The following is a 57,671-nucleotide window of genomic DNA, read 5'->3' on the forward strand; positions in this document are numbered from 1 at the left end:
CGGGTTGGAGGTCCACTGTCTGGGGGCCGACGGGGGGGTGTTGGCGGCGTGGGGGGGGCTCGGCGGGGGGCGGGGCCTGGGGGGGCCGGGGCCCCCGGCGGGGGCGGCCGTCCGGGGGTGCGGAGTGGGTCAGTGGTCGTCCCAGTGGCCGTCGTGCGCGGCGTGCCGGTGGCCGTCGTGGAGGTAGTCGACGTGGTCGCCGTGGGCCACGCGCGCGTGCCCGCAGCCCTCGCCGTGCCGGTGCTCGTGCGCGGCGTGGGTGGCGTGCCCGGTGGGCTCGCACTCGTCCCAGTGGCCCCCGTGCTCGCGGTGCAGGTGGCCGTCGTGGGCGTAGTCCAGATGGTCGCCGTGCGGGACCTCGGTGTGTCCGCAGCCGGGGCCGTGGGCGTGGGTGTGGGCGGCGTGTTCGTGGTGCTGCGTCGTGGTCATGGTGCTCACCTTCGGTGCGGATGCGGTCGGGACGATCGTGTGCCGGGTCCGGCCGGGCCGCCACGCGGATGGCGCATATCGGGTCATCCCGGTTGCGTACGGCCCGGGTACCCCGGAGGGTCGGTGGCATGAAGGCGATCAGTTACAGCCGGTACGGCGGTCCCGAGGTGCTGGAGTACGGCGAGCGGCCCGAGCCCAAGGTCGGCCCCGACAGCGTGCTGGTGAAGGTGCGGGCGGCGGGCGTCAACCCCGTCGACTGGAAGTGCCGGGAGGGGTACCTGGACGGGCTCCTCGACGCCGTGTTCCCGGTCGTCCCCGGCTGGGATGTGTCCGGGGTGGTGGTGCAGCCGGGCGCCGCGGTCAGCGAGTTCACCGTCGGTGACGAGGTCATCGGGTACGTCCGGGAGGACTTCCTCTCCCGGGGCACCTTCGCCGAGTACGTCGCCGCCCCCGTGCGCACCCTCGCCCGCAAGCCCCGCAACCTCACCTACGAACAGGCCGCCGGGCTGCCGCTGACCGGCCTCACCGCCTACCAGGTGCTGGTCAGGCGGCTCCAGGTGAAGCGCGGTGAGACGGTGCTCGTGCACGCCGCGGCCGGGGGTGTCGGCTCCCTCGCCGTCCAGCTCGGCCGCCATCTCGGGGCCCGGGTGATCGGCACCGCCAGCGAGTCCAACCACGACTTCGTCCGGGAGCTGGGCGGGGAGCCGGTGACCTACGGTGACGGACTTGCCGAGCGGGTGCGGGGGCTGGCGCCGGAGGGGGTGGACGCCGCCTTCGACACCGTCGGCGGCGAGACGGCCAAGGTCTCCGCCAACCTGCTCGCTCCCGAGGGCCGGCTGGTGTCCGTCGCCGACCCCGAGGTGGTCGACTACGGCGGCCACTACCACTTCGTCCGCCCCGACGCCGCGGACCTGACCCACCTGTCGGAACTCGCCGAGCAGGGCGCGATCTCCGTCCACGTCTCCGAGACGTTCCCGCTGGAGCGGGCGGCCGACGCCCACCGCGCCAGCCAGGAGGGCCGGACCAGGGGCAAGCTGGTGGTGACGGTGGAGTGGGAGGAGGAGGGCGCCTGAGGCGGTCCACGGGTGGTCCACGCGTGGAGGCGGTCCACGGGTGCTCCACGCGTGCTCCACGCGTGCTCCAAGGCCGCTCTAGGAGTGCTCCAAGGCCGCTCTACGGTTGCTCTGCGGGCGCTTGGGAAACGCTCTGGAAGGCCAGCGCCGCACACGCTCCAGGACACCAGCGCCGCACACGCTCGCGGAGGCCAGCGCCGCACACGCTCGCGGAGGCCAGCGCCGCACACGTCCTAGAAGACCAGCGCCGCCGCGCCCGCCGCCAGTGCCACCGCGCACAGCGCCGCCGCCGCGGCGTGCCGGGGGGTGAGCTGCGCCGGGCGGGCGGCGGCGGACAGGGCGCGGATACGGCGGTGCGCGAGCAGCAGCAGCGCCAGCCACGGGGCGAGGCACAGCGCCGCGGCGACCGCCCCGGTGGCCGTGGCGCCCCCGCGCAGCGAGGCCCGTACGGCGAGGACCGCGACGACGGTGCCCGCCAGCGTCGTACGCCGCCACGCGAGCCGGGTGCGCTCCGGCTGGAGCCCGGGGTCCCGTTCGTCGCCCGCGTCGCTCACCCGCCCCACCCCACCAGCACGATCACGACCATCGCCAGGGCCACCACCGCCACCACCACGCCGAGCAGCGCCGGGAAGCGGGACACCGGCAGGTCCTCGCCGCGGCGCATGGCGCGTTCGCAGCGGAGCCAGTGGTTGACCGCGCGCAGGGAACACAGGACGCCCGCCGCGAGCAGCGCCAGGGCCAGGCCGATGCGCCAGCCGCGGTTCAGGTCCGGCAGGAACTGGTCCACCGCGAAGCCGCCGCCGATGAGGGCGAGTGACGTCCGCAGCCAGGCCAGGAACGTGCGCTCGTTGGCCAGCGAGAACCGGTAGTCGGGCGTGGTGCCCTCGTCCCGGATCCGCCCGGGAGCGAACCACAGCCGGACGTTCCGTACGAATTCGATCACGCGTTGGACCCTACCCGTCCGTACGGCGCCCCTTCAGCCGCTGGTACGCCGCCAGGCCGTCCGGCACCCACCGCCACTCCGGCAGCCGCCGCTCCACCTCCTCCTCGGGGAGGAAGGCGTGCCAGGCGACCTCCTCCGCCTGCGGGCTGACCGGCAGGTCGCAGCGGACGTCGTACACCGCCGACCACCAGGAGCCCCCGCCGCCCCCGTCGTACAGGAACTTGAAGAGGAACCGCGGTCGGGGCAGGCGGGACACCCCCAGTTCCTCCTCCGCCTCGCGCAGGGCGGCGTCGTCGTAGGTCTCGCCCGCGCCCACCACACCACCCACGAACATGTCGTACAGGGAGGGGAAGGCCAGCTTGGTCGCGGTGCGCCGGTGCACGAAGACGCGGCCGTCGGCGTCCCTGGCCTGGATGAAGACGCAGCGGTGGCGCAGGCCCTCGGCGTAGACGCGGCCGCGCGGCGCCTGTCCGACGACCCGGTCCTGCTCGTCGACGACGTCGAGGATCTCGTCAGCGGGGTTCATGGGCTCCATCCCAGCAGTAGTAGTACAGCACTTAACCAACTCCCTTCATTTCGTGACCGGTTGAAGCGTGTCATGTCTCGGTGGCACTTGACGCTGGGCGTGGGGTGGGGGTTGGCTGTGCGTGATCGACCGATGGCGCGCCGGTGACCCCCGCCGCCTCCGTCGCCGTCCCGCGCAGGTTTCCAGAAGTTCCGAGGTAGTCCCGAGGTGCCACCACCCCCGCCCCTCGGCCGCGGCCGTAGACGCGCGGCCACGGCCTTCGACGCGGCTCTCGACGACGCCGAACTCGGCGCCGCCCGCACCGCGCTCGGCCAGGGCCGGTGGCAGCCCGTCCGCGCCCTGCTCGCCCGCACCGGCGACGACTGGGACCGCCGCGGCCACCGCGTCACCGTGCTCGCCCAGGAGTCCCACACCGCCGCGTGGGCACGCGAGTGGCTGCTCGCCGAACCGGACTCCGCCGACGCCACCGTCCTGCTCGCCGTCGCCCAGGTGGCGCGCGCCCTGCGCGGCAAGGAGAAACCGGACCGGGTCCGCGAGTCATGCCGCGGCGCCGCCGCCGTCGCCCCCGCCGACCCCACCCCGCTGCTCGGCCTGCTGATGCTGGAGCGCGCCCTCGGCCCGCTGGACGCGGTGGTCCGCGCCTTCGAACTGGTGCGGGCCCGGCACGCCGACCACCACCACGCCCACCACCTGCTGGTCGCCCGGCTCGCCGAACAGCGCGCCGACGCCGGACCCGACCCCCTGCACGAGGCGTACGACTTCGCCGCCTGGGCCGCCGAGCAGGCCCCCGCCGACTCGCCGCTGGCGATCCTCCCGGTCGTCGCGCACGCCGAGCGCTACCGGGTGCTCGCGGGCGCCGGTTTCGAACCCGCCGACCCGGCCGCCTCGGGGCACTGGACCGGCCGCCGCGCCCGGCAGGTGATGAAGGCCGCCTTCGACTGGTGGCTGGAGTGGGAGCACGAGGGCCATCCCCGCCGCCTGGTCGACCTCAACTACCTCGCCCACGCCAAGGTCTGCGAGGGCCGCGGCGCCGAGGCCGCCGCCCTGTTCCACCGCATCGGCGAGCACCCCACGCCGCAGCCCTGGTCCTACCCCGACCGTGACCCGTACACCGTCTTCCGTGCCGCCCGCGACCGCGCGCTCGGCACCGGCTGACCCCGCACGGGCCAGGAAGTCCGACCCCGCCCCGAACGCCGTCTTGAAAGGACCGACTCCCCCATGACAACGGGTAGTTCGAGCACGCGCAGACCCCCCGCCGACCGCGCCGGTATCAGCACCTTCAAGGGGCAGGACCGGGCCCTGCGGGCCGACCGGCTCGGCACCGCGGGGCTGCTGCTGTCGGTCCTCGCCGCGACCGCCCCGCTCATGGTGGTCGCGGGTGTCATGCCCACGACCTTCGGGGTGATGGGCATCGTCGGGCAGCCCCTGCTGTTCGTCATCCTCGCCGCCGTGCTCGCCCTGTTCAGCGTCGGCTACGCCGAGATGAGCCGCCACGTCCACAACGCGGGCGCCTTCTACGCCTACATCTCCCGCGGCCTCGGCGGTACCGCGGGCGCGGGCGCCGCCCTCGTCGCGCTGGTCGCGTACAGCGCCCTCCAGGTCGGCATCTACGGCATCTTCGGCTTCGAGGTCTCCGGGCTCTTCGCCACCTACCTCGACACCGAACTGTCGTGGTGGATACCGGCGCTGCTGGCCGCGCTCGCCGTCGGCGCGCTCGCCTGGCTGAAGATCGACCTCAACGCGCGCGTGCTGGGCGTCCTGCTGCTCATCGAGGTCGTCCTCGTCGTCATCTTCGACGTCGCCGCGCTCGCCGACCCCGGCCCCGAGGGACTGTCCCTGCACGCCTTCAACCCCGACACCCTCTCCGGCGCGGGCATCGGCACCGCCCTGTGCTTCTGCGTCGCCGCCTTCCTCGGCTTCGAACAGGCCCCCGTCTACGCCGAGGAGACCAGCCGCCCGCACGTCCTGGTGCCCCGGGTGATGTTCCTCGCCATCGGCGGCATCGCCGTCTTCTACACCGTCAGCTGCTGGGCGCTCACCGTCGTCACCGGCCCCGCCGCGATCGTCGGCACCTCGCAGGAGCAGAGCGCCGGACTGCTGTTCTTCCTCACCGGGGACCTCCTCGGCGACACCTTCACCGACGTGCTGCACGTGCTCTTCGTGACCGGCATGTTCGCCGCCATGCTCAGCTTCCACAACGTCGTCGCCCGCTACGCCTTCGCCATGGGCCGCGAGGGGCTGCTGCCCGCCGCGTTCGGCCGCACCAGCAGCGCCAGCGGCGCGCCCGGCACCGGCTCGCTGCTCCAGACGGTGATCTCGGTCGTGGTCGTCGCCGCCTTCGCGGTGACCGACGACGGCCCCGTGGGCGACCCGACCGCGCCCGTGCTGCGGCTGTTCACCTGGATGGGCAACCTCGGGGCGCTCGGCGTGGCCGTGCTGATGGCCGTGGCCTCGGTCTCCGTGATCGTCTTCTTCGTCCGGCGCGGCGCCGCGGGCGCCCAGCTGTGGCGGCTGGCCGCCTCCGGACTCGCCCTCGTCGGGCTGCTGTTCATCATCGGCTACACCGTCAAGGACTTCGACGTCCTGATCGGCGCGGGCTCCGGCTCCGCGTTGAGCTGGCTGCTGCCCGGCGTCATCGGCCTCGCCCTCGTCGCGGGCCTCGTCCAGGGCGCCGTACTGCGCTCCCGCAGGCCCGAGGTGCACGCCCGGATCGGGCTCGGCAACGAGGCGTTCCAGCTGGAGAAGGTGTCGGAGACCACCGACTGAGGCCCGGCGCGGTTCCGCGAGTGCTTACGGAACGCTGACGGACACCCGCGGACCCTGGCCCGCCCGGACCGCGGGTGCTCGAATGGGGCGCGTGAACCCCGACCAGCCGGAGACCGGCGGCCCGCCCGTCGGCCGCCGCGTCCTCCTCGGCACCCTCGGCGTGGGCGCCCTCGGCGTGCTCGCCGCGCCCACCCTGCAACGCGGCCTGGAGTCCTTCCTCGGCGCCGCCGCCGACCGTGACCCCACCGGGCTGACCGGACTGCTGCCCAACGGCGGCGGCTTCCGCTACTACTCGGTCGCCTCCTCCGTGCCCCGCAGGGACGACACGAGCTACCGGCTCACCGTGGACGGCCTCGTCGACCGGCCCGCCCGCCTCACCCTGGCCGACCTGCGCGCCCTGCCGCAGACCCGCCTGGTCCGCGACGTGCAGTGCGTCACCGGGTGGCGGGTGCCCGGCACCCCCTTCGAAGGGGTACGCCTGTCCCGGCTGCTGGACGCCGCGGGGGTGCGGCCGGCGGCCAGGGCGGTGCGTTTCACCTGCTTCGACGGCACCTACTCCGAGAGCCTCACCCTCGACCAGGCCCGCCGCGCGGACGTCCTGGTCGCCCTGCGGATGCGGGACGAGGACCTGGGCCACGCCCACGGCGGCCCGGTCCGCCTCTACGTGGCGCCGATGTACTTCTACAAGTCCGCCAAGTGGCTCTCCGGCATCACGCTCACCGACGAGGTCCGCCCCGGCTACTGGGAGGAACGCGGCTACGACGTCGACGCCTGGGTGGGCCGCTCGAACGGACGCGACGATGCGCCGACCAGCTGAGACCACCGGACCCGGCATCGTCGGGACCCTCCCCCCGGCCGCGACCCGGCTGCGCCGCTTCACCGCCGCCCAGCGGTGGGCGCACCGCACCACCGCCGTCCTGATGGGCGTCTGCGTCGCGACCGCCGCCTGCCTCTACGTCCCCCAGCTCGCCCAACTCGTCGGCCGCCGCGCCCTGGTGGTGGCGCTCCACGAGTGGTCCGGGCTCGCCCTGCCCGCGCCGGTCCTGGCGGGCCTGGCCTCCCGCGCCCTGCGGACCGACCTCGGCCTGCTCAACCGCTTCGGACGGCACGACCGGGACTGGCTGCGCGCCGTCCTGCGCCGCGACCCGCGCCCCGGCGCCCGGCCCGCGGGGAAGTTCAACGCCGGGCAGAAGATCTACGCGTCCTGGCTCGCCGGGTCCACCCTCGTGATGCTCGGCACCGGTCTGCTCATGTGGTTCACCCACCTCACCCCGCTGGTCTGGCGCACCAGCGCGACCTTCGTGCACGACTGGCTGGCGCTCACCATGGGCGTCGTCATCGCCGGTCACGTCGGCATGGCCCTCGCCGACCCGGAGGCCCGCCGCGGGATGCGCACGGGCGCGGTGAGCCGGGAGTGGGCGGAACGGGAGCACGCGCTGTGGCGGCCGTGACTCCTGAACCGACATGACGGGAGCGGCCCACCCGGAGGTGAGCCGCTCCCGTACGAGCGCCGTGTGACGCCTCGCTAGATGACCAGCGACAGCAGCAGGACGAGTCCGCCCGCGACCACCGAGATGATCGTCTCCATCACCGACCAGGTCTTGAGGGTCTGGCCGACGGTCAGCCCGAAGTACTCCTTCACCAGCCAGAAACCGGCGTCGTTGACATGGCTGAAGAAGAGCGAGCCCGCGCCGATGGCCAGCACCAGCAGGGCGGCGTGGCTGGTCGACATGTCGGCCGCCAGCGGCGCGACCAGACCGGCCGCCGAGACCGTCGCGACGGTCGCCGAACCGGTCGCCAGCCGGATCGCCACCGCGATCAGCCAGGCCAGCAGCAGCGCCGGGATCGACCAGTCCTCGGAGATCTCCAGGACCATCTGGCCCACGCCGGAGTCGATCAGCGTCTGCTTGAAGCCGCCGCCCGCGCCGACGATCAGCAGGATGCCCGCGATCGGCGCGAGCCCCTTCTCGACGAGGCCGGAGACCCGCTCCCTGGCGAACCCGGCGGGCCGCAGCAGCGTGAAGATGCCCAGCAGGACGGCAGCGAGCAGGGCGATCATCGGGGAGCCGACGACGTCGAAGACCCGCTGCACGGTGTTCTCCGGGTCGTCGACCACTATGTCGAGGAGCGCCTTGGAGAGCATCATGACGACCGGCAGCATGATCGTGAACAGCGTGGCGCCGAAGCCGGGACGACGGTCCAGCTCCTCCGAGGCGCGCTGCGGGATCATCTTGTCCGGCGCCGGGACGTCCACCCAGCGGGCGGCGTACCGGGAGAAGAGGGGACCGGCGATGATCACGGTCGGGACGGCGACGAGGACGCCGAGCGCCAGCGTCACGCCCAGGTCGGCGCCGACCGCGTCGATCGCGACCAGCGGGCCGGGGTGCGGGGGCACCAGGCCGTGCATCACGGACAGGCCCGCGAGGGCGGGGATGCCGATCCGCATCAGGGAGTAGTTGCCGCGCCTGGCGACCATCAGCACGACGGGGATCAGCAGGACGACGCCGACCTCGAAGAACAGCGGCAGACCGATCACCGAGGCGATCAGCACCATCGCCCACGGCATGGCACGGCCGCCCGCCTTGGCGAGGATGGTGTCCACGACCTGGTCCGCGCCGCCGGAGTCGGCGAGCATCTTGCCGAGGATCGCGCCGAGCGCGATCAGCACGCCCACACCCGCCACGGTCGAGCCGAGTCCGGTGGTGAAGCTGGCGATGGCCTTGTCCAACGGCGCCCCGGCGAACGCGCCGAGCGCCAGCGTCCCGATGGTCAGCGCGAGGAAGGCGTGGAGCTTGAACTTGGTGATGAGCAGGACGATGACGGCGATGCCCGCCAGGACGGCGATGCCCAGCTGGGCGTGACCGGCCGAGGTGATCGGCTCGACGGGGTCCGCTGCCAGCATCTCGACGCTGAGTCTGGTCACGGGAGTTCCTTGTGAGTGGGGAGGGGAGGGGGAGACGTGGGGGGTGGGGAACGGGGGGTGGGGAGGTGGAGCGGTCGGGGGGAATCCGCCTTACGGGGCCGTGCCCGACGGCGCGTCCGGGTCGAGGGCGTCCAGCGCGGCCATGGCGCGGGCGGTGATCTCCTCGGGCGTGCCCGAGACGTCCACCGCGACGCCCGCCTCGTCCGGCTGGAGCGGCTGGAGCGTGGCGAACTGCGAGTCCAGCAGGGCGGTCGGCATGAAGTGGCCCTGCCGCTGGCGCATCCGCTCCTCGATCAGCGCGCGCTCGCCGGTGAGGTGGACGAACACCACGTCGGGGGCGGCGGCCCGGAGCCGGTCGCGGTAGGCGCGCTTCAGCGCGGAGCTGCTGACCACCCCGCCGAGCCCGGCCCGCCCGTGCGCCCAGGTGCCGATGGCGTCCAGCCAGGGCCACCTGTCCGCGTCGTCGAGCGGGGTACCGGCCGACATCTTGGTGATGTTGGCCGGCGGGTGGAAGTCGTCGCCCTCGGCGTAGGGCACGCCCAGCCGGGCGGCGAGCAGGGGACCGATGGTGGTCTTGCCCGTTCCGGCGACGCCCATCACCACGACGACGTGGGGGGTACGCATCTCTGCCTCGCTGTCTTCCTCGACATGCGACGTCGACTTCTGACGTCGGCCACACTGAAACCCATTACGTAGGACTAATTCAAGACCCTGTGACAAATAAGTCTGACTTTTTGTTCCCGTGATCTGCCCCGTACGCTGAGTGCATGAGCACAACGGGCCGGGGGCTGCACGGCCGGGTTCTGGACACCCTCGGCCCCGAGATCACCGCGGGTGAGTACCCACCGGGCAGCGTTCTGCGCACCGACGAACTCGCCCAACGCTTCGACGTGTCACGGTCGGTGATGCGTGAGGCGGTCCGGGTCCTGGAGTCGATGCACCTGGTCGAGTCCCGCCGCCGTGTCGGCGTCACGGTGCTGCCCACCCGCGAGTGGAACGTCTACGACCCCCAGGTCATCCGCTGGCGCCTCGCCGGGGCCGACCGGCCGCGGCAGCTGCGCTCGCTCACCGTGCTGCGCTCGGCCGTCGAACCGGTCGCCGCCGGGCTCGCCGCCCGCCACGCCACCGCCGAGCAGTGCGCCCAGCTCACCGAGTGCGCCCTCGGCATGGTCGCCAACTCACGCGGCCACCAGCTGGAGGGCTACCTCTTCCACGACGTGGCCTTCCACCGGGTGATCCTCGACGCCTCCGGCAACGAGATGTTCGCCCGTCTGGGCGACGTCGTCGCCGAGGTCCTCGCGGGCCGCACCCACCACGACGTCATGTTCGAGGACCCCGACCCGGCCGCCGTCACCCTGCACGTCCAGGTCGCCGAGGCGGTCCGCGCCCGCGACACCGCCCGCGCCGAGGAGCTGACCCGGCAGATCACCCTCGGCGCCCTGGAGGAACTGGACATCCTGGCGCCCTGACCCCCGCCGCGGGGTCGGTCGCGGTCAGTCCGGGAAGTCGCCGTCCACGTACACCCACGCCCCGTCCACCCGCTCGAACCGGCTGCGCTCGTGCAGCGCGCCGCCGCGGAAGGACGCCCGGAACGTCACCGTGCCCGTGGCGTGGAACGCCGACCCGTCGGTGGTGCCGAGGACCTCCAGACCCGTCCACCGCGTCCCGGGATCGAGGCCGAGCCGCGCCGGACGGGTGCGCGGGTGCCAGGTCCGCAGCAGGTACGGCTCGTCGCCGCGGACGAAGGCGGCGTAGCGCGACCGCATCAGCGCCTCGGCGGTCGGCGCGGCGGCGGCACCCGAGTGGTACCGGCCACAGCACCGCTCGTACGGCTCGGGCAGCCCACAGGGGCAGGTGACCTGGAGGGCGCGTGCGGGGCGACGGCGGGACGACATGCCCCGCATTATTCCGGGCGCCGCGCCGCCAGCAGCGTCCAGGCCAGCACGGCCGCCGCGCACGCCACGCCCGCGACCACCCACAGCGCGCCGTGCACCCCGCTGGTGAACGCGTCACCCACGGCGCCGGTGATCCGCGGCGGTGCGACGGCGGCCGTCCCGGCACCCCCGTCCCGGGCCACCGCCACCACCCGGTCGGCCACCGGACCGGCCACACCCCGCTCGTCCAGGCTGCCCGGCAGCGAGCCGAGGAACCGCAGCGCGAGTACGGCGCCCAGCACCGACGTCGCGAGCACCGAGCCGACCTGCCGGAACGCCGTCACCGCCGAGGACGCCTGGCCCATCAGCGCGCCGTCGACCACCTCGAACGCCGCGTTCGTGGACGGCGCGACGACCAGCCCGCTGCCCGAGCCGACCAGCGCGAGCCCCAGCGCGGTGACCGCGTAGGAGCCGTCGGGCCGCTGGAACAGCAGCACCAGCGCGGCGACCGCGGTGACCACCGACCCCAGCGCCAGCAGCCGCCCCGGCCGCACCCGGCCCGCGAGCCGCTGCGCGGTGAACGTCGCCGCGACGAAGGCCAGCATCGCGGGGAGCAGCCGTACCCCGGTGTCCAACGGACCGGAGCCGCGCACCCGTTGCAGGAAGAGCACCTCCACGAAGACCACGCCGACGAACACGAACAGCGAGGCCGCGGCGACGCACAGGGCGGCCGTGTAGCGGGCGTTCCGCATCATCCGGACGTCCAGCATCGGCACGGCCGCGCGGTGTTCGGTGACCACCAGCGCGGTCAGGGCGACGGCGGCCACCGCGAGGACCCCGGCCACCCACGGGTCGTCGTACCCCTCGCGGCCACCCACCGCGATGCCGTACACCAGCGTCGACAGTCCGAGGACCGCCCAGAACTGGCCCGCCAGGTCCAGCGGGCGGTCCGGCACCCGGGACTCGGTCACCGCGCGCAGCGTGACCAGCACCGTGACGACGGCGAGCGGGGTGTTCACCACGTACACCGCCCGCCACCCCGACACGTCGAGCAGCAGACCGCCGAGCAGCGGGCCGACGGCGAGGCCGATCCCGGAGACGGACACCCAGACGGCGAGGTACCGCACCATGCGCGGCAGGTCCACGAAGAACGTCGTCGTGATCAGCGCCAGCGAGGTCGGCAGCACCAGCGCGCCGCCCAGACCGCTCACGCCCCGCCCGAGCAGCACCTGCGGATAGCCGTCCGCGGTCGCCACCACCAGGGAACCCGCCGCGAGCAGCGCCACCCCGGCCAGGAACACCCGGTGCCGCCCGAGGCGTTCGCCGAGCGCCCCGCCGGAGAGCACACACGCGGCGACGACGAGGGTGTAGGTGCTGGACACCCAGCTCAGGTCGGCGGGCGCCACCCCCATGTCGACCTGGAGGGCGCGCAGCGTCGAGATGGCCGCGGTCACCTCGACGAACGACATGAACAGCCCGAGGCAGGCGGCCAGCAGCACCAGCCGGGCGTACGGGACGACCGGCGCGGCGCCGGACCCGGCGGTGGTGGTCATGCGGCCGGGGTCTCCCGTGCGGCCTGCTCGGCGAGGCGGCGGCGGGCCTCTTCCCAACCGACCGGCACCTGGTCGCGACCGGTGGTCCAGAACACGAACACCGCGCCCTTCATGCCGGGCCGCAGCCGCCGCACGCTCACCGCGTGCGGGTCGGTGCGGGCGAAGGCGTCCAGCGCCTCCTGGTCCCGCCACGCCGACAGCGTCCAGAACGTCCGCTTCAGCGGCTCCGCCCGCAGGGACACCCCGACCGAGCCCTCGGCCGCGCGCACCTGCCGCAGGATGACGAGCGCCAGTACGAGGAACCGGGGCACGCCGAGCAGGGACCTCAGTTCCAGCCGGGACGCCATGACCACGGCCGGGCCGGTGCCGCCGGGCGCCGGGCCGGTGGCCTTGTCGGCCCCGGGCATCCAGGGAATCGTGGGCATGAGGGCTCCCCTCGTAGGCGGTCCGTCCGCGCGGGCGGTCCCGTGGGCGGTCCCAGGAACAGGAGCCCGCGCGGCCGGGGATCCGGACACCCGGCGGGCCGCCGACTTCTGTCCGGCATGTGCCAAGGAGGCCGCCGACGGCCGGATCCGGACACCCCGACAGCGGCGTATCGAAGCATTCGATCGGCCAACCCGGCCTGTCGATGGGCTGATTGACCACGATTTCCAGCCGACCCTACGGTTTTCGAGCGCCGTCCGCCGGACGACCGGCGGGCCAGAAGCGTCCGAGGCCGTCCGAGGCCGTCCGAGATTGCCCGAGTCGAGGTGCAGCCCTGCCATGACCACCCGTGTCGCAGTCGTCGGAGCCGGAATCGCCGGGCTCTCCGCCGCGTACCACCTGCCCGACGACGTCGAGGTCACCGTGTACGAGAGCCAGGACCGCCCCGGCGGCCACGCCCACACCGTGGAGGTGACCGAGGACGACGGCCGCACCCTCGGCATCGACACCGCCTTCGTCGTCTTCAACGCCCGGACCTACCCCGAACTCACCGCGTTCTTCGAGAAGCTCGGCGTGACCGCCCTGGACCACACCGGCGGCTTCGACTTCTTCGACCTGGACCGCGGACTCGACTACGGCACCGACGAGTTCGAGCTCACCGAGGCCGAGATCGCCGACCGCTACCCGGCCGACTTCCTCCCCCTGTGGCGGGACGCCGAACGCTTCCACCGCGAGGCCCCCCGCGACTTCCTGCGCCAGCGCACCGACCTCTCCCTCGGCGCGTACCTCGACCGCGGCGGCTACAGCGACGCCTTCAAGTACGGCTACGTCGTGCTGCTCGCCACCGCCGTCTGGTCCGTGCCCGCCGAACTGATCTGGGAGATGCCCGCCACCACCGTCATCGCGTTCTTCATGTCCCACGACCCCGGCGGGCTCGGCGGGCGCTCGGTGGCCTGGAAGACCGTCTCCGGCGGCAGCGTCGAGTACGTCCGCCGCGTCGTCGCCGGACTCCACGGCACCGTCCGCACCGGCACCCCGGTCACCCGGGTACGGCAGGACGACGACGGCACGGTCCTCGTCGGCACCGCCGACGGCGAGGAACGCCACGACCACGCCGTGCTCGCCGCGCACGCCGACCAGACCCTCGCCCTGCTGGAGCGGCCCACCCCGCTCCAGGCGGAGATCCTGGGCAAGGTCCGCTACAGCGCCACCAGCGCCGTCCTGCACACCGACCCCGCGGCGATGCCGCCGCGCCGGGAGCGCTGGCAGAGCTGGAACTACGGCCTGAAGACCGTCGGCGGCCGCCCGCGCACCTGGGTCGCCTACTACATGAACGCCCTCCAGGGCTTCACCGCCCGCCGCGACTACTTCGTCACCCTCGACTCACCGATCACGCCCCGCGACGAACACGTCGTCCGCGAGCTGCCGTTCACCCACCCCGTCATCGACCTCGGCGTACGGGCCATGCAGCGCACCGTCTACGACGTCAACGCCCCGGGCGGCCGGATCAAGCTGGCCGGCTCCTACTTCCACGCCCCGCGCATCGGCGTCGACCTCATCGGCTCGCACGAGGCCGGGTTCGTCTCCGGGCGCAAGGCGGCCGAGGCCGTCGCCCGCGAGATACGGGCCGCCCAGCACTGACGTACCGACCGACCTGAACCGACCTGAACGGACCTACACGGACCTACACGGACCTACACGGACCTGAGAGGACCCCCCATGCAGCGTGTCACCGCCGAAGAGGCCAGGGCCTGGCTCGTCGAGAAGCTCGCCATCCGGCTCGGCGTCGGCCAGGACCAGATCGACGTGGAGCGCTACTTCGACGAGTTCGACCTGGACTCGACGGAGGCGCTGATCCTCGCGGGCGAACTGGAGAAGTGGCTCGGCTTCGAACTGGAGGCCACGGCCCTGTGGTACCACCCCACGATCGCCGCCCTGTCCGAGCATATAGCCGAGGAGAGCGACCGGCATGTCACCGCGGCCTGACCGGGCCCCCCGCAGGCCCACCCCCCGGGCCCTGCTGACCGCGCTGCGGCCGACGGGGGACGAGGAGCGGGACACCCGGCTGGCGGAGGAGCCGGGTACCCGCGCCGTCGTCGCCGTGCACCCCGGGGCGCTGCCCGCCACCGTCTGGGGGCCGCTCGCCGCGCGGCTGGCCGGGGACCAGGAGCCGTACCTCTGCGACCTCGGAGCCGTGCCCGAGTACGTCGCCGCGGGCCTCGACCCGGCGGCCCCCGTGCCCGGCGTGCGGGAACTCGCCGACCGGTGCCTGCGGGCGCTGCGGGACGCCGGGCTGACCCGGCGACCGCTCGCGCTGGCCGGCTGGTCCTTCGGCGGCGTCGTCGCCTACGAGATCGCCGCCCGCCTCGACGCCGAGGGCCGCGGCGGCAGACTGGGGGCGCTCGTCGTCCTCGACTCCATCGCCCCCGTCGCCGCCTTCCAACGCCCCGACGACGCGCTCACCCCCGCGATGCTGCTCGGCTGGTTCGCCATGTACCTCGGCGCCCGCCGCGGCCAGCGCCTGCGCACCGACGCCACCGCGCTCACCAGCCTCGACGCCCTCCTCGACGCCGCCGTCACCCAGGGCGTCCTGCCCCCCGGCACCGAACCGGCCGGGATGCGCAAGCTCTACGGCGCCTTCCACGCCGGGCTCGTCCGCAACAACCGGTGCACCGCCGACTACCTGCCCGAGCCCCTGGACCGCACCGTCACCGTCGTCAAACCCGACCGCTCGCTCCTGCCCGACAGCCACGACCTCGGCTGGGGCGGACTCAGCGGACGCCCCCTGCGGCAGCTCGCCGTCCCCGGCGACCACTACACGCTGCTCCAGCGACCGGAGACCGTCACCGCCCTCGCCGACCTGCTCACCGCCGTCCCGCAGGGCCACTGAACCCCCGCCCTACCCGACGCGCGGCACCGTAAGGACATCCGGAGGACCATCGTGCAGCACTCACGTCTGGCCGAGACGCCGATCGCGATCGTCGGGCTGGCCGGCCTCTTCCCCAAGTCACGCGACCTGCGCGAGTTCTGGGACAACATCGTGCGGGCGGCGGACTGCATCGAGGACGTGCCCGCGTCCCATTGGGACCCCGACGACTACTACGACCCCGACCCCGCCGCCGAGGACAAGACCTACGTCCGGCGCGGCGGCTTCCTCCCCGAGACCGCCTTCAACCCGATGGAGTTCGGGCTGCCGCCCAACACCCTGGAGGTCACCGACATCCTCCAGCTGCTCTCCCTCACCGTGGCCCGCGACGTCCTGCGCGACGCCGGAGCCGACGGCGCGGGCTGGTACGACGCCTCCCGCACCGGCGTCATCCTCGGCGTCACCGGCGCCAACTCCCTCACCCAGCCGCTCTCCGCCCGCCTCCAGACCCCCGTCCTCAAGGAGGTCGTGCGCAGCGTCGGCCTCAGCGAGCGGGACGCCGAGGAGATCGCCCGGCGGTTCAAGAAGGCGTACATCCCCTGGGAGGAGAACAGCTTCCCCGGGATGCTCGGCAACGTCGTCGCCGGACGCATCGCCAACCGCTTCGACCTCGGCGGCACCAACTGCACCGTCGACGCCGCCTGCGCCAGCTCCCTCGCCGCCGTCAAACTCGCCGTCAGCGAACTCGTCGAGGGCCGCGCCGACCTGATGCTCACCGGCGGCTGCGACGCCGAGAACACGATCCTCATGTACCTGTGCTTCAGCAAGACCCCGGCGTTCTCCCGGAGCCAGCTCATCCGCCCCTTCGACGAGTCCGCCGACGGCACCCTCATCGGCGAGGGCATCGGGATGCTCGCCCTCAAACGCCTCGCCGACGCCGAACGCGACGGCGACCGGATCTACTCCGTCCTGCGCGGCATCGGCAGCTCCAGCGACGGCCGCTTCAAGAGCATCTACGCCCCCCGCGCCGAGGGCCAGCAACTCGCCCTGCGCCGCGCCTACGAGGACGCGGACCTCCCCGTCGGCGCCATCGAACTCTTCGAGGCCCACGGCACCGGTACCGCCGTCGGCGACCACACCGAACTCTCCGCCCTGTCCACGGTCGTCTCGGCGGACACCGACGACCACGGCTACGCGGCCATCGGCAGCGTCAAGTCCCAGATCGGGCACACCAAGGCCGCCGCGGGCGCCGCCAGCCTCATCAAACTCTCCCTCGCCCTGCACCAGAAGGTGCTGCCGCCCACCATCAACGTCGACACCCCCAGCCCCGCCGTCGACCCCGCCAGCACCCCCTTCTACGTCAACACCGAGGCCCGCCCCTGGATCCTCGACCCCGGCCGCGGCAAACGCCGTGCCGCGGTCTCCTCCTTCGGCTTCGGCGGCACCAACTTCCACATGGTCCTGGAGGAACACGATCCCGCCGCGACCGAGGTCCTCGGTCCCGTCGCCCGCTGGGGGCTGTGGCACGCCGCCGGACCCGAGGCCCTCGCCGCCCGCATCGAGAACGGCGCCGCGCCCGCCGACCCGGGCCCGATACCCGAGGGCGACGCCCGCGTCGGCATCGTCGCCCGCACCGACGAGGAGTTCACCGAACTGCGCCGGACCGCCGTGGACCTGCTGCGCGCCCGCGCCGACGCCGCCGCCTGGCAGCACCCCAAGGGCATCACCTACCGCCGTACCGCCCTGCCGCCCGGGACCAAGACGGCGGCCGTCTTCGCCGGACAGGGCAGCCAGTACGTCGGCATGGGCCGCCAGGCGGCCCTCGCCCTGCCTCCGCTGCGCGCCGCCTTCGACCGCGCCAACCGGCTGACCCACGGCCCCGACACCCTCGCCCGTACGGTCTTCCCGCCGCCGCCGTTCACCGACGCCGCCCGCCGCGAACAGGAGGCGGCCCTGCGCCGCACCGACTTCGCCCAGCCCGCCATCGGCGCCCTCGCCTCCGGCCAGTACACCTGGCTGCGCGGCCTCGGCTTCCGTCCCGACGGCGCCATCGGACACAGCTTCGGCGAACTCACCGCCCTGTGGGCCGCCGGTGCCCTCGACGACGACCGGTTCGCCGAACTCGCCCGCGCCCGCGGCCTCGCCATGGCCCCGCCCGAACACGCGCCCGCCGACTTCGACCCCGGGGCCATGGCCGCCATCCGGGCCTCCCTCACCGACGTCCAGGGCCTCGTCGCCACCTACCGCACCGTCGCCATCTGCAACATCAACGCGCCCGGCCAGATCGTCGTCGGCGGCCCCACGGACGAGATCGAACGGCTCGTCGCCGACGCCTCCGGCCGCCACTTCCCGGCGAAACGGCTCCCCGTCTCCGCCGCCTTCCACACCGGCTTCGTCGCCCACGCCGCCGACGCCTTCCGCGAGGCGGTCGACCGCACCGGCCTGGGCACCCCCACCCTCCCCGTGTACGCCAACACCCCCGGCGCCAGCTACGGCCCCGACGCCGCCGCCAACCGGCGCACCCTCGTCGACCAGCTTCTCCAGCCCGTCGACTTCGTCTCCGGCATCGAGCGCATGTACGCCGACGGCTTCCGCGTCTTCGTCGAGTTCGGGCCCAAGCGGGTGCTGACCGACCTGATCGACCGCATCCTCGAAGGCCGCGCCGACGTCGTCACCCTCGCGGTGGACGGCGGCCCCTCCAAGGACGGCGAGATCGCCCTGAAGCGCGCCGCCGTCGAACTCGCCGTCCTCGGCCTCCCCGTCACCGGCCTGGACACCGACGTGACCCCGCGCCCGGCGCCCCCGGCCCGCAAGGGCCTCAACATCCCGCTGCGCGGCATCAACTACGTCACCGACGACCGCCGCTCCGCCTACCGGGCCGCCCTCGCCGAGCCCACCACCCTGACCGGCGCCAGCCCGAGCGGTGACCCCGTCGAGTCCGACCCCGTCGAGGCCGTCCTGCGCGAGGGCCTCGGCCTCCAGGCGGAGATCCTCACCGCCCACGCGGACACCGTCCACGCCTCCGTCCGCGCCCTGGAGGACTCCGTACGCTCCGGCGCCCACCCCGACACCGAGGCGGCCCTGCGGATCATCCGGGAACACAGCGAACGGATCGGCGCGGCACACGACCGGTCGACACGGTTGCTGCTGGACGCGCTGCGGGGGGAGGAGCCGGTGGTTGAGGCGGCACCCGAATCCCAGCCGGAGCCGGAGCCCGAGCCCCTGCCGGAGCCTGTGAGGGAGGCTGCTGCCCCTGTCGTCTCCGCTGAGGTGATGGGTGCGCTGTTGGGTGCGGTGGCGGAGAAGACGGGTTATCCGGTGGAGATGCTGGAGCCGTCGATGGATGTGGAGGCGGATCTCGGGATCGACTCGATCAAGCGGGTGCAGATCCTGGGTGCGTTGCAGGAGGCGTATCCGGTGTCGGAGGACGTCGATCCGGAGCGGTTGGCCGAGTTGCGGACGTTGGAGGACATCGCCGGGTTCCTGGCGTCGACCGTGTCGGCTGAACCCACGCCCGCACCGGCACCCGCACCCGCCCCGGCCCCGACCCTGGTTCCGGCTCCAGCGCCGGAGCCCGCGCCTGCCGTTGCCTCGGACGAGGTCATGACCGCGCTGTTGGGTGCGGTGGCGGAGAAGACGGGTTATCCGGTGGAGATGCTGGAGCCGTCGATGGATGTGGAGGCGGATCTCGGCATTGACTCGATCAAGCGGGTGCAGATCCTGGGTGCGTTGCAGGAGGCGTACCCGGTGTCGGAGGACGTCGATCCGGAGCGGTTGGCCGAGTTGCGGACGTTGGAGGACATCGCCGGGTTCCTGGCGTCGACCGTATCCGCCGCACCGGCACCCGCCCCGGCACCCGCCCCGGCCCCGGAGCCCGCGCCTGCCGTTGCCTCGGACGAGGTCATGACCGCGCTGTTGGGTGCGGTGGCGGAGAAGACGGGTTATCCGGTGGAGATGCTGGAGCCTTCCATGGACGTGGAGGCGGATCTCGGCATTGACTCGATCAAGCGGGTGCAGATCCTGGGTGCGTTGCAGGAGGCGTACCCGGTGTCGGAGGACGTCGACCCGGAGCGGTTGGCCGAGTTGCGCACGCTGGAGGACATCGCCGGGTTCCTGGCGTCAACCGTCTCCCCCTCCTCCGCGCCCGCCCCCCAGCCCCCACTCACCGTCACCTACCCCACCACCCCCGGCATCGGCCGCACCCACGCCACGCTCACCGAGTTGCCCGCGCCGTACACGCTCGTCGGGGCCTACCCGGAGTCGCGTACCGCCGTCATCGTGGACGACGGGTCCGTGTTGACGCGGGCGTTGGCCGGGGCGCTGCGGGGGGACGGCTGGCGGGTGGAGGTCGTGGCGCTGCCCGGTGTCGACGGGCTCGTGCCGGAGGCGGACGCCGTGCGGCGGCTGGCGAGCTGGGACGAGGGCGAGCTGCCCGGGGCACTGACCGCCGATCGCGTCGACCTGGTCGTCCAGATGGCCGCCGCGGCCGGGCCGGAGTGGCGTGAGGGTGTGCGGCGGCTTGAGCACGGCCTGCTGGTCGCCAAGCACGCGCTCCCCGCGCTCAGGTCGGCGGCGGCGCGGGGGAACCGCGCCGGGTTCGTCGCCGTGACGCGGCTGGACGGGGCCGCCGGACACCGGGGAGGCGGCGACGGTTCGCCGCTGCTCGGCGGGGTCGGCGGGCTGGTGAAGACGCTGACGATCGAGGCGCCCGAGGTGTTCGCCCGTACCGTCGACTTCGCGCCGGACATGGCGCCGACCACCGTCGGGGCGCGGTTCCTGGAGGAGATCGGCGATCTGGCGGGGACGCTCGCCGAGGTGGCCCACGACGCCGCCGGGCGCCGTACCGTCGGGCTGGCCGCGCAGCCCGCCGTGGCGCACGCGGCGGCCGTGCCGGAGCTGGCCGCGGACGAGCTGTTCGTGGTGACCGGCGGGGCGCGCGGCATCACCGCGGACTGTCTGCACGCGCTGGTGTCGGCCCGTCCGGTGGGGCTGGTGGTGCTCGGCCGGAGCCGTCCGGTGCCCGAGCCGGAGTGGGCGGTCGGCCACGAGGGGCCCGCGCTGCGCGGCGTCATCGCGCGGCGGTCCGCGCGGGGCGGGGACAAGCCGACCCCGCGGGCCGTGGAGGCGCGGTTCCGGGAGATCACCGCGGCGCGGCAGATCGCCGCGAACCTCGACCGGCTCACCGCGGCCGGGGCGCGGGTGGAGTACCTCACCGTCGACATCACCGACGCCGCCGGCGTACGCCGGGTGCTCACGCCGTACGCCGGGCGGGTCACCGGTGTGGTGCACGGGGCCGGGGTGCTCGCGGACCGGCTGATCGCGCAGAAGGCGCCCGAGGAGATCCGCCGGGTCCTGGACACCAAGCTGCTCGGCCTCGGCAACGTCCTGGACGTGCTGCGGGGCGTCGCCCGGCTGCGGCACCTGGTGCTGTTCTCGTCCGTCGCCGGGTTCTTCGGCAACCGGGGCCAGTCCGACTACGCCATGGCCAACGAGGCGCTGAACCGGATCGCGGCCCGGCTGAAGCGGGAGCTGCCGTCCGCGCGGGTCACCGCGATGAACTGGGGGGCCTGGGACGGCGGGATGGTCTCCGACGACCTGCGGGCGATGTTCGCCGAGCGCGGTGTCGCGCTGGTGCCGCTCGCCACCGGCGCGGGGATGTTCGCCGAGCAGTTCACGGCGGCGCACGGCCATGACACGGTCGTCGTCACCGGACCCCTCACCCCCCTGTCCGCGCCCACGGACGCCCCGGCGCCCGGCGCCTACGTCGTCGACCGCACCCTCGACGACCTCGCCGCCGAGCCGCTGCTGACGGACCACACCATCGGCGACCGCCGGGTGCTGCCCGCCACCGCCGCGCTCGGCGCGCTGGCCCACGCCGTGGAGACGGCGACCGGACGGGAGGTCACCGGCGTCAGCGGGTTCAAGGTCTTCAAGGGCGTCTCCTGGGACGAGCCGGACGCCCAGCGGCCGCGGCGGCTGCGGCTGTCCGTCGAACCGGCGCCCGCCTCCGCCGACACCGACGCCGACGTCCTCGCCTCGTCGGTCGACGCCTCCGGGCGCAGCCGCCCCGCCTACAGCGCGCGGCTCTCCGTGGCCGAGGGCGCCCCGGCGGCCGACCGGCCCGACCTCGTCGCGCTCGCCCGCTCCGCCGCCGCCTCCGGCCGGGACGCCGCCCCGCTGTACCGGGACGGCACCCTCTTCCACGGTCCCGCGCTGCGCGGGCTGCGCACGGTGCTGGTCAGCGACGACCAGCGGCTCCTCGTCCGGGCCCGGCTGGCCGACGACCGTCCCGCGCACGGCGGTTTCCACGGGCGGCTGCACAGTCCCGTCCTCGCCGACCTGCTGCTCCAGGCGGTGCTGGTGTGGGTGCGGGAGCGGCGCGGCCGGGCCAGCCTGCCGATGGAGATCGGGCGGGTGCGGCTGCTCGCGCCGCTGCCGTCCGACGCGGACTTCCTCATCGCCGTCGAGGACGTCAGGCCCGGCCGGACCGGCGTCACCTGCACGGTGACCGCCGTCGAACCGGGGGGCCGGGTGCTGGCGGTCCTGGAGGACGTGGCGGCCGTGGAGGACGCGGAGCTGGAGGGCCGGTTCCGGCAGTCCGGCGGCCGGGTCGCCGCGGTGACGGTCTGACACCCCGTCCGACACGACACCCGGAGGCTGAACCCATGGGCGCGTACGCCATCGTCGGACTGTCCTGCCTCTTCCCGGGCGCGGCGACCCCCGACGCCTACTGGCGCAACCTGATGGACGCGGTGGACTCCCGCACCGAGGGCGGCGAGCGGATCTTCGGGCACGATCCGCTGGCCGCGGAGCCCGGCCCCGAGGAGGGCCGCGACCGGCACCGCGTCTACTGCACCCGCGGCGGCTTCCTGGACGAGGAGACCGAGGCGGTCGCCGCCGACCTCGACGGCTACCGGCTGCCCGCCGACCGACTGGCCCGCCTGGACCGCTCGTTCCACTGGGCGCTCAGGGTGGCCGCGAACGCCCTGGCCGACGCGGGTCTACCCCCCGCCGCCGCGTCCGCCGGGGCCACCGGCCGGAGGACCGGGGTGGTGTTCGGCAACTACCCGTTCCCCACCCCGGCCTCCGGCCGGACGGCGGGGAGACTGTGGGACGCCGCGGTGGCTGAGGGGCTCGCGGCGGCCGGTTTCCTCGCGGCCGGGCTGCCGTCCCGTGCGGAGGACGGCGGCCCGGCCAGCACACCCGGGCAGGCCCGTGCCGGAGGGCCCGGCGGCCCGGCCGACGCCCTGGGGCAGGCGCTCGACCTGTGGCCCGGCGGGATGCCCGCGCACGTCGTCGCCGCCGCCCTCGGGCTCGACGGGCCCCGCTGCACCCTGGACGCCGCCTGCTCGTCCGCCCTGTACGCCCTCCAGCTCGCCTGCGCCCAGCTGGCGACCGGCCGCGCCGACGTGATGCTGGCGGGCGGTGTCTGCGCGCCCGACCCGACCGTCATCCACCTGTCCTTCTCCGACCTGCGCGCCTATCCGCCGGACGGGGTCAGCCAGCCCTTCGACGCCCGCTCCAAGGGCATCCTCACCGGGCAGGGCGCCGCCATGGTCGCCGTGAAACGGCTCGCGGACGCCCGCAGGGACGGCGACCGGGTGTACGCCGTCATCGACGCGGTCGCCCTCGGCAACGACGGCCCCGGCAAGCACCTGCTGGTGCCGAACGTGGACGGCCAGCTCGCGACGTACGAACTCGCCTACCGGCGGGCCGACGTGGACCCGGGCAGCGTGCAGTACGTCGAGTGCCACGCCACCGGCACCCCCCTCGGCGACCGCACCGAACTCGACGGAGTGGAACGGTACTTCGGGCGCGGTCCGCTGCTCGGCTCGGTGAAGGGCAACATCGGGCACCTGCTCACCGCGGCCGGGATCAGCAGCCTCGTCAAGGTCGTGCTGGCCCTGGCGCACGGCACCATCCCGCCGACCACCGGGGTGTCCGCGCCGCTGCCCGGCACGGTCGCCGACCGGGTGGTGCGGGAACCGGTGCCGTGGCCGGACCCGGCGGACGGGGTGCGCCGGGCCGCCGTCTCGGCGTTCGGCTTCGGCGGCACCAACGCGCACGTCGTCCTCTCCGGCCCGGAGGCCGTCACGGCGGTCACGGACGCCGAGGACCCGGGCCGTCAGCCCCCGCCGCCGCTCGCCGTCGTCGGCATGGGCGCCCACTTCGGCTCCTTCACCACCCTCGACGCCTTCGAACGCGCCGGGTACGACGGCACCAGCGCCGTGCGCGACCTGCCGCCGCACCGCTGGCGCGGCTTCGAGACCGTCGCCGGGTCACCGCTGGAGCGCGCCGGGCTCGTCGCCGACGAACGGGCGCCCCGCGCGGCCTACGTCGAGGACTTCGACGTCGACGCCACCTCGTACCGCATCCCGCCCCACGACCTCGACCACTTCAACCAGCAGCACCTGCTGATGATGCGGGTCGCGGAGGAGGCGCTGAGGGACGCCGGGTACGAGCGCGGCGCGCCCGGCGGTGCGGGCGGTCGGCGGGTCGCCGTCGTGCTGGGGATGGAGATGGAGCCCAGCGCCCACGGGCACGCCGCCCGCTACGCGCTCGGCCGGAAGCTCGCCGCCTGGTGCGCGGCGGCCGGACTCGACCCCACCGACGAGCAGCTGGCCGCGCTGACCCGGGCCGCCCGGGACGGCATCCACGACTCCATCGAGGCCAACGAGGTCCTCAGCTACATCGGCAACATCATGGCCGCCCGCATCTCCTCCCTGTGGAACCTCACCGGCCCCTCGTTCACCGTCTCCTCCGACAGCACCGTGGGCGCCGACGCCCTCGACGCCGCCCGGCTGCTGCTGCTCGACCCGAGCGTGGAGGCGGTCCTCGTCGGCGCCGTCGACCTGGCCGCCGGACCCGAGTCGGCGCTCGCCCGCGCCCTGCTCCAGCCGCACGCCACCCGGGTGCTGGGGGAGGGCGCGGGCGCCGTCGTCGTCACCCGGCCCGGCTCCGCCCCGCCCGACCGCACCGTCTACGCCACCGTCGACGCCGTCGCCGTCCGGCACGCGCCGACGCTCTCCCCGGAACCGGACGCCGACCTGGTCGCCGCCGCCGCGGAGGAGGCGCTGACGGCGGCCCGGCTCACCCCGGCCGACGTGGAACTCGTCGAGACGGGGGCGGCCGAACCGGCCGTACTCGCCGGGCTCGGCCGGGTCTGGTCCGCCGACCGGGCCGGGGGCGCCCTGCGCACCGCGCTGTCCGGCGTCCACGCCGCCGTCGGGGACACCGGCTGCGCCTCCGTCCTCGCCGGGCTGATCCGCGCCGCGCTCTGCCTGCACCACGCCTACCAGCCGGTCGCGCCGGACGGGGTGGGCGCCGACGCCCTCACCGGGTCGGCGTTCTTCCTCGCCGCCGACTCCCGCCCCTGGCTGCGGCAGCGCCGCGACGGCCGCCGTGTCGCCTGCGTCAGCGCCACCGGCACCGCGGGCAGCCACGCCCACCTGGTGCTGGGCGGCGCGCGGACCCGCGGGGAGATCGCCGCCACCGACTGGGCGCGCTCCGGCGGCAGCCTCGTCGTACCGGTCGGCGCCGACGACATCGACACCCTGCTGCGGCGCCTCGCCGAACTCCGCGACGCCGTCGTGGGCGGCGGCGACTGGGCCCGGCTGGCCGAGGACCGGCCCGCCGCGCTGAAGGCCGTACTCGTCGCCGACGACACCGACGGCCTCGTCCGCCAGCTCGACCGCGCGGTCCAGGACCTGCCCGGCACGCACCGCGCGGGCGGCGAGTGGACGTCGCCGTCCGGCAGCTGCTTCGCCGCGCGTCCGGCGGGCGGGGGCGGCGCGAGGACCGCCCTGGTCTACCCGGGGGCCTTCAACTCCTACCTCGGCCTCGGCCGGGCGGTGTTCCGGGCCTTCCCCGGACTGCTGCCCCGCTTCGAGGCCCAGGCCGAACGCCCCGCCGACATGCTGCGCGCCGCGCTGCTCTACCCGCGCGCCGCCGCCCCGCTGGACCGGCGCGAGCTGATGCGGCGGGAGGCCGGACTCATCGAGGACATCCCGCTGATGCTGGCCGTCGGCACCAGCTACGCGCTGCTGTCGACCGACCTGGTCCGCGAGGTCCTCGGCGTGCCGGTGCACGGGGCGTTCGGCTACAGCCTCGGCGAGTCCAGCATGTTGTTCGCGACCGGCGGCTGGCTGAAGGAGGCCCGCGCCACCACGAAGATCGACACCTCGCCGCTCTTCGTGGACCGGCTGCGCGGCCCGAAGCGTACGGTGCGGGAGCTGTGGGGCCTCGACGACTCGGTCCCCGACCAGGAGGTCTGGGCCACGCACGTCCTGCTGGCCCCCTCGGACGAGGTACGGGAGGCGGTCGCGGCCTTCGACCGGGTCTTCATCACCCATGTCAACACCCCCGCCGAGGTGGTCGTCGCGGGCGACCCCGCCCAGTGCCGGGCGCTCATCGACGCCCTCGGCTGCAAGAGCGCCCGCTCGCCCGCCAACCACGTCATGCACAGCCCCGTCGTCGACGGCGTCCTGCCGGAACTCGCCGACCTCAACCGCTACCCGACCGGCGACGTCGGCGACCTCGTCCTCTACAGCAGCCGCCACTACGCCCCCGTCACGGACCTCGACCAGGACGCCGTGGCCGCGAACATCGCCGTCACCCTGCGCGAGACCGTCGACTTCCCCCGGCTGGTGCGGCGCGCCTACGAGGACGGGTTCCGGTGCTTCATCGAGGTCGGGCCGTCCAGCACCTGCTCCCGCTGGATCCACGAGACCCTCACCGAGGCACCGCACCTGTCCGTGCCGGTCGACCGGCGCGGCGCCCGCGGCGCCACCGACATCGCCCGCCTGGTGGCCCGACTCGCCACCCACGGCGTCCCCGTCGACCTCACCCCGTTCCGTCCCCGCGCCACCCTCCGCCCACGCCCACGGGGCCTGCGCACCTTCACGGTGGGCGGGACGCCGGTCGCTCCGCTGGTGACGGGGGCGGCGGCACCGGTCGTCGGGACGATCCCGGCGGCACTGGCAACTCCGGCGGTCCCGGCAACTCCGGCGGTCCCGGTGACCCCGACGGTCCCGGTCCAGGCGCCGGTGCCGGTGCCGGTGGCCGCGGTGACGGCGGCCGGGGGCACCGGGCCCGGCGAGCCGGTGCGGGCCGCCGCGCCCGCGACGCGGCCGGGGTCCGCGAGGGCCGGTGAGCCCGGGTCGTCAGCCACGCCCGTCGGGCCCGCCCGCCCCGCGCCGTCCGCCCTCGCGCCCGCGCCAGCCGAGCCCCCCGCCCTAGCCGGACCTCCGGCCTCCGCCGGGCCTGGGGCGTCCGAGCCCCCCGCCCCCGGGCCGGAAGCGCCCGCCCCGCAACCCCCCGCCACGGAAGGGGACACCGCGATGCCGACCCGCCCCGCTGCCGGAACGCCCGCACCCGCGCTGACGCTGGACCGGGACCCGATCACGATGCTCCCGGCGTCCGACGCCGTACCCGCGGCACCCGCCCCGGCCGCCATCCCGCCCCAACGGCCCGCCGACCTCCCCGAACCGTCGCCCGATCTCCCCGAACCCTCTCCCGGCACCCCCGATGAGCCGTCGCTCGACACCCCCGAGGCGCTCGACGTGCCGCCCCGCCCCGCCGTCTTCGGGGAACCCCTCCCCGTACCGCCGCGGCCGGAACCCGCCCGCGACGACCACGCGTCCACCCTGGCCCTCGTCCGCAGCCTGCGCGCCGAGATCCTGGAGGCGCACCGCGAGGTGCTGGACGCCCAGCGGGCGCTGCGGGACGAGCTGACGGCCGTACTCTCCGCCGCCCCGCCCTCACCGCTCCCACCGGTGGAACCCGTCCGCCCGCCCCGACCCGAGGGCGTCGTCTGGGACGAGCACGACCTCCTCCAGTTCGCCACCGGCAAGGTCGGCGACGTCTTCGGCCCCCGCTTCGCCCGCGTCGACGGCTACCCCCGCCGCGTCCGGCTCCCCGCGCCCCCGTACCTCTTCGCCACCCGCGTCACCCAACTCGACGCGGAGCCGGGCGAGTTCCGCCCCTCCTTCATCCGCACCGAGTACGACGTCCCGGAGGACGCCTGGTACGCCGTGGACGGCCAGGTCCCGCCCGCCGTCACCATCGAGGCCGGGCAGTGCGACCTGCTCCTGATCAGCTACCTCGGCGCCGACTTCACCAACCGGGGCCAGCGGGTCTACCGCCTCCTCGACAGCAGCCTCAGCTTCGTGGGCGACCTGCCCCGCACCGGGCAGACCCTGCGCTACGACATCTGGATCGACCAGTTCGTCCGCCAGGGCGACACCCTGCTGTTCTTCTTCCACTACGACTGCTACGCCGACGGCGAGCTGATCCTCAAGCTGAACAACGCCTGCGCGGGCTTCTTCACCGACGAGGAGCTGGAGGCGTCACCCGGTCTGGTGCGGGGGCGGGCCGCCAGCGCTCTCAAGCCCGCCCGCGACCCGGCGCGCACCGCGTTCAAGCCGCTCGCCCCCACCCACCGCACCACCCTCACCGGCGCCGACCTCGAAGCCCTCGCCGAGGGCCGGATCGCGGACGTCTTCGGACCGGGCCACCGCCAGCCGCCCGGCTGCAACACCTCCCTGCGGCTGCCCGACCGGACGCTGCGGATGGCCGACGAGGTCACCGTCCTGGACCGCACCGGCGGCAGCCACGGCCTCGGCCGGATCGAGGCCGTCAAACGCCTCGAACCCGACGCCTGGTACTTCACCAGCCACTTCCCCGACGACCCGGTGCTCGCCGGATCGCTGGTCGCGGAGGGCGCCGTACAGCTGCTTGAGGTGTACGCCCTCTCCCTGGGCCTGCACCTCACCCTCCCCGACGCCCGCTTCCAGCCCGTGCCCGACCTGCGCACCGAGGTCAAGGTGCGCGGCCAGATCACCCCGCGCAGCGAACGCGTCGAGTACCGGATCGACATCACCGAACTGACCCTGCTGCCCCGCCCCGCGCTCGTCGCCGACGTCGTCGTGCTGCGCGACGGCACCCCGTCCATCGGCGTCACCGGCCTCGGCATCCGGCTGTGCGAGAAGCCCGGCACCCCCTTCCGCCCGGAGACCGGCGGCACGGTGCCGCACTTCCTCGGCCGCCTCTCCCCGGCCACCGGCGAACCCGCGCTGCTCAACGAGTTCCACATGGCGCATGCCGCGAAGGGCGACCTGGCGGTGGCGATGGGCCCCGAGTTCGAGGTCTACGCCAACAGCAGGGCGCCGTACATCCCCAACGGCGACTTCCTCTTCGTCGACCGGGTGATGCGCCTCGACGGCACCCGCGGCACCCTCAGGCGCGGCGCGGTGATGGTCACCGAGTACGACTCACCCGCCGACGCCTGGTACTACGCCGACAACGGCCACCCGTCCATGCCGAACTGCGTCTACATGGAGTCCAGCCTCCAGGCGGCGATCCTGCTCGGCTACTACCTCGGCGCCACCCTGCCCTTCCCGGAGGAGCGGTTCAGCATCCGCAACCTGGACGGCCGCGCCACCCTCGTGAAGGACGTCGACCTGCGCGGCAAGACGATCCAGCACCGCTCCACCCTGCTGTCCAGCGACCGGATGCCGGGCTCGATCCTGCAGAACTTCTCCTACGAACTCTCCGCCGACGGCGAGGTCTTCTACACCGGCGAGTCCCTCTTCGGCTACTTCAACGGGAAGGCCCTCGCCCGCCAGGTCGGCCTCGACAAGGGCGAGCACGTCCTGCCCTGGCTGGACCAGCAGACGGCGCGCCCGCCGGGCGTCCGCCGCGTCGACCTCGGCGCCCTGAGGGCCGCCGGGGCCGCCGGGCGGGGTCCCCGGCTCGCGGGCGGCCACCTCGACCTCCTCGAACGGCTGGACGTGCTGCCCGGCGGCGGCGCGCACGGGCAGGGCTACCTGCGGGGCCACCGCGGCATCCGCCCCGACGCGTGGTACTTCTCCTGCCACTTCCACCGCGACCCGGTGATGCCCGGCTCCCTCGGCGTGGAGGCGCTGCTCCAGGGGATGCAGGCGTACGCCCTGGAGACCGGGCTGACCGAGGGCCTGCGCAACCCGCGCTTCGCGCCGCTGCGGGGCGGCGAGACGAGCTGGTCCTACCGCGGCCAGATCCTGCGCGACGACCCGGACATGGAGTTCGACGTCCACCTCAGGGACGTACGCAGGGAGCCCGGCCGGATCGTCCTCACCGGCGACGGACACGTGTGGAAGTCCACCCTGCGGATCTACCGGCTCGACGGCATCGGCGTCGAGATCCACCACGACTGACCACCCCCCACGACCGATCCCACAGGTCCGACCGAGCCAACAGATCCGAGAGATCCGACAGATCCGACAGGAGACAGCCAGATGACCACCGAGCAGCCCCGGCCGCGGTGGAGCGGGCCCGAGGCACCCGCGGTCGGCGAGACCGGGATCCAGCAGGCCCTGGCCCGCCTGGACGAGCCCGTCTACATCGTGCGCGGACCGGGCGGCCTCGGCGCCGCCGCGGGCGGCGGGGTGCGCGCCGACGGGGAGTACGAGGTCGTCGCCGCCGTGCCCCCGCTGGGCCCGGAGCGGCTCGGCAGCGCCGCCTTCCTCACCACGTACGGGGTGCGGCAGGCGTACATGAGCGGCGCCATGGCGGGCGGCATCGCCTCCGTCGACCTGGTGACCGCGATGGCGCGGGCCGGGTACCTCGCCTCCTACGGGGCGGCGGGGCTGCTGCCGGAGACGGTGGAGAAGGCGCTGCTGCGCTTCGCCGCGGAGATCCCGGGGCTGCCGTACGCCTGCAACCTGATCCACAGTCCGAGCGAGGAGCGGCTGGAGCGGGCCGCCGTCGACCTGTACCTGAAGCACCGGGTGCCGTGCGTGGAGGCGTCGGCGTTCCTCGGACTCACCCCGCACGTGGTGCGCTACCGGCTGGCGGGGCTGCGCGCGGGCGGGCCGTACGGGGTGGTGGCCGAGCACCGGCTCATCGCCAAGGTGTCGCGGACGGAGATCGCGGAGCAGTTCATGCGGCCCGCGCCGGAGGCCGTGGTGCGGGCGCTGCGCGAGGACGGCGCGATCAGCGCCGAGCAGGCGGAGCTGGCGGCGCGGGTCCCGCTCGCCGACGACATCACCGTGGAGGCGGACTCCGGCGGCCACACCGACCGCCGACCGCTGCCCGCGCAGCTGCCGGTGCTGCTGCGGCAGCGGGACGCGCTGATGCGGGAGCTGCGGTACCCCGAACGGGTCCGGGTGGGCGCGGCGGGCGGCGTCGGCACGCCGGAGGCGGCGTGGGCGGCGTTCGCGATGGGCGCCGACTACGTGGTCACCGGGTCGGTCAACCAGTCCTGCGTGGAGGCGGGCACGTCGGACGTGGTCAAGGAGATGCTGGCCCGCGCCGACCTCGCGGACTGCGAGATGGCGCCCGCGGCGGACATGTTCGAGACGGGCGTGGAACTCCAGGTGCTCAAGCGGGGCACGCTGTTCCCGATGCGGGCCCGGCACCTGTACGAGCTGTACCGCGACCACGACGGCATCGACGCCCTCCCCGCCCCGGTCCGCGCCCGGCTCGAACAGCAGGTCTTCCGGCGGCCCCTCGACGACGTCTGGGAGGAGACCGTCGCCTACTTCCAGCGCCGCGACCCCGCCCAGCTCGCCCGCGCCGCCGACCACCCCAAGCGCCGCGCGGCGCTGGTCTTCCGCTGGTACCTGGGGATGGCCTCCCGCTGGGCGAGGACCGGGGAGGCGGACCGCGCGGTGGACTACCAGATCTGGTGCGGGCCCGCGATGGGCAGCTTCAACTCCTGGGTCCGCGGCACCTACCTGGCCGCCCCGCGCAACCGCCGCGTCGCCGACGTCGCCCGCCACCTGATGGCCGGTGCCGCCTTCCACCAGCGGCTCTCCATGCTCCGCGCCGCGGGCCTCACCCTCTCCCCGGCGATCGCCGCGTACCCGGTCCCCGCCTCCACCCCGGCCGAACCGGAGACCCCGGGGGTACGGCCGTGACGGCGCCCACGGCCGAGGAGACGCCGCGCACCCCCGCCCCCGCCCTCTTCCCCGACGCCGTCCGCCTCGACGCCCTCCTCGGCGACCCCTGGCGGCCCGACAACCCGTACGGGTTCGCCGCCGGGGTCGCCCGGGACGCGGCGGGGGAGTACCCGATCGCGTTCGCCGGGCGGCTGGCCTCCGCCGACTTCCCCCTCCTGGCGCTGCCCACGGCGTACGGCGGCGCGCTGGACGCGCTGGACGGGGCGCTGGTGCGGATCCGGGTCGCGGCCCGGCGGGACGCCTCCGTCATGCCCGCCACCCTGCTGTCCTGCTCGGCGGTGCTGACCGTGCTGGCGGCGGGCAGCCGGACGCAGGCCGAGCGGGTCGCGGGGTGGGTGCGGGAGGGCCGTACGATCGCGTTCGCGCTCTCCGAGGAGGAGACCGGCAGCGACGTGCTGGCCAACCGGTGCCGTCTCGACGCGACCGACGCCGGGTACGCGCTCAGCGGGCGCAAGTGGCTCGTCGGGCGGGGTGCCAGTGCCGACGCCGCGCTGGTGGTGGCCCGTACCGCGCCGCGCGGGCCCGCCGCCTTCACCGCCGTACTGCTCGGGCCCCGGGAGATGACCGGCGTCTGGCGGCAGGCCGCGCAGCCGGTCACCGGGCTGCGCGGGACCGACTTCGCGGACCTGGTCTTCGAGGGCACCGAGGTGCCGCGCGACGCCGTCGTCGGCACCGTCGGCGGCGGGCTCGCCGCGGCGATGCGGGCCCAGCAGCTGGTACGGCTGCTCTCCACCGCCGCCTGCCTCGCCACCGCCGACACGGCCCTGCGCACGGTCCTGCGCTTCACCCACGGCCGACGCGTCGGCGGCGTCCGCGTCGCCGACACCCCGTACGGGGCCCGGGAACTCGGCGTCGCGGCGGCCGAGCTGATCGCCGCCGACCTGCTCACCCTGACCGCCGGACGATACGCCCAGCTGTCGCCCGGCACCTTCGGCCTCTGCTCCAGTGTCGTCAAACGCGCCGCGACCCGCCTCACCGCCGCCGCGATCGCCCGCTCCCACGCCCTGCTCGGCGCCCGGGGCGTGCTGGCCCGCGGGCCGGGCGCCGTCGTCGACAAGGCGCGGCGGGACAACGCGGTCGTGGAGCACATCGACACCAGCCCCTTCGGCGTACTCCGCGCGGTCGCCCCGCAACTCCCCGGCTACGCGGCCCCGTTCACCACGCCCGACCCGTCCGGCACCGACCTGGCGGCGCTGTTCGCGTTCGGCGCGCCGCTGCCGCCGCTCGACCCCGCCGCCCTGGACCTGTCCGCCCGGCCCCGGGACCTGGTGCTGCTCGGGTTCGCCGAACACGCCGAGGCGATCGCGCAGGCGCTCACCGAACGTGGCCAGCGGCGCACCGCCGGGCTGGTCAGGGACGTACGGGCGGTGCTCGCCGCCACCTTCGTCGCCGCGACGGCCGCCCAGCGGGACCGCACCCGCGGCGCCGCCGCCTCCCCGGAACCGCTCGACCTCGCCGACCGCGCCTGCCTGCTCTACCCGGCCGCCGCCGCGGCGCTGACCTGGTGGACACGGCCCGAGCGGGGCCACTACGGGGAGGAGCCCGGCGGCACGGGCTGGCTCACCGCCGTCCTGGCCGTGCTGCTCGCCCGGGCCGAGGGCCGCGACCCCCGGCAGGCGGCGCCCGACCTGCCGCCCGCGCGCCGCGCGCTGACCCGCCTCGCCACGGCCCGGCTGCTGTTCACCGCGCACCCGGTCCCGCTCTCCGACGGACCCGGCGACGAGGACCACGAGGGCCCTGCGCACCACGAGGAGACGACATGACCGACCTGATCGCCCTCATGGCCGACCTGGAGGAGTACCTGGGCGACCCGTGGGACGCCTCGGCGCCCATGCCGTACCCCCGGATCCTCGCCCACGACGAGGACCAGCGGTACCCGCACGTGTTCGTGGACACGCTCGCGGACTGGGGCCTGTACGACTGGATCGTGCCCGCCGCCCACGGCGGCAAGGCCGTCAACGTCGAGGACGGCTTCAACCTGTACCGCCTCGTCGGCCGCCGCGACCCCACCTCCGCCACCGCCATGGTGCTCACCAGCCTCAGCTACATGCCGGTGTGGATCGCGGGCAGCGACGCGCAGCGCCAGCACTTCGCCGACGCCATCCGGGCGGGCCGCAAGCTCGCCTGGGGCCTGTCGGAGCGGCGGCACGGCAGCGACGTCCTCGCCAACGACACCCACGCCCGCCGCACCGACGGCGGCTGGCTGCTCACCGGCGAGAAGTGGACCATCGGCAACGCCACCGTCGCCGCCACGGTGATGGTCTTCGCCCGCACCTCCGACCAGGGCGGCCCCGGCGGCTACTCGGTCTTCGCCGTGGAGAAGGACCGGGTGCCCGCCGACCAGTTGCGGCACCTGCCCGACGAGCCCCTGCACGGGCTGCGCGGCCTCGACATGAGCGGCGTCCGCCTCACCGACTGCCTCGTCCCCGACGGCGCCCTCGTCGGCCGGGTCGGCCAGGGCCTCGAAATCGCCCTGAAGAGCAGCCAGCTGGCCCGGATCGCCATCGCCAGCATCGCCATGGCCTGCGTCGACACCGCCCTGCGCAGCACCCTCGACTTCGCCCGCGCCCGGGTCATCTTCGGCACCACCGTCGCCGACGTCCCCCACTCCCGGCGGCAGCTCGCCGAGAGCTACGCCGACCTGCTGGTCGCCGACGCGCTCACCACCGGCGCGGTGCGCTCCCTCCAGCTCGCGCCGGAACAGGCCAGCGTCTGGTCGTCGGTGGTGAAGTTCTTCGTGCCGACGTTCCTGGAGGAGACGCTCGCCCGGCTGACCGCCGTCCTCGGCGCCCGCTACTACCTGCGCGGCCACCCCCGGCACGGCATCTTCCAGAAGGTGCTGCGGGACTTCGCCATCTCCAACTTCGCCGACGGCAACACCGTGGTGAACCTCAAGAACATCGCCCTGCAACTGCCCGGCCTGCTCGGCAACGCCGTCGAACAGGACCCGGCGAAGGTGGCGCGGGCCGCCCGCACGGTCGCCGCGCTCTTCGACCCGGCCGCCCCGATGGCGCCGTACGAGCCCGCCGAGCAGCAGCTGTTCAGCCGGGGCGGCGACGACTCGGTGCTCGCGCTGCGGTCCGCCGTCGCCGCGCTGCGCCGGGCCGCCGACGCCTCCGACGGCCTGGACGCCGCCCGGCTCACCGGCTGCGCCGACACCGCCGGGCTGCTCGCCGACGAGGTGCACCGGATCGCCGACGAGCACGCCGAACTCGTCGCCGAACAGGGCGCGCGGGCCGCGTCCCAGTCGGCCGAACTGTACGACCTGGCCCGGCAGTACACCGCCGTCGCCGCCGCGGCGGCCTGCGTCCACCTCTACCTGCACGGCCGCGACAGCTACGCCCCCGCGCTGCGTTCACCGGCCGTCCTGCTGCTCTGCCTGGAGCGGCTGCTGCGCCGCTTCCACCCCACCCGCACGGTCACCGGACCCGACGACGTCACCGAGGTCGCCGCCGTCCTGGCCGACGCGCACGACGAGGGACGGCTGTTCGCGCACCGGCCGTTCCGGGTGAGGTGGTGAGCGGCGTGAACGCGACGACGGCCGCCCCGCCCGGCCCCGCCACCACCGACGACCCGCTCGCCGGGAGCGCCGACGTCTGGCTGCTCGCCGAGGAGGACGTGCCCCGGTTCGCCGAGGCCACCGGCGGGCTCGACCTGCTCACCGACGAGGAACGCGCCCGCCACGACCGGCTGCTGTTCCCCGCCGCCCGCACCCGCTTCCTCGGCGCCCGGCTGCTGTCCCGGCAGGTGCTGTCGCAGTACGCCGACGTACCGCCCGCCGCCTGGCGCTTCGACAAGGGCAGGTTCGGCCGCCCCTCCGTCCACCAGGCCGACTGGGGGCTCGACTTCAACCTCACCCACACCAACGGCCTGATCGCCGCGATCGTGGTCCGCGGCCGGACCGCGGGGGTCGACGCGGAGAACACCCCCGCCCGCCCCGAGGCCCTGAAGTTCGCGCCGAAGGTCTTCACCCCGCTGGAGCAGGAGGTGCTGCGCCGCGACCGGGAACAGGGGCACGCCTTCGCCGACTCCTGGGTGGCGAAGGAGGCGTACACCAAGGCCACCGGCATGGGCATGGCCCGCGGCTTCGACGCGTTCTCCGTGCACCGGCTGCGCGGCGGCGGACTGGCCGTCGTGGACGACGAGATTCCCGAGCGGGAACGGCCGCTGTGGCAGATCCAGGTCCTCCAGGTCTGGGACCGGTTCGCCCTCGGCATCGCCATCCGCGCCACCGAGCACGACGAGGGCCCCGTCCCGGTGCGGCTCCGCTCCGCCATGGCGGAACTCCTGCCCGCCCGCGCCGGGGAACCGGCCCGGTGACCGGCCCCCGCACGGCGCCCGCGCGGGTCGCTGTCCACTCCTGGTATGGCCGCTACCGGACATCGCCGCGAGCCCCCGGGCCGGTGCCCCCGTGTGTTGCATGGACCGGAGAACGTGCCGGAGCGCCACGGGTGTTGTCACACGGAGGACCGATGCCGCCGAAGCCGAAGGGGAACGCGGAGCTGCTCGCGGGCTGCGCCCGTGGCGAACCGGAGGCCTGGGACGAGACCGTCGACCGGTTCGGCAGGCTCGTCTGGTCGGTCGCCCGCAGCCACCGCGTCAGCCACTGCGACGCCGAGGACGTGCGGCAACTGACCTGGTTCCGGCTGATGCAGAACGTGCACCGCATCCGCGACCCCGAACGGCTCGGCGACTGGCTCGCCACCGTCGCCCGCCGCGAGGCCCTCAAGGCCGCCACCCGCGACCGGCGGCTGGTGATGATCGGGGACGCCGAGACGCTGGAGTCCCTCGCCGACCGCGGCGGCGCCCACCACGAGAGCCCCGAGCAGATCACCCTGCGCGCCGACCGCCGCCGCGAGGTCGCCCGTGCCCTCGACAGCCTCTCCGACCAGTGCCGGGCCCTGCTGCTGCGCGCCCTGGAGGACCCACCGCCCTCCTACCAGGAGATCGCCGCCGCCCTGGCCATGCCGGTCGGCTCCGTCGGCCCCATCCGCACCCGCTGCCTGCGCCGCCTGCGCCGCGCCCTGGACACACCGGGCGCCCCCCTCGACGACTGCGCCCGCTGCCCGGCCCCCGCCAACCGCCGTGAGACCACCACCGAGGTGCGCCCGTGACCACCCTGACCCGGACCCCGACCCGGCTCACCAGCCGGGAGATCACCACCGGCGAGGAACTCGGCGGCGTGGAGCTGGCCACCCCCGACCGGGTCGCCTCCGCCGCCCGACGCGCCGCCGCCGCCGCGCCCGGCTGGGCCGCGACCCCCGCCGCCGAGCGCGCCGCCCTCGTCGAACGCGCCGCCGACCTGCTGGAGGAGCGCACCGGCGCCGCCCAGGACCTGCTGGTCCGCGAGGGCGGCGCGATCCCCGGGAAGGCGTTCTACGAGGTGGTCCTCGCCGCCCGGGAACTGCGGCACGGGGCCCGCCTCGCCCGGGAGCACACCGACCCGGCCGTCACCGCCGGCGAACCCGACCGCACCGCGGCCGTCACCCGCGTCCCGCTCGGCGTCGTCGGCGTCATCGTGCCGTGGAACTTCCCGCTGCTGCTCGCCGCCCGCTCCCTCGGCCCCGCGCTCGCCCTCGGCAACACCGTCCTCCTCAAACCAGACCCGCACACCCCGCTCAGCGGCGGCACCCTCCTCACCCGGGCGTTCGCGGACGCCGGACTGCCGCCGGGGGTCCTGGAGGTGGTGTACGGCGACGCGGAGACCGGCGGCGCGCTGGTGCGGGCGCCGGACGTGGCGATGGTGTCCTTCACCGGGTCGACCGCCGTGGGCCGGGAGATCGGCGCCCAGTGCGGACGGCTGCTGAAACGGGCCGTCCTCGAACTCGGCGGGCAGAACGCCTTCGTCGTCCTCGACGACGTGGACGTGGAACAGGCCGCCGCGGCCGGGGCCTGGGGGTCCTTCCTGCACCAGGGGCAGATCTGCATGTCCGCCCGCCGCCACCTCGTCCACCGCGCCGTCGCCGACGCCTACACCGACGCCCTCGCCCGGCACGCCGCCGCCCTGCGCGTCGGGGACCCGTACCGCGAGGACGTCCAGATCGGCCCGGTCATCGACCGCCGCCAGCTCACCGGCATCGCCACCGCCGTCGAGCAGGCCGTCGCGCAGGGCGCCCGGCTGGTCACCGGCGGACGCCCGACCGGCCCGTACTACCCGCCGACCGTCCTCGCCGACGTCACCGAGCGGATGGACGTCTTCCACACCGAGGTCTTCGGCCCGGTCGCCACCGTGACCGCCGTCGCCGACGACACCGACGCCGTACGCCTGGCCAACACCTCCGACCACGGCCTCACCGCGGCCGTCTACACCGCCGACACCGCCCGCGGCGAGGCCCTCGGCCGCCGACTGCGGTGCGGCGTCACCCACGTCGGGGACCAGACCGTGGTCCAGGACGCGGCCCTGCCGTTCGGCGGCATCGGCGCCTCCGGCAACGGGCACGGCTTCGGCGGCCCCGCCGCCCTGGAGGCGTTCACCCGCTGGCACACCCTCACCACCAGCTCGCCCCCGCGCGGCTACCCCTTCTGACCGGCACGGCCCGACCCCCGCCCCCGACGCCCAGCCGACACCGAAAGAGGAACCCCGATGGACCTCAAGGTCATCACCGAGCCGCGGATCGCGGCCCCGCCCGAGGGCACGGTGGTGCTGCTGATCGGCCTGCGCATCAACAAGTTCCGCATGGTGCACCGCTGGCTGCCGGTGATCGGCTCCATGATCCCCATGCTGATCGAGCTGCGGAAGAACAAGGAGCACGGCTTCCTCTCCTCCCGGGCCTGGTTCAACCGCACCGTGATCATGGTGCAGTACTGGCGCAGCATGGACGACCTGACGCGCTACTCGCACCGCGCCGACGGCCGCCACCGCTCCATGTGGGCCTGGTTCAACCGGGCCGTGCGCGACGACGGCGCCGTCGGCATCTTCCACGAGGCGTACGTCGTCTCGCCCGACCGGATGCACTCCGTCTACCGCAACATGCCCCGCTTCGGGATGGCCGCCGCGACCGAGTCCGTGCCGCAGCGGCAGACCCCGCCGGTGCCGGGCGGGCGGCGCGGGCAGCGCGAACCACGCAGGAGGCGTGCCGCATGACCACCACCCCGGGCCCCGTACGGGCCGCGCACCAGGACGTCCAGTGGCGCAGGTGCGCCTCCTGCGGCTCCTTCGTCTACGGCAAGCGCCTGGACCGCAACCGCAAGGTGTGCCCCGAGTGCCAGTTCCACTTCCGCATCCCGCCGGACGTGCGGATCGCGCAGCTCGCCGACCCCGGCAGCTTCACGGCGTTCCCCGACGACCACGCCCCGCGCGACCTGCTCGGCTTCACCGACAGCAAGCCCTACCCGGAACGGCTGCGGGACGCCCAGGCACGCACCGGGCGGCAGGACGCCGTCCTCGCGGGCCGGATGACGGTACGGGGCCGCCCGGTCGTGGTGGCCGTCCTGGACTTCACCTTCCTGGGCGGCAGCATGGGCGCCGTCGTCGGGGAGGCCGTCACCGCCGCCGCCCGCACCGCCCTCGCCGAACGGCTGCCGCTGCTGCTGGTCGCCGCCTCCGGCGGGGCGCGGATGCAGGAGGGCGCGGTGTCGCTGATGCAGATGGCGAAGACCGCGCAGTGGATCGCCCGGCTCCGCGAGGCCCGCGTCCCGGTGATCAACCTCAACACCGACCCGACCTTCGGCGGCGTCAGCGCCTCCTTCGCGATGCTCGGCGACGTCATCCTCGCCGAACCGGGCGCCCTGATCGGCTTCGCCGGACCGCAGGTCATCCGCAACACCATCCGGCAGGAGCTGCCGCCCGGCTTCCAGAGCGCCGAGTTCCTGCTGGAGCACGGCATGATCGACGCCGTCGTGCCCCGGGAGAACCAGCGCGAGCACCTGGCCCGGCTGCTGACCCTGCTCGGCCCCTCCGTACCCGAACTGCCCGACGCCCCCGACCCGGCGGTGGTCCTGGAGCGGCCGGTCGCCGCCACCCGCGCCACCCGCGACCTGGTCGCCCTGGCCCGGATGATCGAGCGGCCCACCACCCTCGACTACGTCGGCCACGTCTTCGACGACTTCGTGGAACTGCGCGGCGACCGCGCCCACGGCGACGACGCGGCCCTCGTCGGCGGAGTGGCCCGGCTCGGCGGACAGAGCGTGGTGGTCCTCGGCCACCAGAAGGGCCACGACACCGCCGCGCTCGTCCGCAGCAACTTCGGGATGCCCGGCCCGGAGGGCTACCGCAAGGCGCTGAGGCTGATGCGGTTCGCGGACCGGTTCGGGCTGCCCGTGGTCACGTTCGTGGACACCCCGGGCGCGTTCCCCGGCGTCGGCGCCGAGGAGCGCGGCCAGAGCGTCGCCATCGCCGACTGCGTCCTGGAGCTGTCCCGGCTGCGCGTCCCCGTCGTCTCCGTCGTCACCGGGGAGGGCGGCAGCGGCGGCGCCCTCGCCCTCGCGGTCGCCGACCGGGTGCTGATCCTCCAGCACGCCTACTACTCGGTCATCAGCCCCGAGGGCGCCTCCACCATCCTCTTCGGCACCGCCGAACACGCCGGGCGCGCCGCCGAAGCGCTCCGCCTGACCCCCTCCGACCTGCTCCGCCTCGGTGTCGTCGACGGCATCGTGCCGGAACCGCCGGACGGGGCGCACACCGCGCCGCAGACCACCGCGCTGACCGTGCGGAGCGCCCTGGCGCGGACCCTGGCCCCGCTCCTCGACCGCCGGGCGGAGCAACTCGTCGACGCCCGGCGGAAGCGGTTCGACCGCTTCGGGGATCCCCGACGTCAGCCCGTAGTGGACTGGGAGAAGCACGATGAGCACTGAGACCGGCACCGACACGGACACCAGCACGGCCGCGACGACGGTGGAGGAGCTGCGGACCCAGACCCGCCTCCTGGCCGGTGAACTCCCCGGCACCCTGCGCCGGATCACCCTGCGCGCGGGCGCCCTCAGCGTGGACGTCGAATGGGACACGGCCCCCACGGCGGCCCCCACGGCGGCCACACCGGCCGCCGCCGCGCCCCAGAGCACCCCGCAGAGCACCCCACAGGACACCGACCAGCAGCCCCCCGCCGACGTCGTCCGCGTCACCGCCCCCCTCGTCGGCACCTTCTACCAGGCCGCGTCCCCCGGCGCCGAACCCTTCGTCAAGGTCGGCGACACCGTGGAGGCCGGGCAGCAACTGGCCGTCATCGAGGCGATGAAGCTGCTGAACTCCATCACCGCCGAGGTCAAGGGCACCGTCCGCGCCATCCACGCCCACGACGGCGAGGTCGTCGAGTACGCGCAGCCGCTCATCGACCTCGCCCCGGCCGGCTGAGGGCGGGGCGCCGTGTTCGACAAGATCCTGATCGCCAACCGCGGCGAGATCGCGCTGCGCGTCATCCGCACCTGCCGCGACCTCGGGGTCCGTACCGTGGCCGTGTACTCCACGCCCGACGCCGACGCCCGCTTCGTCCGCGCCGCCGACGAGGCCGTGCACATCGGGCCCGGCGCGCCCACCCGCAGCTACCTCAACATCCCCAACATCATCGGCGCCGCCGTGAAGACCGGCGCCGAGGCCGTCCACCCCGGCTACGGCTTCCTCTCCGAGGACCCCTACTTCGCGGAGATATGCGCCGACGACGGCATCACCTTCATCGGCCCGCCGCCGGACGTGATGGAGAGCGTCGGCGACAAGGCGGTGGCGCGCAGGCTGATGACCGCCGCCGGGCTGCCGCTGCTGCCCGGCACCACCGAACCCGTCGACTCCGTGGAGTCCGCCGAGGAGATCGCCCGGGAGATCGGCTACCCGGTCATCATCAAGGCCGCGGCGGGCGGCGGCGGACGCGGCATCACCGTCGTACGGCGCCCCGAGGACCTCCGCGAGGCCTACGCGACCACCCGGGCCGGGGCCCTGGCCGTGTTCAAGAACAGCGCCGTCTACCTGGAGCGCTACCTGCCGCACACCCGGCACATCGAGATCCAGGTGCTCTGCGACGACTTCGACGGCGCCGTCCACCTCGGGGAGCGCGACTGCTCGGTGCAGCGCCGCCACCAGAAGCTCGTCGAGGAGTCACCCGGACCCGACCTCACCCCGGACCTGCGGGCCCGGCTCGGTGCCGCGGCCGTCGCCGGGGCCCGCGCGGTCGGCTACCGGGGCGCCGGGACGGTGGAGTTCCTGCTGGAGGCGAACCCCGGCACGGACCCCGGCACAGACCCCGGCCCCCGGACCGAGGACGCCTTCTGGTTCATGGAGATGAACGCCCGCATCCAGGTCGAGCACCCCGTCACCGAACTCGTCACCGGGGTCGACCTGGTCGCCGAGCAGCTGCGGGTCGCCTCCGGGGCGCCGCTGACCGTCAAGCAGGACGACATCGAGGTCCGCGGCCACGCCGTCGAGTGCCGGATCAACGCCGAGGACCCCGACCGCGGCTTCGCCCCCACCCCCGGGCTCCTGGAGCACTACCGCATCCCGGGCGGCCCCTGGGTCCGCGTCGACACCGACTACGTCCCCGGCTCCCGGGTGAGCCCCTACTACGACTCCATGATCGGCAAGCTGATCGTCTGGGGCCCGGACCGCCCGACCGCCCTGGACCGCACCCTGCGCGCCCTCGCCGAATTCGAGGTGTCAGGCCCCGGAGTACACACCACGATCGGCCTGCACCAGGAAATCATCAGCCACCCGGAATTCCGACGCGGCGGTGTGACCACGGACTTCCTCACCCGACACTTCACCCTCTGAGGCGCTGGTATTTTTACACCGTCTCACCTGGGCATATGCCTCTCCATATCCTTATGGAAAAACCTGATAGCGGCTTTCGGGATTCCGCATCTGGGGTGCTGTACATTTTCCCCGGAGATTCCAAGAGTGGGGGTATGTCTGCTTACCCGACCCGCACCAGGAAGCTGCGTATCGTGGTTTCCAGCGTCTCCTCCGACGCGCACATGTGGAACCTCGTGTTCCTACAGCTGCTCCTGGAGGAGGCCGGGCACGAGGTCGCCAACGTCGGCGTCTGCCCGCCCGACGCCACCGTCATGGCCGCCTGCCGCGGCGCCGACCGGCCCGACCTGCTGGTGCTCAGCACCGTCAACGGCCACGGCCGCCTGGACGGACTGCGGCTGATCCGCGCCCTGCGCGCCGACCCCGAACTCGCCACCCTGCCCGTGGTGATCGGCGGCAAGCTGGGCCTGCGCGGCACCGGGGACCCCGGCACCGGACGGCAGCTGCTGGAGGCGGGCTTCGACGCCGTCTTCGCCGAGTCCCGGGGGAACACGCCCGAGCGGATGGTCGCCGACTTCCGGGCGTTCCTCACCGCGCTGGCCACCGCCCGGCCCACGGCCCCGCCGCCCCGCATACCGGCCGGAGCGGGCCGGTGACCCGGTTCGCGGCGTTCGTCCGCGACGCCGCCACCCGCGGGCGGCTCGTCGTCCAGCCCCGGATGGGCTTCGGCGACCTGGACCGGATGCGGGCCGGGCTGACCGCCGTACGCGACTGCCGCGCCACCACCGTCGGCACCGTCACCCTCGACAGCTACACGCGCGTCGGCGACTACGGCTCCGCCCGCCGCGCCCTCGCGGAGGGCGCCGAACTCAACGGCTTCCCCCTCGAAGCGCACGGCACCACCGCCGTCCGCGCACTCCTCGCCGAGGTGTCCGCCGCCGACTTCCCCGTGCAGGTGCGGCACGGCTCACCGCTGCCGCTGGAACTGTTCCGGGTCATGGTGGACGCCGGGGTCGACGCCACCGAGGGCGGCCCGGTGTCGTACTGCCTGCCCTACGGACGCGTGCCGCTGCCCGAGGCCGCCGACAACTGGGCGCGCTGCTGCGAACTCGCCGCCGCCGCCGACCGGCCCATGCACCTGGAGACCTTCGGCGGCTGTATGCTCGGCCAGCTCTGCCCGCCCTCGCTGCTGGTGGCGCTCAGCGTCCTCGAAGCGCTGTTCTTCCGCGAGCACGGACTGCGCTCGGTCTCCCTCAGCTACGCCCAGCAGATCCACCTCGGCCAGGACCTCGAAGCCCTCGCCGCGCTGCGCGCGCTCGCCGCCGAACACCTCACCGGCGTCGACTGGCACCTCACCCTCTACACCTACATGGGCGTCTTCCCCCGCACCCCCGTCGGCTCGTTCCGGCTCCTGGAGGACAGCGCCCGGCTCGCCGTGCACAGCGGCACCGAGCGGCTGATCGTCAAGACGCCCGCCGAGGCCCGCCGCATCCCGCGGATCGAGGAGAACGCCGAGGCACTGGAGTTCGCGGACTCCGTCGCCGGGCAGGCCGCCGCCGACTGCGCCACGGCGCACTGCCCGCCCACCGCCGACACCGGACTGCGCGCCGAGGCGGAGCGGCTGCTCGACGCCACCCTCGCTCTCGGCCGCACCGTCGGCGCCGCCCTCGTCGCCGCGTTCGCGCGCGGCGTCCTCGACGTGCCGTACTGCCTGCACCGCGACAACGCGGGCGCCGCGCGCGCCGTCATCGACGACCGCGGGATGCTCGCCTGGTCCGCCGCGGGCGCCATGCCCGTCACCGTGCGCCGCGCCGACCTGCTCCGCACGGCCCCCGTCACCGCCGCCCGGCTCACCGGGATGCTGGCCTTCAACGAACGCCGCTACGACCGTGAACAGACCGTCGGCACCCTGCCGCGGAGCCCGGTGTGACCGCCCGGCTGCTGCTCGCCGACACGCTCACCGGGGTGCGGGAGCGGGGCGCCGTACGCGCCCTGGTCTCCCAGGGGCAGCCCGGTCTCTCCCTGCGCGCCGCGGACGGCCGCTGGACCGGCCTGGACGCCGACGTCGCGCGGGCCGTCGCCGCCGCCGTGCTCGCCGACCCCGAGGCCGTCGACTGGCGGCCCACCGGACCCACCGCCCGGCTCACCCAGCTCGCCGCCGGGGACGCCGACCTGACGGTGTGCAACGTCAGCTGGACCATGGGCCGCGAGGCCGCGCACGGCCTGCTGTTCGCCGGGGTCACCTGCTACGACGGCGAGGGCTTCCTCGTCCCCGCCGCCACCGGCGTCGACGACCCCGCCCAGCTCGCCGGGGAGCGGCTCGCCGTCCACGCGGGCTCCACCAGCCCCGGCAACCTGGCCGCCTGGTACGGGCCGCGGGGGCTCACCGTCGAGCCCGTCCCCTTCGACGACCCGCGCGAGGCGCTGGCCGCCTACACGGCGGGGGAGTGCGCCGCCTACGTCCTGGACAAGGTCGCCCTCGCGGGCGCCCGCCGCGGCCTGCCCGACCCGGGCGCGCACCGCGTCCTCGCCACCGAGATCTCCCGCGAACCGATGGCCGCCGTGGTCCGCGACGACGACCCGCGCTGGTTCCGGATCTGCCGCTGGGTGCTCCAACTGCTGTTCGCCGCCGAGTACGAGAGCCACCGGCTCGGCCCCCGGGGCCGCGCCGCCGTCGCCCGGCAGGCCGGAGAGCACGGACCCGCCGCCGGACTCGACGCCGACTGGGCCGCCCGCGTGCTGGCCGCCGTCGGCACCTACGCCGAGCTGTACGAGCGCAACCTCGGCCACGCCTCCGGACTGAACGTCCCCCGCGGCCCCAACGAGCTGTGGACCCGAGGCGGACTGCACTACGCCGTACCCCTGCACTGACCCCCGAAGCGCGAAGGCGAGGTACCGACCTTGACCACCCCCACCCCCACGCGGCAGACCAGAGGCGCCGTCGAACTCACCGCGGCCATGGTCCTGTCGGGCACCCTGGGCGTCTTCGTCATCGAATCGGGGCAGTCCAGCTTCAACGTGGTCTTCTACCGGTGCGTCTTCGGCGCCGTCGCGCTCGCCGCGTACTGCCTGCTGCGCGGCTTCCTCACCCCGCACCGCTTCACCCGCCGCACCTTCGCGCTGGCCGCCCTCGGCGGGGTGTGCATCGTCCTCAACTGGGTCCTGCTGTTCAGCTCGTACAGCAGGACGTCGATCTCGGTGGCCACGGTCGTCTACCACACCCAGCCGTTCTACGTCGTCCTGCTCGGGCTGCTGCTGTTCAAGGAACGCCTCACCCGCCACCAGGCCGGGTGGATCCTGCTGGCCTTCGCCGGGGTGGTGCTCGTCGCCGACCTCGCGTCCGCCGACGGCGCGGGCGGCGGCGGCTACCTCCTCGGCGTCGGCCAGGCGCTGCTCGCCGCGCTGCTGTACGCCTTCGCCACCGTCATCGCCCAGCACCTGAGGTCCGTACGGCCCGAACTCACCGCGCTCGTCCAGGTGTGCGTCGGCATCCCGCTGCTGCTGCCGTTCACCGCGCTCGGCGAGAGCGCCGGGCTCGGCGCCGACTGGGGCTGGCTGGTCGGCCTCGGCGTGATCCACACCTGCCTGCTCTACATCCTGCTGTACGCCTCGTACCAGAAGCTGCCCACCGCCAGGATCGCGGTGCTGTCCTTCGTCTACCCGGCCGTCGCCATCCTCGTCGACCTGCTGGTCTACGGACACCGCATCACCGCGCTCCAGGCCCTCGGCATCCCGCTGATCGTGGTGGCCGGACTCGGGGTGAACCTCGGCTGGCCGCTGCTGCCCGGCACCAAGCGCCGTACGCCACCCGGCGACGCGCCACCCGCGCTCACCCGGATCGGAGAGAACCGATGACCCACGTCAGCGACCCCACCGCGCCACGCCTCGCCCTCGTCGGCGCCACCGGAGCCGTCGGCCACACCCTGATCGAACTCATCGAGAGCCGCGGACTGCGCCACCGGGACATCCGGCTCGCCGCGTCCGCGCGCTCGGCGGGCCGGGTGATGGACGTCGACGGCCTCACCCGCACCGTGGAGGACCTCGCGGAGTTCGACTTCTCCGACACCGACCTGGCGTTCTTCTCCGCCGGGACGTCCGTCAGCCAGCAGTGGGCGCCGAAGGCCGCCGCGCAGGGCGCCCTCGTCATCGACAACACCAACGCCTTCCGCATGGACCCCGACACCCCGCTGGTCGTCCCGCAGGTCAACGCGGACGCCGTGACCGGACGCCCGGTCAGCGGCATCATCGCCAACCCCAACTGCTCCACCATCCCGCTGGTCCGCCTGCTCGGCACCGTCGAGGAACGCTGGGGCGTCCGGCAGGTCGTCGTCAGCACCTACCAGGCCGCGTCCGGGCAGGGCCAGCACGGCATCGAGGAACTCCAGGAGGGCAGCGAACTCGCGCTCCGCGACCCCGACGCCGAACTGCCCTCCGACCGCTTCACCCCGGCGCTCGCCTTCAACGTCGTCCCGTTCATCGACCGGCTGCTGGACACCGGGTTCACCCTGGAGGAGCAGAAGATGCTCCAGGAGTCCCGCAAGATCCTCGACCTGCCCCACCTCGACGTCACCACCACCTGCGTCCGCGTCCCCGTCGTCAACAGCCACTCCGAGGCGGTGTGGGTGGAGGCCGCCGCGCCCGTCGACCGCGCCGAACTGGTCGAACGGTTCGCCGCCCTGCCCGAGGTCACCGTCCACGACCGGCACGCCCCCGGCGGCTTCCCCACCCCGCTGACCGCGGGCGACCCCGACCACGTACACGTCGGCCGCATCCGCGTCGCCCCCCACAACCCGCGCGGCTTCTGGCTCTGGCTGGTCGCCGACAACCTCCGCATCGGGGCCGCGCTCAACGCCGTCCAGATCGCCGAGAACATCCTCGAACGGGAGTTGCTGTGACCCACGCGGCCCGCACCACCCGACGGGACGCGGGTGACCGTGTCCCCGCCGCCGTGCGCCCGTCGCGCGGTCCGCGGCTCTGGCTGGTCGCCGACAGCCCGCGCGTCGGGGCCGCGCCCCACGCCATCCGGATCGCCGAGAACATCCTCGAACGGGAGTTGCTGTGACCCACGCGGCCCGCACCACCCCACTGGGCGCGACCGACACCCCCGCCGTACTGAAGTTCGGCGGCTCCACCTTCCGCAGCCACGCCGCCTACGACCAGCTCGCCGCCGGGCTGGAAGAGCGCCTCGAACGCGAGGGGCGGCGGCTCGCCGTGGTGGTCAGCGCCATGCAGGGCGAGACCGAGACGATGCGCGGACGCCTGCACGAGGTCAACGCGCACCCCGAGGACGCCACCTCCGCGGGGATGCTCGCCACCGCCGACCTGGTCAGCGCCCACCTGCTCGCCACCGCCCTGCACCGCAGGGGCCGCACCGCGACCGTGCTCGCCGGCCACCAGATCGGCCTGACCACCAACTCGTCGTTCCTGTGGGCCCGGGTCATCGAGACCGACCCCGGCCCGCTCAGCCGCACCCTCGGCGAGTACGAGGTCGTCGTCGTCCCCGGCGGCCAGGCCGTGGACGCCCAGGGACGGCCCACCTGGCTCGGCAAGAACAGCTCCGACCTGTCCGCGATCGCCGTCGCCCGTGCCGTCGGCGCCACCGCCTGCGAGATCCACTCCGACGTCGACGGCATCTACACCTCCGACCCGCACCTGGTGCGCGGCGCCCGGCTGCTCCCCGACGTCTCCTTCAACATGGCCGCCCTGATGTCCCTGTACGGCGCCAAGGTGCTGCACCGCAGGGCCGTCCAGCTCGCCCTGCGGCACGGCATCGAGATCGTCTGCCGCTACAACCGGGCCCCGTTCTCCCGGGGTACGTGCATCAGCCGCGCGGGCGCCCAGGTGGCGGCGGTCGTCTTCAACCAGCGCTCCGTCGTCCTCGGCTACGACTCCGACGACATCGCCGACTGCGCGCACGGCGTCTTCCACGCCGCCGGCATCGACACCGTACGGCTCACCGAGAAACCCTGGGTGGCCGTCGTCGGCGGCTTCGTCGACCTGGATGCCGTCCAGCGCCGCCAGAACCTCAAACCCGGCTCCTACGTCGGCGTGCCCGTGGCCCACATCCGCGGCTCCAAGGTGACCACGCACATCGCCGAGAGCGGCGAGGACGCCCTGCACCTGGCCCAGAACCTGCACGACAAGCTCGACCCGCCGGACGCGGACCGCGCCCGCCCCCAGCCCTCCTACGCCGGAGTGTGACCGTGACGTTCGCCGACCTCGCCCTGCCCGACGCCGTCCGCGACACCATCGGCGCCGCCCTGCGTCCGCTGCCCGACCCCACCGAGGACATCGACCGGGCGCTGGCCCGCCTCCACCAGGTCTTCGCCGCGCTCCCCACCGACCTGCTGAAGGACATCATGGACTTCGGCCGCCACAACGACACCCCCGGCCTGATGCGGGTGCGCAACCTCCCCCTCGACGACGACCTGCCGCCCACCCCCGCGCACGGCGGCCCCGCCCCCGGCAAACACGGCCACGTCGCCGAGGGCGTCCTGCTGGGGCTCACCGGTCTGCTCGGCGAACCCATCGGCGTCCTCACCGAGAAGGACGGCCGCCTCGTCCACGACGTCGTCCCGGTCCAGCGCGGCGCCCGCGCCCAGACCAACCAGGGCTCCGCGGTGTTCCTCAACTTCCACAGCGACATCACCTACGACACCATCGGCCGCTACGACCTCGCCAACCCCGACTTCCTCGTCCTCAACTGCCTGCGCGGCGCCCCGGACGACGACGCCGTCACCTACTACGCCGACGCCCGCGACCTCTGCCGCCACCTGCCCGAACCGGTCGTCGAGACCCTGCGCAGCCCGCTGTACCGGCTCAACGCGCCCGGCAGCTACACCCAGGCGCACGGCACCGAGGTGCTCAGCGAACCGGTGCCCGTCATCAGCGGCGCCGCCCGCTTCCCGGAGATCGCCGTCTCCGCCAACGGCACCCGCCCGCTGACCCGCGGCGCCGAGGCCGCCCTCACCGCGCTCCAGGAGGCCTGCCGGGACACCGCCGACGCGGTACGGCTGCGCCCCGGGGAGGCCCTGCTCATCAACAACCGCAAGGGCGTGCACGGCAGGTCCACCTTCCGCGCCCGCTACGACGGCACCGACCGCTGGCTCCAGCGCACCTACATCCGCCGCACCCTGTGGCCGGTGCGCTACCGGGCCACCCCCGGCGACCGCCGGGTCCACTACTGAGCGCGCGCCGCACCCGTACTGCACGCAATGAAGCCCCCGACCGCGCATCCGGAGTTCCGCCCGGCGCGGCTGGCCTAAACTGACCCGACCGCACCACGACAAGCCGCCGAACGGAAGTGAACTGACGGGTTTGAGGTGAGGAATTGACTCACGAGATTCCTCTGCTGGACGAGATCGCGGTGTCCGCGTACGAAATAGCCCTGCGCGACGGGCATTTCACGGACGCCGACATCGCCGCAGCCCTCGGCGCCGACCCCGAGCGGGTCGCGCGGGCCCGCAAGGCACTCCAGGAACTGCGGCTGCTCACCCCCGGCACGGCGGGCCGCCCCGTGGTCCCGCTCGACCCGGAGGTCGCGGAGGCGGAACTGGTCAGCCCGCTGGAGGTGGCGATCGCCCAGCGCCGCCGGGAGATCGCCCGCATCCACCAGGAACTGCGCGCCCTCGCCGCGGAGTACCGCGCCCGGCACCGCGCCCCGGCCCTCGACGGCCCCATCACCGTCGTCGACGACGTCGACGAGGTGCGCCGCCAGATCGACCGCGCCCGCTACGACTGCGCCGAGGAACGCCTCAGCCTCCAGTCCGGCGGCGGTCGGCCCCCCGAACTGCTGGATGCCGACCGGGAGCACACCCTCGAACTGCTGCGCCGCGGCGTCAGGGTGCGCACCCTCTACCAGCACACCGCCCGCACCAGCCTCGCCACCCGCACCTACGTGCAGGAGATCACCCGCCGCGGCGCCGAGGTGCGCACCGTCGACGAACTCTCCGAGCGCCTGATCATCTACGACCGGAAGGTCGCCTTCATCCCCAAGGAACGCCCGGACAGCGGTCCGCCCGGCGCGGCCGTCGTCACCGAGCCGACGGTGGTGGGCTACCTGCGCCGCGCCTTCGAGTCGGTGTGGCAGGTCGGCCGCCCCTTCGAGACGGACCACCAGACGGCCGAGTACCAGCACCTCGCGGAGGAGACCCGGCTGTCCGTCATCCGCCTCATGGCGCTCGGCCTCAAGGACGAGGTCATCGCCCGCCGCCTGGGCATGGCGACCCGCACCTGCCGCCGCCACATTTCCGCGATCATGGAGGAAATGGGTGCCGTGAGCCGTTTTCAGGCGGGCTTGATAATCGGCCGTCAGGGAGTGCTTTCCGACGCCGAATTCAGCCCGGATTCCGGTACGTCTGGCCGCTAGGTGACGCCTCCTGTCCGTAAGGGGACAGCGGGCGCGCATGGCGCGGGACGGCTTGTCGGTGCTTCGCTGAACGGACCAAGCACATCGCGCTCATCCAGTGACTGCCGATACAGGGAGAAGCCATGGACATCAGGCAGTTGGCGGCGTTCCACAAGGTGGCGACGCTGCTCAGCTTCTCGAAGGCGGCCACGGAGCTGAAGTACGCGCAGTCCAGCGTCACCAGTCAGATCAAGGGGCTGGAGATGTCGCTCGGCGTGGACCTCTTCGACCGTCTGGGCGGCCGCATCCAGCTCACCGAGGCGGGACAGCGGCTGCTGCCGTACGCCGAGCAGATGCTGACCCTCGCCGGGGAGGCGCGCGGCGCCACCGTCGGCTCCGCCGAGCCCTCCGGCGTCCTCACCATCGGTTCGATGGAGTCCATCACCTCCTACCGGATGCCGCCGCTGCTGGAGTTCTTCCACCACCGCTACCCCGCCCTGCACATCGTGCTGCGGCCCAGCCTGTGCGCGGAAACCTGCCACGCGCTGCGCCAGGGCATGTTCGACATGGGGTTCCTGATGGAGGCGGAGACCCGGCACCCGGGCGTCCAGACGGAGGTACTCGGCTCCGAACCGCTCACCGTCGTCGCCGCCCCCGACCACCCCCTCACCAGGGTCGCCAAGATCACCACCGAGGAGCTCCGCCGTACCCAGGTCATCTCCGCCGAGGCGGGCTGCGCCTACCGGGAGCTGTTCGAGGCCGAACTGAACGACGGCACGGGTGAGGCGCTGCCGTTCCTGGAGTTCGGCACGATCGAGTCCATCAAACGCGGGGTGGCCGCGGGCCTCGGCATCTCCCTGCTGCCCACGGCGTGCGTCCAGGACACTCTGGACGCGGGCCTGCTGGTCCGGCTGGACTGGGAGATCCCCTTCGAGGTCTTCACCCAGCTCGCCTGGCGCCGCGGCAAGAACCTCACCCGCGAGATGCGCGTCTTCACCGACCAGGCCATCCGCTTCCTCGCCGAGGAGTACGGCCGCTAGCCCCTGCCGGGCCGGGCCCGCGACCGCGGGGGACCCGAACCTGCCGCCCGAGGCCGCCCGCACGCGCTGCGCGCGGCCCTCGGCCGCCCGGCGGGGCACTCCCGTATGGCCGCCCGGCGGGGCACTCCCGTACGCGCTGCGCGCAGCCGACGGCCGCGCGGTGGGGGACCGGAACCGCCCGTACGTGCCGCGCGCCGCCCGAAGCCGTCCGTGCGGGGGCCGCCGCCGCTGCGCGCCGCGCGTTGCCGGCGGCCGCGCGCGGACGCCGCCCCTCTCCGCCCGGTGTTCCCGCCCGCGCCGCACACGGTCGCCGCCCGGGGTGGGCAGCCGTCGGGCGCGGCGGAGGCCCGCCTCGGGGGAGAGGGGGCCTCGGGTGGGGGCGGGCGAGGGACCGGAGGTCATTCGCGGGCCACCGGGGTGAGGTCGCGGAGGGTGGTGCTCAGCATCCGGGTGTGTTCGTCGGCCGTGGCGAGGCCCATGCCCATGGTGCTCAGGGACAGGTGCGTCGCCCCCAGGTCGCGCCACCCGGCGACGAAGTCCGGCCATCTCGCCTCGGGGACCTGGGACAGCACCAGGCGCGCCTCGAACCCGAGGTCGGCGGGGTCCCGTCCGGCCTGGAGGGCGTAGGAGCGGACCCGCCCCACCATCGCCCGCGCCGTCTCGTCCGGCGCCCGGTACGGCAGCCACCCGTCGCCCAGCTCCCCGGCGCGCCGCAGCACCGGCTCGGCGTTGCCGCCGAACCACACCGGGATCCGCCCGCGCACCGGCCGCGGCAGGATCCCCGCGTCGTCCACCCGGTGCCAGCGTCCGTCGAAGGTGACCGTGGGCTCCGCCCACAACCGCCGCAGCAGCCGCACCTGTTCGGCGCTGCGCGCCCCCCGGTCGTGGAAGTTCGCGCCCAGCGCGTCGTACTCCACCTTGTTCCAGCCCACCCCCACCCCGAGCCGCAGCCGGCCCCCGCTGAGCACGTCCACCTCGGCGGCCTGCTTGGCCACCAGCGCGGTCTGCCGCTGCGGCAGCACCAGCACCCCGGTGGCCAGCTCCAGCGTGCGGGTCACCCCCGCCAGATACCCGAACAGGACGAACACCTCGTGGAAGAGGTGCTCGTGGGTGTAGCCGTGCCAGCCGGGCCGCGCCGCCGTGCCCGCGCCCAGCACGTGGTCGAAGGCGACGACGTGGTCGAAGCCCGCCTCCTCCACCGCCTGCGCCCAGGCGCGCACGGCGCCGGGGTCCGCGCCGATCTCCAGGTGCGGGAAGACCGCACCGAGCCTGAGACTCTTGCGCCGCTCCATCGTCGGGCCGTTACTCGTCGCCGACCAGGCCCCATCCGTCGTCCTCGTCACCGGATGCCGTCAGACGGCCGAAGCCGCCGTCACCGCTCGTCATGGGTCCCTCCTCGGGGGTCGTTCGCGAAGTGGATCCCACCTTTCCCACCCGCCGCACCGCCCAGGCAGCCCGTCCGACCCCGCCCCGGCACTCTGTCAGACGCTGGATGACACTGCGTCAAGTGATCCATGACAGTTCAGCCACCGAAGCTAGGCGATTGAGTAATCAAGTGACGCAGTACGGGCCACCCCCCGGGGCCCGCCCGGCGACCACCGCCCCCCTCGTTACGTTCCCCGCAACCGCGCGACCAGCGCGCATCACCCAGGGGAGCACCTCATGGAACTGAACCTCGAAGGCAGGACCGCACTGATCACCGGCGCCAGCCGCGGCATCGGCCTGGAGATCGCCAGGACCCTCACCCACGAGGGCGCCCGCGTCGTCGGCGGCGCCCGCACCGTCAGCACCGCGCTGCGCCAGACCACGCCGTACGCCCTCTCCGTCGACCTCGCCACCGCCGACGGCCCCGCCGAACTCGTCGACTACGCCCTCACCGAGTTAGGCGGCATCGACATCCTGGTCAACAACTTAGGTTTCCCGTACACCCGCCCGAAGGGCTTCCTCTCCGTCGACGACGACGGCTGGCTTGAGGCGCTCAACATGAACCTCCTCACCACCGTCCGCACCACCCGCGCCGCCCTGCCCAGCATCATCGAACGGCAGGGCTCCATCGTGAACCTGGGCTCCACCAACGCCCACGTCCCCGTCCCCGTCGTCGTCGACTACTCCGCCGCCAAGGCGGCCCTGCTCAACCTCGGCAAGTCCCTCGCCGAGGAGTTCGGCCCGCGGGGCGTCCGCGTCAACACGGTCGCCGCCGGACCGGTGATGACCGACGCCTGGACCGGCCCCGGCGGCATCGCCGACATCCTGGCCGCGCAGACCGGGCTCGCCAAGGACGACGTGATCGGCCAGGTGCCCGAACTCCTCGGCAGCTCCACCGGCCAGAACACCACCGCCCAGGAGGTCGCCGCGGTCGTGGCGTTCCTCGCCGCCCGCAAGGCACCCAACGCCAACGGCTCCGAGTACGTCGTCGACGGCGGCTTCCTGAAGGCCGTCTGAACCGCCCCGGGCCCGTGAACTGACGTAGTACCCGGGCCGACCTCGCACAGTTGGGGGAGGGCGCCCCGTGCGGTCGGCGACCCCGCTCGGGCGCGTCGTTAGCGTCGTGGCGGACCCAACCGGCCCGCACCAGACCGACGGAGTCGCCCATGAGTTCCGCGGAAGACCGTCTCGACGTCATCGAGACCTGCACCAGGATGCTGTGGCACGTCGACCTGCGGCAGTGGGACGCCCTCCCCGCCGTACTGGCCGAGAAGGTGACCCTGGACTACACCAGCCTCTTCGGCGGCACGCCGGTCACCCGCACCGCGGACCGCGTCATCGCCGACTGGGCCGCCGGACTCGGGCACCTCAAGGCCACCCAGCACATGATCGGCAACCAGATCGCCGAGGTGGACGGCGACACCGCGGTGCTCACCGCGCACTTCCAGGCCACCCACCTGCTGCCCAACCCGTACGGCTCCGAGACCTGGACGCTCGGGGGCCGCTACCGCTTCGACCTGGCCCGCGCCGCCTCCGGCTGGCGGATCTCCGGAGTGCTGATGACGGCCCTGTGGGCGGACGGCAACCAGCAGATCATGACCGTTTCGGACGGCCAGAAGGAGACGACATGAGTGAAGCGACCGAGCAGACCCGGGACGTTGCCAAACGCTGGTTCGCCGCCCTGACCGGCGGCGACTTCGGCACCGCGCTCGGGCTCCTCGCCGACGACGTGGAGTGGATCAACTACCGCCCCGTGCCCGGCTACAACGACGACATGAAGTGGATCGGCACCCTGCACACCAGCGAGGAGGTCGCCGAGAGCGTCCAGGTCTTCGCCGGGCAGTGCGAGGTGGTCTCCGAGGAGCTGCTCGACCTCGTCGTGGAGGGCGAGCGCGCCGCCGGGATCATCCACGAGATCTCCCGGGTGAAGGAGACCGGCATCGACTTCGAGATCATCTTCACCCACTGGCTGACCGTGCGGGACGGCCGCATCGTCCGCTGGGAGTCGCACACCGACCCCTCCCAGATCATCCGCGCCCTGCGCGGCGACGCCCCGCCCGCCGGGGCCGCCGTATGAGCGCCGAACTGATCGCCGCCGTCCGCGCCCGCAAGACCGACGAGGTGGAGCGGCTGCTCGCCGCCGGTGCCGACCCCAGCGCCCGGGAGACCGACTCCGGACTCACCGTGCTGATGATCGCCGCCGGCCAGGCCGACCCCACCACCACCGGCGCGCTGATCGCCGCGGGCGCCGACGTGCACACCGCCGACAGCCGGGCCGGGGCGACGGCGCTGCACAAGGCGTGCCAGGGCGGCGACCTCGACGTCACCCGGCAGCTCGTGGAGGCCGGGGCGTTCGTGGACGCCGTCGCCCCCACCACCGGGCACACCCCGCTGATGGACGCCCTCTGGTACAAGTACCCGGACCTGGTGGAGTACCTGCTCGCCCAGGGCGCCGGACTCAAGCTCCACACGCACTACGGCTTCTCCCTGGAGGAGCACTTCGCGTACGAGCTGAACGTCAACACCTTCGGCAAGGACAAGCTGCTGCGCGCCGAACGGCTGCTGAACGAGCGCCGCGCACGCGACAGCGCCACCGTCGCCGCCCAGCCGCTGATGGCCGCCGTCTCCGCCGGGGACACCGACCAGGTCCGCGAGCTGCTCGCCGCCGGCGCCGAGGTCGACGCCCGCTACCCGATGCTCAACGGCTTCAACGACGCCCACACCCCGCTGCTGGTCGCCGCCCGCGACGGCCACGGCGAGATCGTCCGGCTGCTGCTGGCCGAGGGCGCCGACATCAACGCCGTCGAGCCCTGCTTCGGCGCCGTGCCGCTGCACAAGGCCGTCTACAACGGCCACGCCGACATCACCGCCGACCTGGTCGCCCACGACGACATCGACCTGGACTTCCAGGGCGCCACCAACGGCTACACGCCGCTGCACGACGCGCTGTGGCACGGCTACGCGGACTGTGTGACGGCCCTGCTCAACGCCGGTGCCCGGCTCGACCTGGTCGGCCACGACGGCAAGACGCCGCTGGACCTGGCCGTCGAGGTGTTCGGCACCGACGACCCGATCACCGAGCGGATCGCGTCGCTCGCCGCGGCCTGACCCGCACCCCCAAGGAGTCCCGATGCTGTTCTACGTACAGATGCGCTGGAACCACGAGGGCCGGATCACCCTGGACGAGCTGTGGGAGCTGGAGCGCGAGGAGGCCGAACACGCGCAGGAGACCCTCGACTCCGGCTTCGCCGTCGGCCTGTGGAAGGTCGCCGCGCAGAAGCGGGTGATCGGGATCATCGAGTCCCCGAGCGCCGAGGAGCTGGACCGCACCGCGCTCGGCCGCCTGCCGATGCGCGAGTACCTGGAGTTCGAGGAGGTCTGGCCGCTGCGCGACTACCTCGGCTTCGCCGAGGACGTCAAGAAGGCGTACAAGGTCTGACCCCCCCGCGACGCCCAGCGACCCCGAGCAACACCGAGCGCCCCCTGGGAGGCAGCCGTGATCCATCAGTTGATCTTCGCCCACCCCAAGCCCGGAATGACCGAGAAGGAGTTCCAGGACTACTGGGTGGACGTCCACGCGGTGCGGTACGCCAGCAAGATCCCGCAGATCAGGAAGTACCTCATCGACACCCGCATCCCCTTCGGCCCGGAACCCGACGACCCGCTGTGGAGCGGCATCGCCGAGATCTGGCTGGAGAACGAGGAGGAGCAGCTCGCCTCCCTCCAGACCCCCGAGTTCCTGGAGGGCGCCCGGCTCGACGAGCCGAAGTGGGCCGCCTTCTGGCGCACCGTCGTCCTCGACACCGACGCCCACGTCCTGCGCGCGGGCGACCACCCGGCCCCCGCCGACGGCGTCAAGCTGGTGCTGCTCGCCAAGCGCGCCAACGGCACCACGGTCGAGGAGTTCCGCGAGCGCAGCCTCGGCGCGCACGCCGAGCTGATGCTGAAGGTGCCCGGACTGCGCCGCTACCTCCAGTGCTTCACCCGCGACGGCGCCTACGCCGTCGGCGAGTCCCTCCTCGACGCCGCCTACCTGCTGTCCTTCGACAGCCTCCAGGCGCTGGAGACGGCCGCGGCGTCGGCCGAGTTCACCCAGGCCACCGATGACCTCACCCGCTTCGTCGAACCCCGCTACATCCACCGGATGGCGGTCCGCGAGCACTGGGTCATCGGCGACGAGACCAGCTGACGACAGCAGCTGGACGAGAACAACAGCTAGCGAAGGTGGTTCATGTGACATCCCCCGCGCAGTCCGAGCGCAGCGGACCCCGTACCGGGTTCGCTCTGGGAACCCTGGCCCTGGGCGCGTTCGTCATGGGTACGGCGGAACTCGTGATCGTCGGCATCCTCAACCTCATCGCCGAGGACATCGACGTCTCCGTCGGCACCGCCGGGCTGCTGGTCACGGCGTACGCCCTCGGCATCTGCCTGGGCGGTCCGCTGCTGACCGCGGCCACCATCCGGCTCGGCCGCCACCTGCTGCTGTGGTCCGCGCTCGTGGTGTTCCTGGTCGCCAACCTGCTCGCCGCCGTCACCGCCGCCTACGCGGTGCTGCTGGTGGCGCGCGTCGTCTCCGGCGCCGTCCACGGGCTGTTCATCGGGGTCGCCTCGGTGATGGCCGCGCAACTGGTGGCGGCCGGACAGCAGGGCCGGGCCGTCGCCATGGTCTTCGGCGGCGTCGCCGTGTCCACCGTGATCGGGGTGCCGCTGGGCACCCTGGTCGGGCAGGGCCTCGGCTGGCAGGCCACCTTCTACGGCATCGTCGGCATCACCGCCGTGGCGCTGGTCGCCACCCTCGTCCTGGTCCCACGGGTCGCCGCCACCGGACCCACCCACCTCGGCTCCCAGGCCCGCTACGCCTTCGCCCCCC

48 protein-coding genes (1 of these 48 running past the window's edge) are annotated in these 57,671 nt (G+C 74.0%); 38 read left to right on the plus strand and 10 right to left on the minus strand.

The genetic code is table 11. The features are described 5' to 3' along the window. Window positions 1–129: 129 nt before the first annotated feature. Entirely contained in the window at window positions 130–429 is a 300-nt protein-coding gene (locus tag ABZ659_RS13940; RefSeq protein ID WP_360218021.1) for a hypothetical protein, read from the minus strand. A gap of 128 nt (window positions 430–557) precedes the next feature. Here ABZ659_RS13940 and ABZ659_RS13945 point away from each other — a divergent pair, with 128 nt between their 5' ends. Continuing rightward, window positions 558–1,502, plus strand: a complete 945-nt coding sequence (locus ABZ659_RS13945) for an NADP-dependent oxidoreductase (protein WP_360218024.1) — start codon at window positions 558–560, stop codon at window positions 1,500–1,502. Window positions 1,503–1,735: 233 nt separating this feature from the next. On the opposite strand, the gene ABZ659_RS13950 is transcribed toward ABZ659_RS13945, so the two are convergent. From ABZ659_RS13950 to ABZ659_RS13960, 3 genes are read right to left on the minus strand one after another with little or no spacing between them, the layout of a single operon-like run. After that, a complete protein-coding gene (locus tag ABZ659_RS13950; RefSeq protein WP_360218027.1) occupies window positions 1,736–2,056 on the minus strand; it encodes a DUF202 domain-containing protein in 321 nt (106 codons plus the stop codon). Continuing rightward, complete coding sequence (locus ABZ659_RS13955; RefSeq protein ID WP_360218030.1) at window positions 2,053–2,445, minus strand: DUF202 domain-containing protein; 393 nt, start codon at window positions 2,443–2,445, stop codon at window positions 2,053–2,055. Before ABZ659_RS13955 ends, ABZ659_RS13950 begins: the two co-directional genes overlap by 4 nt. Window positions 2,446–2,455: 10 nt before the next feature. Further along, entirely contained in the window at window positions 2,456–2,971 is a 516-nt protein-coding gene (locus tag ABZ659_RS13960; protein WP_360218033.1) for an NUDIX domain-containing protein, read from the minus strand. Between the two features lie 207 nt (window positions 2,972–3,178). Between ABZ659_RS13960 and ABZ659_RS13965 the strand changes: the two genes are divergently transcribed. From ABZ659_RS13965 to ABZ659_RS13980, 4 genes are all read left to right on the plus strand, one after another. Beyond that, window positions 3,179–4,126 carry a hypothetical protein gene (locus ABZ659_RS13965; RefSeq protein ID WP_360218036.1) on the plus strand — a complete coding sequence of 316 codons (948 nt, stop codon included), beginning with the start codon at window positions 3,179–3,181 and terminating at the stop codon, window positions 4,124–4,126. A gap of 63 nt (window positions 4,127–4,189) precedes the next feature. Continuing rightward, the gene (locus tag ABZ659_RS13970; RefSeq protein WP_360218039.1) at window positions 4,190–5,737 is read left to right on the plus strand and encodes an APC family permease; all 1,548 of its coding nucleotides are present in this window, start codon (window positions 4,190–4,192) and stop codon (window positions 5,735–5,737) included. An 82-nt stretch (window positions 5,738–5,819) separates the two neighbouring features. Further along, on the plus strand, window positions 5,820–6,554 hold the full coding sequence (locus ABZ659_RS13975) for a molybdopterin-dependent oxidoreductase (protein ID WP_360218042.1): 735 nt from the start codon (window positions 5,820–5,822) through the stop codon (window positions 6,552–6,554). Next, window positions 6,538–7,188 (plus strand): cytochrome b/b6 domain-containing protein, encoded by a 651-nt coding sequence (locus tag ABZ659_RS13980; protein WP_360218045.1) that lies wholly within the window; start codon window positions 6,538–6,540, stop codon window positions 7,186–7,188. The genes ABZ659_RS13975 and ABZ659_RS13980 overlap by 17 nt, the downstream gene beginning before the upstream one ends. Window positions 7,189–7,262: 74 nt before the next feature. Here ABZ659_RS13980 and ABZ659_RS13985 read toward each other — a convergent pair whose 3' ends face one another. Both ABZ659_RS13985 and ABZ659_RS13990 read right to left on the minus strand, forming a co-directional pair. Continuing rightward, complete coding sequence (locus tag ABZ659_RS13985; protein ID WP_360218048.1) at window positions 7,263–8,660, minus strand: gluconate:H+ symporter; 1,398 nt, start codon at window positions 8,658–8,660, stop codon at window positions 7,263–7,265. Window positions 8,661–8,750: 90 nt separating this feature from the next. Beyond that, a complete protein-coding gene (locus ABZ659_RS13990) occupies window positions 8,751–9,284 on the minus strand; it encodes a gluconokinase (RefSeq protein WP_360218051.1) in 534 nt (177 codons plus the stop codon). Window positions 9,285–9,427: 143 nt separating this feature from the next. Here ABZ659_RS13990 and ABZ659_RS13995 point away from each other — a divergent pair, with 143 nt between their 5' ends. Continuing rightward, window positions 9,428–10,129, plus strand: coding sequence for a FadR/GntR family transcriptional regulator (locus ABZ659_RS13995; protein WP_360218054.1), 702 nt, complete (start codon window positions 9,428–9,430; stop codon window positions 10,127–10,129). Window positions 10,130–10,153: 24 nt separating this feature from the next. Here the strand turns inward: ABZ659_RS13995 and ABZ659_RS14000 are convergent, their stop codons facing one another. Genes ABZ659_RS14000 through ABZ659_RS14010 form a run of 3 tightly spaced genes read right to left on the minus strand, consistent with a single transcriptional unit; the run spans window position 10,154 to window position 12,512 of the window. Beyond that, complete coding sequence (locus ABZ659_RS14000; protein ID WP_360218057.1) at window positions 10,154–10,555, minus strand: YchJ family metal-binding protein; 402 nt, start codon at window positions 10,553–10,555, stop codon at window positions 10,154–10,156. Between the two features lie 8 nt (window positions 10,556–10,563). After that, entirely contained in the window at window positions 10,564–12,087 is a 1,524-nt protein-coding gene (locus ABZ659_RS14005) for an MFS transporter (protein WP_360218060.1), read from the minus strand. After that, the gene (locus tag ABZ659_RS14010; protein WP_360218063.1) at window positions 12,084–12,512 is read right to left on the minus strand and encodes a DUF3291 domain-containing protein; all 429 of its coding nucleotides are present in this window, start codon (window positions 12,510–12,512) and stop codon (window positions 12,084–12,086) included. Before ABZ659_RS14010 ends, ABZ659_RS14005 begins: the two co-directional genes overlap by 4 nt. 337 nt (window positions 12,513–12,849) lie before the next feature. Here ABZ659_RS14010 and ABZ659_RS14015 point away from each other — a divergent pair, with 337 nt between their 5' ends. The 25 genes from ABZ659_RS14015 to ABZ659_RS14135 all read left to right on the plus strand — a co-directional run bounded on the left by ABZ659_RS14015 (window position 12,850) and on the right by ABZ659_RS14135 (window position 51,376). After that, complete coding sequence (locus ABZ659_RS14015; protein ID WP_360218066.1) at window positions 12,850–14,151, plus strand: FAD-dependent oxidoreductase; 1,302 nt, start codon at window positions 12,850–12,852, stop codon at window positions 14,149–14,151. A gap of 78 nt (window positions 14,152–14,229) precedes the next feature. Continuing rightward, complete coding sequence (locus ABZ659_RS14020; protein ID WP_360218069.1) at window positions 14,230–14,496, plus strand: acyl carrier protein; 267 nt, start codon at window positions 14,230–14,232, stop codon at window positions 14,494–14,496. Then, window positions 14,480–15,400: a thioesterase domain-containing protein gene (locus ABZ659_RS14025; protein ID WP_360218072.1), complete on the plus strand. Its 921-nt coding sequence runs from the start codon at window positions 14,480–14,482 to the stop codon at window positions 15,398–15,400. The genes ABZ659_RS14020 and ABZ659_RS14025 overlap by 17 nt, the downstream gene beginning before the upstream one ends. A gap of 51 nt (window positions 15,401–15,451) precedes the next feature. Continuing rightward, on the plus strand, window positions 15,452–22,006 hold the full coding sequence (locus ABZ659_RS14030; RefSeq protein ID WP_360218075.1) for an SDR family NAD(P)-dependent oxidoreductase: 6,555 nt from the start codon (window positions 15,452–15,454) through the stop codon (window positions 22,004–22,006). A gap of 35 nt (window positions 22,007–22,041) precedes the next feature. Continuing rightward, entirely contained in the window at window positions 22,042–29,571 is a 7,530-nt protein-coding gene (locus tag ABZ659_RS14035; RefSeq protein WP_360218078.1) for a beta-ketoacyl synthase N-terminal-like domain-containing protein, read from the plus strand. An 81-nt stretch (window positions 29,572–29,652) separates the two neighbouring features. Continuing rightward, window positions 29,653–31,275 carry a PfaD family polyunsaturated fatty acid/polyketide biosynthesis protein gene (locus ABZ659_RS14040; protein ID WP_360218081.1) on the plus strand — a complete coding sequence of 541 codons (1,623 nt, stop codon included), beginning with the start codon at window positions 29,653–29,655 and terminating at the stop codon, window positions 31,273–31,275. After that, window positions 31,272–33,080 carry an acyl-CoA dehydrogenase family protein gene (locus ABZ659_RS14045; RefSeq protein ID WP_360218084.1) on the plus strand — a complete coding sequence of 603 codons (1,809 nt, stop codon included), beginning with the start codon at window positions 31,272–31,274 and terminating at the stop codon, window positions 33,078–33,080. The genes ABZ659_RS14040 and ABZ659_RS14045 overlap by 4 nt, the downstream gene beginning before the upstream one ends. After that, window positions 33,077–34,837, plus strand: coding sequence for an acyl-CoA dehydrogenase family protein (locus ABZ659_RS14050; protein WP_360218087.1), 1,761 nt, complete (start codon window positions 33,077–33,079; stop codon window positions 34,835–34,837). Before ABZ659_RS14045 ends, ABZ659_RS14050 begins: the two co-directional genes overlap by 4 nt. Window positions 34,838–34,842: 5 nt before the next feature. Further along, window positions 34,843–35,637, plus strand: coding sequence for a 4'-phosphopantetheinyl transferase superfamily protein (locus ABZ659_RS14055; RefSeq protein WP_360218090.1), 795 nt, complete (start codon window positions 34,843–34,845; stop codon window positions 35,635–35,637). Between the two features lie 152 nt (window positions 35,638–35,789). Beyond that, window positions 35,790–36,431 (plus strand): sigma-70 family RNA polymerase sigma factor, encoded by a 642-nt coding sequence (locus tag ABZ659_RS14060; protein WP_360218093.1) that lies wholly within the window; start codon window positions 35,790–35,792, stop codon window positions 36,429–36,431. Next, a complete protein-coding gene (locus ABZ659_RS14065; protein WP_360218096.1) occupies window positions 36,428–37,843 on the plus strand; it encodes an aldehyde dehydrogenase family protein in 1,416 nt (471 codons plus the stop codon). The genes ABZ659_RS14060 and ABZ659_RS14065 overlap by 4 nt, the downstream gene beginning before the upstream one ends. Window positions 37,844–37,900: 57 nt before the next feature. Next, entirely contained in the window at window positions 37,901–38,401 is a 501-nt protein-coding gene (locus ABZ659_RS14070) for a DUF4188 domain-containing protein (RefSeq protein ID WP_360218099.1), read from the plus strand. Then, window positions 38,398–40,110, plus strand: a complete 1,713-nt coding sequence (locus ABZ659_RS14075; protein WP_360218102.1) for an acetyl-CoA carboxylase carboxyltransferase subunit alpha — start codon at window positions 38,398–38,400, stop codon at window positions 40,108–40,110. The genes ABZ659_RS14070 and ABZ659_RS14075 overlap by 4 nt, the downstream gene beginning before the upstream one ends. After that, the gene (locus ABZ659_RS14080; RefSeq protein ID WP_360218105.1) at window positions 40,100–40,606 is read left to right on the plus strand and encodes a biotin/lipoyl-containing protein; all 507 of its coding nucleotides are present in this window, start codon (window positions 40,100–40,102) and stop codon (window positions 40,604–40,606) included. The genes ABZ659_RS14075 and ABZ659_RS14080 overlap by 11 nt, the downstream gene beginning before the upstream one ends. A 12-nt stretch (window positions 40,607–40,618) precedes the next feature. After that, the gene (locus tag ABZ659_RS14085) at window positions 40,619–42,010 is read left to right on the plus strand and encodes an acetyl-CoA carboxylase biotin carboxylase subunit (protein WP_360218108.1); all 1,392 of its coding nucleotides are present in this window, start codon (window positions 40,619–40,621) and stop codon (window positions 42,008–42,010) included. 134 nt (window positions 42,011–42,144) lie between these two features. After that, window positions 42,145–42,645: a cobalamin-dependent protein gene (locus tag ABZ659_RS14090; protein WP_360218111.1), complete on the plus strand. Its 501-nt coding sequence runs from the start codon at window positions 42,145–42,147 to the stop codon at window positions 42,643–42,645. Then, complete coding sequence (locus ABZ659_RS14095; RefSeq protein WP_360218114.1) at window positions 42,642–43,919, plus strand: methylaspartate mutase; 1,278 nt, start codon at window positions 42,642–42,644, stop codon at window positions 43,917–43,919. The genes ABZ659_RS14090 and ABZ659_RS14095 overlap by 4 nt, the downstream gene beginning before the upstream one ends. Further along, entirely contained in the window at window positions 43,916–44,860 is a 945-nt protein-coding gene (locus ABZ659_RS14100) for a transporter substrate-binding domain-containing protein (protein ID WP_360218117.1), read from the plus strand. The genes ABZ659_RS14095 and ABZ659_RS14100 overlap by 4 nt, the downstream gene beginning before the upstream one ends. An 87-nt stretch (window positions 44,861–44,947) precedes the next feature. Next, window positions 44,948–45,844 carry a DMT family transporter gene (locus ABZ659_RS14105; protein ID WP_360218555.1) on the plus strand — a complete coding sequence of 299 codons (897 nt, stop codon included), beginning with the start codon at window positions 44,948–44,950 and terminating at the stop codon, window positions 45,842–45,844. Beyond that, window positions 45,841–46,884, plus strand: coding sequence for an aspartate-semialdehyde dehydrogenase (locus ABZ659_RS14110; RefSeq protein ID WP_360218120.1), 1,044 nt, complete (start codon window positions 45,841–45,843; stop codon window positions 46,882–46,884). Before ABZ659_RS14105 ends, ABZ659_RS14110 begins: the two co-directional genes overlap by 4 nt. Further along, window positions 46,881–47,051: a hypothetical protein gene (locus ABZ659_RS14115; protein WP_360218123.1), complete on the plus strand. Its 171-nt coding sequence runs from the start codon at window positions 46,881–46,883 to the stop codon at window positions 47,049–47,051. The genes ABZ659_RS14110 and ABZ659_RS14115 overlap by 4 nt, the downstream gene beginning before the upstream one ends. After that, window positions 47,048–48,190 carry an aspartate kinase gene (locus tag ABZ659_RS14120; protein WP_360218126.1) on the plus strand — a complete coding sequence of 381 codons (1,143 nt, stop codon included), beginning with the start codon at window positions 47,048–47,050 and terminating at the stop codon, window positions 48,188–48,190. Before ABZ659_RS14115 ends, ABZ659_RS14120 begins: the two co-directional genes overlap by 4 nt. A 2-nt stretch (window positions 48,191–48,192) precedes the next feature. After that, window positions 48,193–49,176, plus strand: a complete 984-nt coding sequence (locus ABZ659_RS14125; protein WP_360218129.1) for a TauD/TfdA family dioxygenase — start codon at window positions 48,193–48,195, stop codon at window positions 49,174–49,176. 143 nt (window positions 49,177–49,319) lie between these two features. Then, window positions 49,320–50,357 (plus strand): LuxR C-terminal-related transcriptional regulator, encoded by a 1,038-nt coding sequence (locus ABZ659_RS14130; RefSeq protein ID WP_360218132.1) that lies wholly within the window; start codon window positions 49,320–49,322, stop codon window positions 50,355–50,357. Window positions 50,358–50,479: 122 nt separating this feature from the next. After that, window positions 50,480–51,376: a LysR family transcriptional regulator gene (locus tag ABZ659_RS14135; RefSeq protein WP_360218135.1), complete on the plus strand. Its 897-nt coding sequence runs from the start codon at window positions 50,480–50,482 to the stop codon at window positions 51,374–51,376. 398 nt (window positions 51,377–51,774) lie between these two features. On the opposite strand, the gene ABZ659_RS14140 is transcribed toward ABZ659_RS14135, so the two are convergent. Then, complete coding sequence (locus tag ABZ659_RS14140) at window positions 51,775–52,668, minus strand: LLM class F420-dependent oxidoreductase (RefSeq protein WP_360218138.1); 894 nt, start codon at window positions 52,666–52,668, stop codon at window positions 51,775–51,777. 370 nt (window positions 52,669–53,038) lie between these two features. On the opposite strand from ABZ659_RS14140, the gene ABZ659_RS14145 reads away from it, so the two are divergent. The 7 genes from ABZ659_RS14145 to ABZ659_RS14175 all read left to right on the plus strand — a co-directional run. Beyond that, on the plus strand, window positions 53,039–53,818 hold the full coding sequence (locus ABZ659_RS14145) for an SDR family oxidoreductase (protein ID WP_360218141.1): 780 nt from the start codon (window positions 53,039–53,041) through the stop codon (window positions 53,816–53,818). A 149-nt stretch (window positions 53,819–53,967) separates the two neighbouring features. Further along, window positions 53,968–54,432, plus strand: coding sequence for a nuclear transport factor 2 family protein (locus tag ABZ659_RS14150; protein ID WP_360218144.1), 465 nt, complete (start codon window positions 53,968–53,970; stop codon window positions 54,430–54,432). After that, on the plus strand, window positions 54,429–54,878 hold the full coding sequence (locus ABZ659_RS14155; RefSeq protein WP_360218147.1) for a nuclear transport factor 2 family protein: 450 nt from the start codon (window positions 54,429–54,431) through the stop codon (window positions 54,876–54,878). Before ABZ659_RS14150 ends, ABZ659_RS14155 begins: the two co-directional genes overlap by 4 nt. Continuing rightward, window positions 54,875–55,909 (plus strand): ankyrin repeat domain-containing protein, encoded by a 1,035-nt coding sequence (locus ABZ659_RS14160; protein ID WP_360218150.1) that lies wholly within the window; start codon window positions 54,875–54,877, stop codon window positions 55,907–55,909. Before ABZ659_RS14155 ends, ABZ659_RS14160 begins: the two co-directional genes overlap by 4 nt. Before the next feature lie 22 nt (window positions 55,910–55,931). After that, complete coding sequence (locus tag ABZ659_RS14165) at window positions 55,932–56,240, plus strand: muconolactone Delta-isomerase family protein (protein WP_360218153.1); 309 nt, start codon at window positions 55,932–55,934, stop codon at window positions 56,238–56,240. A gap of 57 nt (window positions 56,241–56,297) precedes the next feature. Then, complete coding sequence (locus ABZ659_RS14170; RefSeq protein ID WP_360218156.1) at window positions 56,298–56,990, plus strand: EthD domain-containing protein; 693 nt, start codon at window positions 56,298–56,300, stop codon at window positions 56,988–56,990. Window positions 56,991–57,034: 44 nt separating this feature from the next. After that, a protein-coding gene (locus ABZ659_RS14175; protein ID WP_360218159.1) for an MFS transporter crosses the window boundary here: on the plus strand, window positions 57,035–57,671 show its 5' portion. 602 nt of this gene lie beyond the right edge of the window; only the first 637 of its 1,239 coding nucleotides appear in the window; it begins with the start codon at window positions 57,035–57,037; its stop codon lies beyond the right edge, outside the window.

The organism is Streptomyces sp. NPDC006997, from assembly GCF_040635175.1.
In the GTDB taxonomy this organism is placed as follows: Bacteria; Actinomycetota; Actinomycetes; order Streptomycetales; family Streptomycetaceae; genus Streptomyces.

Coding starts and splice junctions, on each gene's coding strand:
- ABZ659_RS14040 (WP_360218081.1), top strand. CDS start 29,653: ATGACCACCGAGCAGCCCCGGCCGCGGTGGAGCGGGCCCGAGGCACCC.
- ABZ659_RS13990 (WP_360218051.1), bottom strand. CDS start 9,284: ATGCGTACCCCCCACGTCGTCGTGGTGATGGGCGTCGCCGGAACGGGC.
- ABZ659_RS14105 (WP_360218555.1), top strand. CDS start 44,948: ATGGTCCTGTCGGGCACCCTGGGCGTCTTCGTCATCGAATCGGGGCAG.
- ABZ659_RS13980 (WP_360218045.1), top strand. CDS start 6,538: ATGCGCCGACCAGCTGAGACCACCGGACCCGGCATCGTCGGGACCCTC.
- ABZ659_RS14035 (WP_360218078.1), top strand. CDS start 22,042: ATGGGCGCGTACGCCATCGTCGGACTGTCCTGCCTCTTCCCGGGCGCG.
- ABZ659_RS13995 (WP_360218054.1), top strand. CDS start 9,428: ATGAGCACAACGGGCCGGGGGCTGCACGGCCGGGTTCTGGACACCCTC.
- ABZ659_RS14075 (WP_360218102.1), top strand. CDS start 38,398: ATGACCACCACCCCGGGCCCCGTACGGGCCGCGCACCAGGACGTCCAG.
- ABZ659_RS14080 (WP_360218105.1), top strand. CDS start 40,100: ATGAGCACTGAGACCGGCACCGACACGGACACCAGCACGGCCGCGACG.
- ABZ659_RS14150 (WP_360218144.1), top strand. CDS start 53,968: ATGAGTTCCGCGGAAGACCGTCTCGACGTCATCGAGACCTGCACCAGG.
- ABZ659_RS14005 (WP_360218060.1), bottom strand. CDS start 12,087: ATGACCACCACCGCCGGGTCCGGCGCCGCGCCGGTCGTCCCGTACGCC.
- ABZ659_RS14070 (WP_360218099.1), top strand. CDS start 37,901: ATGGACCTCAAGGTCATCACCGAGCCGCGGATCGCGGCCCCGCCCGAG.
- ABZ659_RS14000 (WP_360218057.1), bottom strand. CDS start 10,555: ATGTCGTCCCGCCGTCGCCCCGCACGCGCCCTCCAGGTCACCTGCCCC.
- ABZ659_RS14140 (WP_360218138.1), bottom strand. CDS start 52,668: ATGGAGCGGCGCAAGAGTCTCAGGCTCGGTGCGGTCTTCCCGCACCTG.
- ABZ659_RS14025 (WP_360218072.1), top strand. CDS start 14,480: ATGTCACCGCGGCCTGACCGGGCCCCCCGCAGGCCCACCCCCCGGGCC.
- ABZ659_RS13945 (WP_360218024.1), top strand. CDS start 558: ATGAAGGCGATCAGTTACAGCCGGTACGGCGGTCCCGAGGTGCTGGAG.
- ABZ659_RS14060 (WP_360218093.1), top strand. CDS start 35,790: ATGCCGCCGAAGCCGAAGGGGAACGCGGAGCTGCTCGCGGGCTGCGCC.
- ABZ659_RS13960 (WP_360218033.1), bottom strand. CDS start 2,971: ATGAACCCCGCTGACGAGATCCTCGACGTCGTCGACGAGCAGGACCGG.
- ABZ659_RS14010 (WP_360218063.1), bottom strand. CDS start 12,512: ATGCCCACGATTCCCTGGATGCCCGGGGCCGACAAGGCCACCGGCCCG.
- ABZ659_RS14135 (WP_360218135.1), top strand. CDS start 50,480: ATGGACATCAGGCAGTTGGCGGCGTTCCACAAGGTGGCGACGCTGCTC.
- ABZ659_RS14020 (WP_360218069.1), top strand. CDS start 14,230: ATGCAGCGTGTCACCGCCGAAGAGGCCAGGGCCTGGCTCGTCGAGAAG.
- ABZ659_RS14090 (WP_360218111.1), top strand. CDS start 42,145: ATGTCTGCTTACCCGACCCGCACCAGGAAGCTGCGTATCGTGGTTTCC.
- ABZ659_RS14110 (WP_360218120.1), top strand. CDS start 45,841: ATGACCCACGTCAGCGACCCCACCGCGCCACGCCTCGCCCTCGTCGGC.
- ABZ659_RS14165 (WP_360218153.1), top strand. CDS start 55,932: ATGCTGTTCTACGTACAGATGCGCTGGAACCACGAGGGCCGGATCACC.
- ABZ659_RS14160 (WP_360218150.1), top strand. CDS start 54,875: ATGAGCGCCGAACTGATCGCCGCCGTCCGCGCCCGCAAGACCGACGAG.
- ABZ659_RS14050 (WP_360218087.1), top strand. CDS start 33,077: ATGACCGACCTGATCGCCCTCATGGCCGACCTGGAGGAGTACCTGGGC.
- ABZ659_RS14155 (WP_360218147.1), top strand. CDS start 54,429: ATGAGTGAAGCGACCGAGCAGACCCGGGACGTTGCCAAACGCTGGTTC.
- ABZ659_RS14145 (WP_360218141.1), top strand. CDS start 53,039: ATGGAACTGAACCTCGAAGGCAGGACCGCACTGATCACCGGCGCCAGC.
- ABZ659_RS13940 (WP_360218021.1), bottom strand. CDS start 429: ATGACCACGACGCAGCACCACGAACACGCCGCCCACACCCACGCCCAC.
- ABZ659_RS13970 (WP_360218039.1), top strand. CDS start 4,190: ATGACAACGGGTAGTTCGAGCACGCGCAGACCCCCCGCCGACCGCGCC.
- ABZ659_RS13975 (WP_360218042.1), top strand. CDS start 5,820: ATGGGGCGCGTGAACCCCGACCAGCCGGAGACCGGCGGCCCGCCCGTC.
- ABZ659_RS14015 (WP_360218066.1), top strand. CDS start 12,850: ATGACCACCCGTGTCGCAGTCGTCGGAGCCGGAATCGCCGGGCTCTCC.